This is a genomic window from Sediminibacillus terrae (assembly GCF_009602435.1).
In the GTDB taxonomy this organism is placed as follows: Bacteria; Bacillota; Bacilli; order Bacillales; family Amphibacillaceae; genus Sediminibacillus; species Sediminibacillus terrae.
The window spans coordinates 519,045-576,542 of sequence record NZ_VZDQ01000021.1; the positions used below are offsets into that span (position 1 = coordinate 519,045).

At 43.4% G+C, this 57,498-nt stretch carries 65 protein-coding genes and 1 riboswitch (2 of these 66 running past the window's edge); of the genes, 10 read left to right on the top strand and 55 right to left on the bottom strand.

Translation table 11 applies throughout. The features are described from left to right. The 6 genes from F6X55_RS08610 to F6X55_RS08635 form a co-directional block, all read right to left on the bottom strand. Positions 1-695, bottom strand: partial view of a YpdA family putative bacillithiol disulfide reductase gene (locus F6X55_RS08610; RefSeq protein WP_153462748.1) — the 5' portion only. It extends 286 nt beyond the left edge of the window; the window shows 695 of its 981 coding nt (coding positions 1-695); the start codon lies at positions 693-695; its stop codon lies off the left edge, out of view. Positions 696-821: 126 nt separating this feature from the next. After that, the gene (locus F6X55_RS08615; protein ID WP_026570102.1) at positions 822-2,105 is read right to left on the bottom strand and encodes a Glu/Leu/Phe/Val family dehydrogenase; all 1,284 of its coding nucleotides are present in this window, start codon (positions 2,103-2,105) and stop codon (positions 822-824) included. Positions 2,106-2,226: 121 nt separating this feature from the next. Further along, positions 2,227-3,159 carry a D-alanine--D-alanine ligase gene (locus F6X55_RS08620; protein ID WP_153462750.1) on the bottom strand — a complete coding sequence of 311 codons (933 nt, stop codon included), beginning with the start codon at positions 3,157-3,159 and terminating at the stop codon, positions 2,227-2,229. A gap of 315 nt (positions 3,160-3,474) precedes the next feature. Beyond that, the gene (locus F6X55_RS08625; RefSeq protein WP_026570100.1) at positions 3,475-4,065 is read right to left on the bottom strand and encodes a genetic competence negative regulator; all 591 of its coding nucleotides are present in this window, start codon (positions 4,063-4,065) and stop codon (positions 3,475-3,477) included. Between the two features lie 103 nt (positions 4,066-4,168). Next, a complete protein-coding gene (locus F6X55_RS08630; protein ID WP_153462752.1) occupies positions 4,169-4,945 on the bottom strand; it encodes a metallophosphoesterase in 777 nt (258 codons plus the stop codon). A 48-nt stretch (positions 4,946-4,993) separates the two neighbouring features. Beyond that, positions 4,994-5,620, bottom strand: a complete 627-nt coding sequence (locus tag F6X55_RS08635) for a CBS domain-containing protein (protein WP_237648628.1) — start codon at positions 5,618-5,620, stop codon at positions 4,994-4,996. A 164-nt stretch (positions 5,621-5,784) separates the two neighbouring features. On the opposite strand from F6X55_RS08635, the gene F6X55_RS08640 reads away from it, so the two are divergent. The 3 genes from F6X55_RS08640 to F6X55_RS08650 all read left to right on the top strand — a co-directional run bounded on the left by F6X55_RS08640 (position 5,785) and on the right by F6X55_RS08650 (position 6,922). Further along, entirely contained in the window at positions 5,785-6,012 is a 228-nt protein-coding gene (locus tag F6X55_RS08640) for a spore coat associated protein CotJA (protein WP_081704506.1), read from the top strand. Then, positions 6,005-6,268: a spore coat protein CotJB gene (locus F6X55_RS08645; protein WP_237648622.1), complete on the top strand. Its 264-nt coding sequence runs from the start codon at positions 6,005-6,007 to the stop codon at positions 6,266-6,268. The genes F6X55_RS08640 and F6X55_RS08645 overlap by 8 nt, the downstream gene beginning before the upstream one ends. 84 nt (positions 6,269-6,352) lie before the next feature. Continuing rightward, positions 6,353-6,922 (top strand): manganese catalase family protein, encoded by a 570-nt coding sequence (locus tag F6X55_RS08650; protein WP_026570096.1) that lies wholly within the window; start codon positions 6,353-6,355, stop codon positions 6,920-6,922. Between the two features lie 65 nt (positions 6,923-6,987). Here F6X55_RS08650 and F6X55_RS08655 read toward each other — a convergent pair whose 3' ends face one another. Genes F6X55_RS08655 through F6X55_RS08670 form a run of 4 tightly spaced genes read right to left on the bottom strand, consistent with a single transcriptional unit; the run spans position 6,988 to position 10,519 of the window. Continuing rightward, complete coding sequence (locus F6X55_RS08655) at positions 6,988-7,338, bottom strand: hypothetical protein (protein ID WP_152525509.1); 351 nt, start codon at positions 7,336-7,338, stop codon at positions 6,988-6,990. After that, entirely contained in the window at positions 7,283-7,933 is a 651-nt protein-coding gene (locus tag F6X55_RS08660; RefSeq protein ID WP_153462758.1) for a CPBP family intramembrane glutamic endopeptidase, read from the bottom strand. Before F6X55_RS08660 ends, F6X55_RS08655 begins: the two co-directional genes overlap by 56 nt. Further along, complete coding sequence (locus tag F6X55_RS08665) at positions 7,911-9,461, bottom strand: RecQ family ATP-dependent DNA helicase (protein ID WP_153462760.1); 1,551 nt, start codon at positions 9,459-9,461, stop codon at positions 7,911-7,913. The genes F6X55_RS08660 and F6X55_RS08665 overlap by 23 nt, the downstream gene beginning before the upstream one ends. Next, positions 9,458-10,519 carry a YpbB family protein gene (locus tag F6X55_RS08670; RefSeq protein WP_153462762.1) on the bottom strand — a complete coding sequence of 354 codons (1,062 nt, stop codon included), beginning with the start codon at positions 10,517-10,519 and terminating at the stop codon, positions 9,458-9,460. Before F6X55_RS08670 ends, F6X55_RS08665 begins: the two co-directional genes overlap by 4 nt. Positions 10,520-10,637: 118 nt before the next feature. Here F6X55_RS08670 and F6X55_RS08675 point away from each other — a divergent pair, with 118 nt between their 5' ends. Beyond that, a complete protein-coding gene (locus tag F6X55_RS08675; RefSeq protein WP_026570092.1) occupies positions 10,638-10,886 on the top strand; it encodes a ferredoxin in 249 nt (82 codons plus the stop codon). A gap of 65 nt (positions 10,887-10,951) precedes the next feature. Here the strand turns inward: F6X55_RS08675 and F6X55_RS08680 are convergent, their stop codons facing one another. Next, complete coding sequence (locus F6X55_RS08680; protein WP_026570091.1) at positions 10,952-11,416, bottom strand: helix-turn-helix transcriptional regulator; 465 nt, start codon at positions 11,414-11,416, stop codon at positions 10,952-10,954. A gap of 207 nt (positions 11,417-11,623) precedes the next feature. On the opposite strand from F6X55_RS08680, the gene F6X55_RS08685 reads away from it, so the two are divergent. Beyond that, positions 11,624-12,118: an inorganic diphosphatase gene (locus tag F6X55_RS08685; RefSeq protein WP_153462764.1), complete on the top strand. Its 495-nt coding sequence runs from the start codon at positions 11,624-11,626 to the stop codon at positions 12,116-12,118. A 786-nt stretch (positions 12,119-12,904) separates the two neighbouring features. Here the strand turns inward: F6X55_RS08685 and F6X55_RS08690 are convergent. The 17 genes from F6X55_RS08690 to F6X55_RS08770 all read right to left on the bottom strand — a co-directional run bounded on the left by F6X55_RS08690 (position 12,905) and on the right by F6X55_RS08770 (position 28,882). Next, entirely contained in the window at positions 12,905-14,101 is a 1,197-nt protein-coding gene (locus F6X55_RS08690; protein ID WP_153462766.1) for a hypothetical protein, read from the bottom strand. Then, on the bottom strand, positions 14,098-14,634 hold the full coding sequence (gene sigX, locus F6X55_RS08695) for an RNA polymerase sigma factor SigX (protein ID WP_026570088.1): 537 nt from the start codon (positions 14,632-14,634) through the stop codon (positions 14,098-14,100). Before sigX ends, F6X55_RS08690 begins: the two co-directional genes overlap by 4 nt. 133 nt (positions 14,635-14,767) lie before the next feature. Further along, on the bottom strand, positions 14,768-15,289 hold the full coding sequence (locus tag F6X55_RS08700; protein ID WP_026570087.1) for an ECF transporter S component: 522 nt from the start codon (positions 15,287-15,289) through the stop codon (positions 14,768-14,770). A gap of 5 nt (positions 15,290-15,294) precedes the next feature. Then, the gene (locus F6X55_RS08705) at positions 15,295-15,714 is read right to left on the bottom strand and encodes a DUF4430 domain-containing protein (protein WP_026570086.1); all 420 of its coding nucleotides are present in this window, start codon (positions 15,712-15,714) and stop codon (positions 15,295-15,297) included. A gap of 160 nt (positions 15,715-15,874) precedes the next feature. Beyond that, positions 15,875-16,076, bottom strand: a riboswitch (cobalamin riboswitch). 85 nt (positions 16,077-16,161) lie between these two features. Beyond that, entirely contained in the window at positions 16,162-17,922 is a 1,761-nt protein-coding gene (locus F6X55_RS08710; protein ID WP_081704503.1) for an ATP-binding protein, read from the bottom strand. Beyond that, entirely contained in the window at positions 17,922-18,638 is a 717-nt protein-coding gene (locus F6X55_RS08715; protein WP_026771232.1) for a response regulator transcription factor, read from the bottom strand. The genes F6X55_RS08710 and F6X55_RS08715 overlap by 1 nt, the downstream gene beginning before the upstream one ends. Before the next feature lie 44 nt (positions 18,639-18,682). Then, positions 18,683-19,873 (bottom strand): c-type cytochrome biogenesis protein CcsB, encoded by a 1,191-nt coding sequence (gene ccsB, locus F6X55_RS08720; protein WP_272914939.1) that lies wholly within the window; start codon positions 19,871-19,873, stop codon positions 18,683-18,685. Positions 19,874-19,909: 36 nt separating this feature from the next. Further along, a complete protein-coding gene (resB, locus tag F6X55_RS08725) occupies positions 19,910-21,544 on the bottom strand; it encodes a cytochrome c biogenesis protein ResB (RefSeq protein WP_026771230.1) in 1,635 nt (544 codons plus the stop codon). Between the two features lie 28 nt (positions 21,545-21,572). Beyond that, positions 21,573-22,145 (bottom strand): thiol-disulfide oxidoreductase ResA, encoded by a 573-nt coding sequence (resA, locus tag F6X55_RS08730; RefSeq protein ID WP_035426704.1) that lies wholly within the window; start codon positions 22,143-22,145, stop codon positions 21,573-21,575. 51 nt (positions 22,146-22,196) lie between these two features. Next, positions 22,197-22,937, bottom strand: a complete 741-nt coding sequence (locus F6X55_RS08735) for a pseudouridine synthase (RefSeq protein ID WP_026771229.1) — start codon at positions 22,935-22,937, stop codon at positions 22,197-22,199. An 86-nt stretch (positions 22,938-23,023) separates the two neighbouring features. Next, the gene (locus F6X55_RS08740; protein ID WP_026570080.1) at positions 23,024-23,557 is read right to left on the bottom strand and encodes a spore maturation protein; all 534 of its coding nucleotides are present in this window, start codon (positions 23,555-23,557) and stop codon (positions 23,024-23,026) included. Beyond that, complete coding sequence (locus F6X55_RS08745) at positions 23,554-24,144, bottom strand: nucleoside recognition domain-containing protein (protein ID WP_153462768.1); 591 nt, start codon at positions 24,142-24,144, stop codon at positions 23,554-23,556. Before F6X55_RS08745 ends, F6X55_RS08740 begins: the two co-directional genes overlap by 4 nt. Continuing rightward, positions 24,145-25,203: a D-alanyl-D-alanine carboxypeptidase family protein gene (locus tag F6X55_RS08750; protein ID WP_153462834.1), complete on the bottom strand. Its 1,059-nt coding sequence runs from the start codon at positions 25,201-25,203 to the stop codon at positions 24,145-24,147. A 209-nt stretch (positions 25,204-25,412) separates the two neighbouring features. Further along, on the bottom strand, positions 25,413-26,297 hold the full coding sequence (locus F6X55_RS08755) for a superoxide dismutase (RefSeq protein WP_026771228.1): 885 nt from the start codon (positions 26,295-26,297) through the stop codon (positions 25,413-25,415). A gap of 713 nt (positions 26,298-27,010) precedes the next feature. Continuing rightward, positions 27,011-27,493, bottom strand: a complete 483-nt coding sequence (locus F6X55_RS08760; protein ID WP_026570076.1) for a DUF3907 family protein — start codon at positions 27,491-27,493, stop codon at positions 27,011-27,013. A 64-nt stretch (positions 27,494-27,557) separates the two neighbouring features. Then, positions 27,558-28,145 carry an SMC-Scp complex subunit ScpB gene (gene scpB, locus F6X55_RS08765; protein ID WP_026570075.1) on the bottom strand — a complete coding sequence of 196 codons (588 nt, stop codon included), beginning with the start codon at positions 28,143-28,145 and terminating at the stop codon, positions 27,558-27,560. 5 nt (positions 28,146-28,150) lie between these two features. Then, a complete protein-coding gene (locus F6X55_RS08770) occupies positions 28,151-28,882 on the bottom strand; it encodes a segregation/condensation protein A (protein ID WP_026570074.1) in 732 nt (243 codons plus the stop codon). Between the two features lie 155 nt (positions 28,883-29,037). Here F6X55_RS08770 and F6X55_RS08775 point away from each other — a divergent pair, with 155 nt between their 5' ends. After that, positions 29,038-29,121, top strand: a complete 84-nt coding sequence (locus F6X55_RS08775) for a YjcZ family sporulation protein (RefSeq protein WP_035426703.1) — start codon at positions 29,038-29,040, stop codon at positions 29,119-29,121. A 184-nt stretch (positions 29,122-29,305) separates the two neighbouring features. Here F6X55_RS08775 and F6X55_RS08780 read toward each other — a convergent pair whose 3' ends face one another. From F6X55_RS08780 to F6X55_RS08880, 21 genes are all read right to left on the bottom strand, one after another. Further along, positions 29,306-29,659 (bottom strand): GNAT family N-acetyltransferase, encoded by a 354-nt coding sequence (locus F6X55_RS08780; RefSeq protein WP_026570073.1) that lies wholly within the window; start codon positions 29,657-29,659, stop codon positions 29,306-29,308. 309 nt (positions 29,660-29,968) lie between these two features. After that, positions 29,969-30,421 carry a site-2 protease family protein gene (locus F6X55_RS08785; protein WP_152525508.1) on the bottom strand — a complete coding sequence of 151 codons (453 nt, stop codon included), beginning with the start codon at positions 30,419-30,421 and terminating at the stop codon, positions 29,969-29,971. A gap of 392 nt (positions 30,422-30,813) precedes the next feature. After that, entirely contained in the window at positions 30,814-31,248 is a 435-nt protein-coding gene (locus tag F6X55_RS08790) for a peptidylprolyl isomerase (protein WP_026570072.1), read from the bottom strand. A gap of 2 nt (positions 31,249-31,250) precedes the next feature. Continuing rightward, a complete protein-coding gene (lysA, locus tag F6X55_RS08795) occupies positions 31,251-32,564 on the bottom strand; it encodes a diaminopimelate decarboxylase (RefSeq protein WP_153462769.1) in 1,314 nt (437 codons plus the stop codon). Between the two features lie 149 nt (positions 32,565-32,713). Further along, positions 32,714-34,219, bottom strand: a complete 1,506-nt coding sequence (locus F6X55_RS08800; RefSeq protein WP_035426700.1) for a spore germination protein — start codon at positions 34,217-34,219, stop codon at positions 32,714-32,716. Further along, positions 34,216-34,782, bottom strand: coding sequence for a stage V sporulation protein SpoVABEA (gene spoVAEA, locus F6X55_RS08805; RefSeq protein ID WP_026570069.1), 567 nt, complete (start codon positions 34,780-34,782; stop codon positions 34,216-34,218). The genes F6X55_RS08800 and spoVAEA overlap by 4 nt, the downstream gene beginning before the upstream one ends. 28 nt (positions 34,783-34,810) lie before the next feature. Further along, on the bottom strand, positions 34,811-35,230 hold the full coding sequence (locus tag F6X55_RS08810; RefSeq protein WP_026570068.1) for a stage V sporulation protein AB: 420 nt from the start codon (positions 35,228-35,230) through the stop codon (positions 34,811-34,813). Further along, on the bottom strand, positions 35,208-35,834 hold the full coding sequence (locus tag F6X55_RS08815; RefSeq protein WP_026771226.1) for a stage V sporulation protein AA: 627 nt from the start codon (positions 35,832-35,834) through the stop codon (positions 35,208-35,210). Before F6X55_RS08815 ends, F6X55_RS08810 begins: the two co-directional genes overlap by 23 nt. A 906-nt stretch (positions 35,835-36,740) precedes the next feature. After that, positions 36,741-37,496, bottom strand: a complete 756-nt coding sequence (gene sigF / locus F6X55_RS08820; RefSeq protein ID WP_026570066.1) for an RNA polymerase sporulation sigma factor SigF — start codon at positions 37,494-37,496, stop codon at positions 36,741-36,743. Between the two features lie 10 nt (positions 37,497-37,506). Further along, positions 37,507-37,947: an anti-sigma F factor gene (gene spoIIAB, locus F6X55_RS08825; protein ID WP_026570065.1), complete on the bottom strand. Its 441-nt coding sequence runs from the start codon at positions 37,945-37,947 to the stop codon at positions 37,507-37,509. Further along, positions 37,944-38,297, bottom strand: a complete 354-nt coding sequence (spoIIAA, locus tag F6X55_RS08830; RefSeq protein ID WP_026570064.1) for an anti-sigma F factor antagonist — start codon at positions 38,295-38,297, stop codon at positions 37,944-37,946. Before spoIIAA ends, spoIIAB begins: the two co-directional genes overlap by 4 nt. Positions 38,298-38,402: 105 nt before the next feature. Continuing rightward, complete coding sequence (locus tag F6X55_RS08835; RefSeq protein WP_026570063.1) at positions 38,403-39,602, bottom strand: D-alanyl-D-alanine carboxypeptidase family protein; 1,200 nt, start codon at positions 39,600-39,602, stop codon at positions 38,403-38,405. Positions 39,603-39,967: 365 nt separating this feature from the next. Then, entirely contained in the window at positions 39,968-41,269 is a 1,302-nt protein-coding gene (locus tag F6X55_RS08840) for a pyrimidine-nucleoside phosphorylase (protein ID WP_026771223.1), read from the bottom strand. A 23-nt stretch (positions 41,270-41,292) separates the two neighbouring features. Then, positions 41,293-42,111, bottom strand: a complete 819-nt coding sequence (locus F6X55_RS08845) for a purine-nucleoside phosphorylase (RefSeq protein ID WP_026771222.1) — start codon at positions 42,109-42,111, stop codon at positions 41,293-41,295. Positions 42,112-42,123: 12 nt separating this feature from the next. Then, the gene (gene deoB, locus F6X55_RS08850; RefSeq protein WP_153462771.1) at positions 42,124-43,305 is read right to left on the bottom strand and encodes a phosphopentomutase; all 1,182 of its coding nucleotides are present in this window, start codon (positions 43,303-43,305) and stop codon (positions 42,124-42,126) included. A 175-nt stretch (positions 43,306-43,480) separates the two neighbouring features. Beyond that, positions 43,481-44,368, bottom strand: coding sequence for a site-specific tyrosine recombinase XerD (gene xerD / locus F6X55_RS08855; protein WP_026570059.1), 888 nt, complete (start codon positions 44,366-44,368; stop codon positions 43,481-43,483). Positions 44,369-44,376: 8 nt separating this feature from the next. Next, a complete protein-coding gene (locus tag F6X55_RS08860; RefSeq protein ID WP_026570058.1) occupies positions 44,377-44,595 on the bottom strand; it encodes a YqzK family protein in 219 nt (72 codons plus the stop codon). A gap of 126 nt (positions 44,596-44,721) precedes the next feature. After that, the gene (fur, locus tag F6X55_RS08865; protein ID WP_026570057.1) at positions 44,722-45,186 is read right to left on the bottom strand and encodes a ferric iron uptake transcriptional regulator; all 465 of its coding nucleotides are present in this window, start codon (positions 45,184-45,186) and stop codon (positions 44,722-44,724) included. Positions 45,187-45,295: 109 nt separating this feature from the next. Next, positions 45,296-45,934 (bottom strand): stage II sporulation protein M, encoded by a 639-nt coding sequence (gene spoIIM, locus F6X55_RS08870; protein WP_026570056.1) that lies wholly within the window; start codon positions 45,932-45,934, stop codon positions 45,296-45,298. Between the two features lie 87 nt (positions 45,935-46,021). After that, positions 46,022-47,188, bottom strand: coding sequence for an endonuclease Q family protein (locus tag F6X55_RS08875; protein WP_153462773.1), 1,167 nt, complete (start codon positions 47,186-47,188; stop codon positions 46,022-46,024). Position 47,189: 1 nt separating this feature from the next. After that, positions 47,190-47,735, bottom strand: a complete 546-nt coding sequence (locus tag F6X55_RS08880; protein ID WP_026771220.1) for an NUDIX domain-containing protein — start codon at positions 47,733-47,735, stop codon at positions 47,190-47,192. 290 nt (positions 47,736-48,025) lie between these two features. On the opposite strand from F6X55_RS08880, the gene F6X55_RS08885 reads away from it, so the two are divergent. After that, positions 48,026-48,946: an aldo/keto reductase gene (locus F6X55_RS08885; RefSeq protein WP_026570053.1), complete on the top strand. Its 921-nt coding sequence runs from the start codon at positions 48,026-48,028 to the stop codon at positions 48,944-48,946. Positions 48,947-49,101: 155 nt separating this feature from the next. On the opposite strand, the gene F6X55_RS08890 is transcribed toward F6X55_RS08885, so the two are convergent. The 5 genes from F6X55_RS08890 to F6X55_RS08910 all read right to left on the bottom strand — a co-directional run bounded on the left by F6X55_RS08890 (position 49,102) and on the right by F6X55_RS08910 (position 53,580). After that, positions 49,102-49,329, bottom strand: coding sequence for a YqkE family protein (locus F6X55_RS08890; protein WP_026570052.1), 228 nt, complete (start codon positions 49,327-49,329; stop codon positions 49,102-49,104). After that, entirely contained in the window at positions 49,329-49,661 is a 333-nt protein-coding gene (locus F6X55_RS08895) for an iron-sulfur cluster biosynthesis family protein (RefSeq protein WP_026570051.1), read from the bottom strand. Before F6X55_RS08895 ends, F6X55_RS08890 begins: the two co-directional genes overlap by 1 nt. A 70-nt stretch (positions 49,662-49,731) precedes the next feature. After that, a complete protein-coding gene (locus tag F6X55_RS08900) occupies positions 49,732-50,526 on the bottom strand; it encodes an SDR family NAD(P)-dependent oxidoreductase (protein WP_026771219.1) in 795 nt (264 codons plus the stop codon). A gap of 5 nt (positions 50,527-50,531) precedes the next feature. After that, positions 50,532-51,494 carry an MBL fold metallo-hydrolase gene (locus F6X55_RS08905; protein WP_153462775.1) on the bottom strand — a complete coding sequence of 321 codons (963 nt, stop codon included), beginning with the start codon at positions 51,492-51,494 and terminating at the stop codon, positions 50,532-50,534. 457 nt (positions 51,495-51,951) lie between these two features. After that, a complete protein-coding gene (locus F6X55_RS08910) occupies positions 51,952-53,580 on the bottom strand; it encodes a M20/M25/M40 family metallo-hydrolase (RefSeq protein WP_153462777.1) in 1,629 nt (542 codons plus the stop codon). Between the two features lie 83 nt (positions 53,581-53,663). Between F6X55_RS08910 and F6X55_RS08915 the strand changes: the two genes are divergently transcribed. From F6X55_RS08915 to rnz, 3 genes are read left to right on the top strand one after another with little or no spacing between them, the layout of a single operon-like run. Continuing rightward, positions 53,664-54,413 carry a glycerophosphodiester phosphodiesterase gene (locus F6X55_RS08915; RefSeq protein WP_026570047.1) on the top strand — a complete coding sequence of 250 codons (750 nt, stop codon included), beginning with the start codon at positions 53,664-53,666 and terminating at the stop codon, positions 54,411-54,413. A 21-nt stretch (positions 54,414-54,434) separates the two neighbouring features. Further along, entirely contained in the window at positions 54,435-55,454 is a 1,020-nt protein-coding gene (gene namA, locus F6X55_RS08920; RefSeq protein WP_153462779.1) for an NADPH dehydrogenase NamA, read from the top strand. A gap of 15 nt (positions 55,455-55,469) precedes the next feature. After that, positions 55,470-56,393: a ribonuclease Z gene (gene rnz / locus F6X55_RS08925; protein ID WP_026570045.1), complete on the top strand. Its 924-nt coding sequence runs from the start codon at positions 55,470-55,472 to the stop codon at positions 56,391-56,393. Positions 56,394-56,855: 462 nt separating this feature from the next. On the opposite strand, the gene F6X55_RS08930 is transcribed toward rnz, so the two are convergent. Beyond that, positions 56,856-57,498, bottom strand: the 3' portion of a protein-coding gene (locus F6X55_RS08930; RefSeq protein ID WP_153462781.1) for a DNA polymerase IV. The gene runs 626 nt beyond the window's last position; only the last 643 of its 1,269 coding nucleotides appear in the window; the start codon falls outside the window, past its right edge; it ends in the stop codon at positions 56,856-56,858.

Here is a 57,498-nt window from a genome sequence, read left to right on the forward strand (position 1 = left end):
TCATCTTCCGTAATGTGATCGATTTCCGCAGTGAATTCCATCTTGACGATTTCTTTTCGAACAAGGGAGGCAAACTCAGGTAAAATCCATGGTTTGATACTTGGCGAATATTCGCTCCCCCGGTATAAAACAGTGATATTCGCTCCTGCTTTATGTAGCTCCAACGCTGCATCGACAGCTGAGTTTTTTCCGCCGATGATGGCTACATTTTGACCAAAGTAAGGATGCGCCTCCTTGAAGTAGTGCATGACTTTAGGAAGGTCCTCCCCTGGCACACCCATATATCGAGGCTGATCATAATAGCCCGTCGCCACGATAACGTGGTCCGCCTGATATTTCCGCTCTTTCCCGTTGGCAGTTCGAGTGCGTAGTTGAAAGACATTTTCCTGTTTGGTGACTTTTTCTACTCGTTCAAAAGGATTTATCCGGAGCTCGCTCCGTTCTGCCACGGTGCGATAGTAAGCCATTGCCTGGTTCCGCACCGGTTTTTTCTTTTCTGTGATAAAAGGGATTTCCCCAATCTCCAATCGATCGCTGGAACTGAAAAACGTTTGATGCGTAGGGTAATGATAAATAGAATTCACGACATTCCCTTTTTCAATCAACAGCGGGTCCACCCCTCGTTTCTTCAGTTCCAAGGCAGCCGACATGCCACATGGTCCCGCTCCAATAATGATTGTATTTTCTTTTTGCATCTCTTCCACTCCTTTTCGCCAAACCAAAAGACTGCCCAGAAGCAGCCTTAACCTTTTAACCCATGACAGAGAAGGAAAACAGAAACGGCACTTATCAAATCTGCGCTGATAAGTACCGCCCTATCATTATATCCAGCCTCTGAATCTTGCTGCTTCAGCCATTTTTCTGACTCCGACCATATATGCGGCCAGACGCATATCTATTTTTCTGGTTTCCGCTGTATTATAGACATTGTTAAAGCCCTTAACCATGACTTTATACAATTTCTCTTCAATTTCTTCTTCTGTCCAATAATAGCCCTGGTTGTTCTGTACCCATTCGAAATAGGAGACAGTAACCCCCCCGGCAGAAGCCAATACATCCGGTACAAGCAGGATGCCCCGCTCCGATAAAATCCTTGTAGCTTCCAGGGTGGTCGGTCCGTTGGCTGCTTCAACTATAATAGAAGCGTTGATTTTCTCGGCATTTTCTTCGGTTATTTGGTTCTCAACTGCTGCAGGAACCAAAATGTCGCAATCCAATTCCAACAGTTCTTCGTTGGAGATCGTGTCTTCAAACAGTTTGGTGACCGTTCCGAAACTGTCTCTTCTATCTAATAAATAATCGATATCCAAGCCATCTGGATCATGGAGTCCTCCGTATGCGTCAGAAATACCGACGATTTTGGCTCCTTGATCATTCAAAAACTTCGCTAAAAAGCTGCCAGCATTTCCAAAGCCTTGAATGACCACTTTTGAATCTTTAACAGATATACCTTTTTTCTTGACCGCTTCATCAATACAAATGGTAACGCCTTTTGCTGTGGCGGATTCACGTCCGTGCGAGCCACCTAGTACTATCGGTTTCCCTGTAATAAAACCAGGGTTATTGAATTCGTCTATACGACTGTATTCATCCATCATCCAAGCCATGATTTGCGGATTGGTAAATACATCTGGTGCCGGTATATCCTTTGTGGGTCCGACTATTTGGCTGATCGCCCGTACATATCCACGGCTAAGCCCTTCAAGTTCCCGGAAAGACATTTCCCGCGGATCACAAACAATACCGCCTTTTCCTCCGCCATACGGCAAATCGACAATGCCCGCTTTCAGACTCATCCATATCGATAGCGCCTTTACTTCTTTCTCTGTTACATTCGGGTGAAACCTTACCCCGCCTTTTGTTGGTCCTACTGCATCATTATGCTGCGCTCGGTATCCTGTGAATATCTTGATGGAATCATCATCCATTCGTACAGGTATCCGGACAGTCATCATCCTCACCGGTTCTTTTAATAAATCAAAGACTTCTTCTGGATAGCCCAGTTTATCAAGTGCTGTTTGTACTACCGTTTGGGTTGATTTTAATACGTCCAGTTTGTCTTCATTTTGTTCATTTGGAGAATCTGATGCTTTATCGGCTACCATGAACTTACCTCCCAATCGTATTCAGTTCATCACTTAAAAGATTTACGCAATTTCTTTCAGACAATAGTATACACGCTAGATAGCATTATGCAATACGTTATCGGCATTTAATAAATAATTTCTATTGCTTGTTTTTCGATGAAAGAGATACAAACTTTTCGACCATTTGTTCATAGGACCAGCCGACGACTTTTGCGGCATCTGGAAACAGGCTCGTCGGTGTCATCCCAGGCAATGTATTCACCTCTAATACTATCGGTTCGCCCGCTTCCGATACAATAAAATCGACTCTGGAATATACGTCGCAACCCAAAAGTTGATGGGCACGGACAGCGAAAGTTTGCAATTGTCCGGTCAACGAATCACTGATACGCGCCGGGATGATATGTTCACTTCCGCCTGGCTTATATTTAGAATCGAAGTCATAGTATTCATTTTTAGGGATGATTTCAATAACCGGCAACGCTTGTTCTTCCCCTTGCGGACCGATCACTGCGACAGTGAATTCCCTTCCAGGGATAAATTCTTCCACTAGCAGCGTATTGTCGCTTTGCACAGCATTTTTCACTGCTTCCGGCAACTGTTCCGTCTCTTTGACAATCGTCAAACCAAGCGTCGAACCTTCTTGGTTTGGTTTCACTACATATGGAGGAGTGAATTTTCCTTGTATCAAATCAATGATTTCCTGTTGAGTATGTCTCTTTACAGGTATGGCTATACCTTTGGCAACAGGCAATTGGTTTTTTTCAAAAATTTGCTTGGCCTTTGCCTTATCCATCGCTAATGCGGAAGCCAACACGCCTGACCCAACATAAGGGATGTCCAGTATATCCAGCAGCCCCTGTATTCTTCCATCCTCTCCGAATTTTCCATGAAGTCCGATGAAAACCAAGTCTACTTTAAGCTCCAGCAACTCGTCCAGACGTTCTGGGTGGAAATCGATCCCTGTCACCTCATGTCCGTTTTCTCTTAATGCTTGTATGATTCCCTTCCCAGTAGAAAGGGAAACTTCTCTCTCGCCAGATGTTCCTCCATAAAGGACCGCTATTTTCACTCCATTCACTCCCTAAACCTAAACTCCGTTATCATTCTTTAGTTGACTATTTCTTTATTTAACTCACTACGTACATATAGTAACATGTTCCCATACCTTCATCTACAAAAACAATCCAGAAAAGTGTGGTCCGACTTGGTCGCACGATTATCAACAATTGGAATGGAGGATTTTCAAGATGGAAAGTCCTTTCGTATTCCCCATACCTGAATATTTCGACAGCTGAGATCCCCTCTCTTAAAAAAACGAACCTTCTGATATAGACCATAAAAAAGGAGCTGGTATTAAATCGACCAACCCCTTCTTCCAGCTATATCATTGTAAAAAATACTTATTCACTTGTTCAGCGGCGTTTTGTGAAAATATTTGTTTGCCGTACTCTTTCAATTTATGGGATGTAACGATGCTTGGTGAAGAGAACTCGGACATAATGGCAATCACATGCTCCCGGTTTTGGCCGTCGACTTCCTCATCGGCAACTTGCATGTAATAAAAACCATCCATATGATAAACCGTTCCCCCGTTGATGCCCAAATCCGCAAAATGTGCACAAACCTGGATGATATTTTCAAAATCAGTAAATGCAAAAATCAGTTCCCGGCTTTCATCCAAGGTAACCTTCATTTCTACATACTCTTCATCCTCTTCTTCATCATCTATCCAATGGTTATTCTGGGTCACGATGACCAGCATCCCTTGTGCCTGCATAAGATGGACCTGGACAAGCAGCATTCCTTCCAACTCAATTCCCAGCTCGTCGCTGGCTTCATACATCATATCGTGAAACAGTTGATGGACTCTCGGCAGATCATGCCACAGGTCTTCTTTTGTCAAACCTCTTTCAATCAAGTCATCGAAAGTTAAAAAGATCTTGAATTGGTTGGTCGATAGTCGTTCTAAACGCATTCACTCATCCCCCCTTGAATGCCTCATCTAATTCTATATTATATGAGGAAATCGGATTATTGGTACCTAGACAGTAACACAGATTCAGCCAGCAGAAAACAGTTTAAGCTCTTTTAAGTGTCACGATATGGCATTCGGAAGTTGTTCCTAGCCTGAATGGCAAACTGGTGTACCCATAACCTTCACTGATCAGCACCGGTGTTTCGTGGATAGTTTTAATCCCTCCGCGTGTGTAAAGCCCGAGTCCGAAAATGCGAATTTGACCTCCATGGGTATGCCCGCTAAAGACGAAATCGACATCATCGGCAATGCCCGCTCCCATTTCTTCAAACGCACTCGGGCGATGTGTGAAGAGCAGCACCGGCATGTCTTCATCAGGCGTATCCAAGAGTTCCACAATAGGCGAGCTATTGTCCGGATCATCGAATCCGAGAAGCCACAGCCTCTGGCCGTCAGGCAGTATCACTTTTCTTGATTCATTTTTCAAGCAGGTCACCCCTGCTGTTACCAATAGCTCTTCCAGCTTCTGACGGTCCAATTCATAATCATTGTTACCCCAGACAAAATATATCGGTGCTTCGAGTCTTTGGAGCCGGTAAAGGTTTTCTTTGATTCTACTCAAAGGCACCTTGCGTTCTGCCAGATCTCCACCGATGACCACCAGATCGACATGTTCATCAACCGACGATAGAGTCTCTATTTGTATGGTTCGACGGTGAATGTCGGAAATGAAAAATACCCGGATGGATTCTACATTCTCCCCTAGTGATGGAATGGGTATTTGATGGCGCCGCAGATGATCACGGTGTGCCAGGTAAACCATCCTGCCGGATAAAAACAAACCACTAATGAAAACTATTCCAAATATAATAAGACCCAATCAGTTTCTCCTTTTTTCCTGTTTCACTATGGACAGTTTCAACATAGATCATACTTCTTTAATATCCAATACACGGAAACCTGACTTTTCCAGCTTGGTTGAAAGTTTGTCGATATTGTCGTTTTTTTCTACTTTCAAGACGATTCTTCTAGCCAATTTATCCGTCTCATCAAACGTAGTTACCGAAATGACATTGGCATGATTTTGTTTGATGATATCCGCGAGACGGGATAAACGGCCAGTGGATTCTTCCGATGTGAAAGCAATTCTGACGCCCGGTTTTTTCATGCCAAAAGCACTCTCGAATTGTTCAATCATATCGAACCGGGTGACGATACCGAGGAATTGTTTTTCCGGACCGACTACCGCCAAAATTGGATATCCTTTAAAGGTGGTTAACGTATTTTCGAAAACTGCTTGCTCATCGATATATAAATCACCGTGTGAAGCAATATCTCCCACAAGCGTGGCGCTCAGAAATTCATCCCGGGTCTGGCGGCTTTGGAAATAAGCCTTGTATATGTCCTGCTTCGAAATCATTCCTTTAAAGATATTGTCTTCTACGACCGGCATTGCCTCAATATCCCTTGTTTCCAACTGATTTATGGTAGCCTTTAGTGTATCCTTTTCTTTTGCGATGATACATTGATGGCTTGGTTTTAGAATACTTTTCACAAACAACAGAATCAGCCTCCTTTTGAAGATATTATATATTTATTTCTACATTCGCTATTCCATTCCCTGCATAAATATTTCTTAACATGAATCAAGTAGAATGAGACGAACTGTTCCATTCATACACTGTATCATTACTTTCGTGCATTAGAAAGGAGTAAGTCATGTTCACCCAACGGAAATTTTATACACCTTATGTGAGCCCCACCGATCCATGTCCGCCTATCCGAATAAAAAGTTATGAGACACCCCCACAGTTATACCTCGGTTTTCAGCCCCCTTGTCTCCCGCAGTATGCTACCGCTAAAGAAGCATTGTACCGAGGCACATTATGGCCGGCTTTATACAGCCCTTACGAATCGCCATATAAAAGGGGGGATACAGGTGAATGAACCGCTGACCAGCGCTTATTATGACCTTTTGGAAGAAATTCAAGCGGTAGATTTTGTGTTATGCGAATTGACTTTGTATCTGGACACCCATCCCTGGGACGAGGAAGCTGTCCGGCAATTCAACCATCATGCCAAACAAAGCCGGCAGTTGAAAAAACAATATGAAAATCAATACGGACCACTCTTTCAATACGGCATGAGTTACTCATCCTACCCTTGGAATTGGAAAGATGCCCCTTGGCCTTGGCAAGTGTGAAGCAAAGGGCAGAGCGGAAGACAAAATGCCCTTCTTTTTCCTCTGATCAGTCACTATCTGTACACCTAAGAAAGGAAGATGGTCATGTGGTATTATGAAAAAAAACTTCAGTACCCTGTCCGGGTCAGGGAGTGCAATCCTCGCTTGGCAAAGTTCCTGATCGAACAGTATGGGGGAGCGGATGGAGAACTGGCAGCAGCACTGCGCTATTTGAACCAGCGCTACTCCATTCCCGACAAAGTAATCGGATTGCTCACCGATATCGGGACCGAAGAATTCGCTCATTTGGAAATGATTGCAACCATGGTGTATAAATTGACAAAAGATGCTACACCAGAACAAATGAAAGAAGCCGGCTTAGGAGCCCACTACGTCAACCACGACAATGCCCTGTTTTATGAAAATGCATCGGGCACCCCCTGGACTGCATCCTACATACAAGCCAAAGGCGATCCGATCGCCGATATTTATGAGGATATTGCCGCAGAAGAAAAGGCTAGAGCGACCTATCAATGGATCATCAATATGTCTGACGACCCGGAATTGAATGATGGATTGAAATACCTGCGGGAGAGGGAAGTCGTCCATTCCCAGCGGTTCCGTGAAGCTGCTGAAATATTAAAAGAAGAAAGAGGGAAGAAAGTTTACTTCTGATTCTATTCCCTCTCCAATTCCACACTGATAAAAATTGAAGAGCCAGGCACCTGCCCGGCTCTTCATCAATTTCCGTTCGTTTTTATATTTACCTGCTCCCAGCCTGGCAAAATGTTATCAAGACCCTGTCCGCCGTCTAAATGGAACAACTGGTCGCCTCCCCAAAGTTGCAAGGACACTATCACAGCGATAATGAGGATAAAAAGAATAACAAGCAACCGGATCAACGACAGACTTACCTTCCACTTCACTTTTGTTTTTTTGTTTTGATGGACTTCCTTGCGGGGTGGTAAATTCAATACATTGACTTCTTCCTGTTCTAGATTGTCGGTTGTGCTCATTTCCTTATCTTTGTCCAACTCATTTACCATGTTCCGAAGCTGCCTGGCTTGATCCTTGTTGATCTCCTCTGTCATCCTTCATACCCCCTTTCCTGATGCTGGCTCTCCCAATCAACATTCCCAGTATAAAGTCCACAACAAAATGAGCGGTAATTGTGGCCAATAGATTGCCGGTTACTTCGTATAACCAGCCAAAGTAAAAGCTGATCATCACGATGGACAACAGCAATACAGGCTTCGTTAAATACCGGACATGAACAAGTGCAAAAATGATACTGGCGGTCCAATAACCCAATTCTGTCTGCAGAACGCCACGGAAGAGAACTTCCTCGGATACGGCAACAACCAGAGCAATCACAAACAATTCACTTACACTTCTGTTGGCGAACAGCTTCTCATTTAGTCCGCCATCATCAAACGCCTGCTCCGGCAGCAACCTCATTAACATAAAATCTATCAACACGATAATCAGACCAGGAACCAAACCATAAAAAACGATGTCCCCGACATTCCACTCCGCTAATTCAAGCCACTGGTGAGGAGAAGGAAACAGCCATAAGCTCAACCCGATAGCAAGTAGTAAAAAAAGCATCTGTGAAAGGTATAATTGTTTCTTCAATTGGCTGCTGGAAAGCTGTTGCACAGCTTCAGCCTGACTTAATCTCTTCATCGCTATCCCCTTGAAGCATTATCTGTTTTAATGCCTGTTTCCAATTATATGATTCGGATTTTCTTGTAGCTTTTGTGACAGGCGCCCATTCAGAAAACTTGAAACCGCATCTATCACAGCAATGATAGGATGGCTCCTTGGTTGTGTCCTGGAACGGAGCAAACAATGCCTTCCTTCTGCATTCAGTTTGTTCAGCCCACCATAGCAATTCATTGACTTTGGCAAGCTTGTATTTTGTCCTTTCTGCAGCAACTCGGCTGATTTTTTCCTGTATGGTTTCCCAATCAAAAGAAGAAACTATCCGATCATTGTCCATCATACCATGATTTTCAAAATGATAGCGCAGGAACCGCCATTTTGTTTCACTAATCTGCAAACTTTCCAGAAGTATGTCTTGTTCTGGTAAACGAAAAACCCCTTGCTGGACCCTTGATTTCATATAACGGATGACCCGGGCGATTTCTTCCCTGCCAGGTAACTCTGATTGGATCAGCTTTCTTGGAAGCAAATCATCATTCGGTGACAACAAGACAAGGCTGACACTCGACAAACCGTCCCTTCCCGCTCTGCCCACCTCCTGGATGAACGACTCGATTTGCGGTGGCAAGTGAAAATGGATCACCAACCTGATATTTTGTTTGTCGATTCCCATGCCAAAAGCACTCGTACAACATATAACGTCGAGTTGATCATTCATAAATTGCTGCTGAATCAGTATACGGTCAGACTGTTCCATTCCGCCATGGTAAAAAGCCACATTCATGTCCGGCAATGCAGCAGACAGCTCGGCAGCAGCCTTTTCCGTCCAGTTTCGGCTCGAAAAGTAAATCATTGTCGGTACTGGATGCGCTTTTAAGACGTTTGAAATCCGCTTGATTTTTTCTGAAGGGGTTTCCAGTTCATCGACTTGAAATGTAATATTTTCCCTGTCCATCGGATAAATATGTCTGGCCATAGCCGGCTTGCGTAGCTGAAAAGAAATATCCTTCTGTACTTCCGGCGTCGCTGTAGCGCTCAACGCGAGGACAGGAGGGTGTTGCAATGTTTCTATTATATGATGCAATTTTAAATAGTCCGGACGGAATTCATGCCCCCATTGAGATATGCAATGTGCTTCGTCCACCACAAACAAGGATATCCGCAATTCGGACAGCTTTTTGACAAACCCTTTCCTTTGCAGCATTTCCGGCGAGGCATAAATCAGTTTATAAGCTGCTAAATTGCGAAAAGCATCCTGTTTTTTTTGCACACTCAAAAAACTGTTGAATGCAATGACATCTTTATATCCGGAAGCAGCCAATTGCTTTTCTTGATCCATCATCAAAGAGATCAAGGGAGAAATAACAAGTACCGCTCCAGACATAAGCCTGGCAGGAAGCTGATAACAGACCGATTTTCCAGAACCAGTCGGCAAAATGCCAAGCACATCCTTTCCCTGCAAAACGTCTTCGATTATTTCCCGCTGCCCTTCCCGGAAAGATTGATGGCCGAAATACTTTTCCAACGCTTTATTCAAATTATCCGTCATTGTTCCACCCCTTTTCGCCGGCCTGCCCGGTAGACTGCCATTACCAAACGTATCTGCAAGTAACTGTATCGGTCATCCAACGCCTGCTTGATCTGCTTTAGCTTCCTCGATTTCAGTCGCTCGATTTGTTCACCTATTTCCCTGACTGCATCAGGCGATACATAGTTATTTAACGGGAAATCCGGCTGAGCATACGCTATTTCAATCAGGTGATCGTGTACTGTACTTTCTTTCAGCCTTCTTATCTTGCATATTTCTTCGACATTTCTTCCCTGTTTGAGCAGGTCGTCCGTTTTTCTTGCCGAATCCGTCAGAAACACTTCTTTTACCAAGCCGCTCGAAAAGGTGGCGAGAGTTGGAGTGGGGGTGCTATCATAAATGATATAATTTAGCATCCGGTGTAAAATCAACTGATATAATACGGTAAAATCATACTTATCCATATCATAGAATGCCGCTAATTGGACCTTGCTCATTCCGAAATGGGAGTACCCGCTTAATCTTTTCACAAAAATATCAGCGTGCTGTTCAGGCAGCCTTTTCAAGAAAGGTAGCATTTCACCATACAACTGATCCAGCAACTCTTGAAGACGGTGTCGTGCTGCAGTGTAATATTTTTTCATCCAAAGCAATACTTCCTGATTATCGCTGACAGGAATGAAGCGATGATTGCCGCGTTTAATGTTTGCCGCAGTTTGAATAAACAAGGAGAGCCTTTCATAGAAAAGGTCTGCGGCCCTGTCATAAACTAGACCATTATAATGAAGCAAAAACCCGTGATTTTCATTATTTTTAAGAAAAGACATCCCCTTTTCTGTCACAAACGCTTTATCGCCTCTATAAGCCAAGTAATGCTTGCTCACCAGGTTTTCAACTTTTTGATCAAACGCATGCTTGTCCATTCCTTTTGCAATACCGAAGTAGCCGGTCAGGTGATATATGTGGGCGTCCTGCAGTGTTTGCGAAGATCGCTTTCCGACCAGCAAGTGATAAACCGCTGCACTAGTGCGCTCCTGTTTTAACTTTGATAGACTGTCTAGTATGATAATCGTAATCATGGCGATATTCCCTTCCCTTTACTTTGACTTACCATTTGCAGAGAATTGGAAACCGTTTTACAATAGAGAATAGTGATTTGTGGGTTTGCAAAGTGCAAACCCTAAGGAGGACACTATCATGGCGAAGTTTACAATAGTCGACCCGGAAACCTGCATCGCTTGTGGCGCATGCGGAGCGGCAGCCCCTGATATATTTTACTATGATGAGGAAGGAATCGCTTTTTCCCGCCTGGATAACAATCGGGGTAGCACGCCTGTTTCCGCACAACTTGAAGATGACCTGGAAGATGCATTCGAAGGGTGTCCTACTGAATCTATCAAGATAGCAGAACAGCCATTCGACGGAAATCCGGATAAATTTCAATAACATCCCCAAAAAGAGATGCCTTCATGGCCATCTCTTTTGTTTTTCCATTTTCACTTCAAAGTTGACTATTCACTGGTCACCAACTCGTTTACTTGGCCGAACTTGGCCAACGCTGCCTCTTTATCTGTCGAACTATACCACCGTTGTTTGTCTGGATCCACAATACGGTAGTGTTGGCTGATAACATTCTGTTGAAGGACATAGCCGTTGCGCTCTGAGAGATTGTTCCACCAAACCTTGTCCTCTGTAAGTATGCCGTGCGGCTCTTCTATGGAGGTGTGGGCGATTGTTTCGATTACTTCCAGAACATCCCCGCCAAGCATGTTGCGAATAACTTCACTGTTACGAAACAGGGCACAAATTGCTGTGGTTGTAGTCCAGTTGGCAACCGTCCTCCCCTTTTCGATTTGCACAAGGGTTTTCTTGGAGATTCCCAAAATCGCAGCCATTTTATCCTGGGTATAATTTCTTTCCACTCTAATTAACTTGATCTTACTGGAAATTTGGTTACTGAGTATTGTTTTGTTCATTTCTTTTTACCGTCCTGTTGCTGATTTTTTCATATGTAAGGATTTTATACGTTTCTTTTACATTCTAACATGTTCTCTGCTTTCTTTCCTTATTAAAAATTGATATAATATGTTACCGAAAGTGGATTACATATTTGTTTTTAACGAATAAAGCTGGCAGGCGAAGGCTCTAACCACTCTTGCCAAGCAAATAAGGAGGCAATATCGATGGCAGATAATAAAGTGATTGATGTATTTGTCGAAATTCCGACCGGTAATCAGAACAAATACGAATACGATAAGGAAAAAGGGGTATTCAAGCTGGACAGAGTGCTTTTTTCTCCTCAATTTTATCCTGCTGAATACGGTTATATTGATGAAACATTAGCATTAGACGGTGATCCACTGGACGCACTGGTGCTCGTGACCAACCCGACGTTCCCTGGTTGTGTCATCGAATCCCGCGTGATAGGCTTTTTAAATATGATTGACAGCGGTGAAGAAGATCAGAAACTGCTGGCGGTGCCTGTTGAAGATCCTCGTTTTAAAGATGTGTACAGCCTGGAAGATGTTCCGTCCCACAAACTGGACGAAATTTCCCACTTCTTTAAAACCTACAAGGATCTGCAAAACAAAAAGACTGAAATCGGTGAATGGGAAGGCGTAGAGGCCGCCAATAACCTTATTGACGATTGTCTTGCAAGGTATAAAGACCAAAAGTAAACATGAAACAAAGAAGCTGTCCATCGGCATAATTGACCGAAGGGCAGCTTCTTTTAAATAACATTCGAGAAATATCATTTTAATGCATCGTCCATATAAGATATAAACTGAGACATAGTTTGAATGCGTCTTCCTTACTTCCTACTTTTGTTGAGGTGAAGTTCCACGCTGCGAAAATACCCTGCGCTTTCCGCGGGCGGCTGGTGAGCTTCCTCGAGCTGACGCTCTGCGGGATCTCACCGAGGCCTTTCCTCCCGCGGGAGTCTCCGGGTATTTTCTTCGCTAGGAACAGCTTTCTGTTTAAAACACGTATACCAGACTATTTTATTCATGGTACCTACATACACTGTTTCATCAAAAGACACAGCTGGGAAAACAAGCAGAAAGTCCAAGAACAGGTGAAAAGACGGAACTCCAACTGTCTATATATGAAAAGAACTGATAAAGGTTCTCAAAGAAAAAGTCTCTAGGCGATAGCCGGCATGCTTCTTAGCGCAGGTAGCATACGCAGACTCCTGCGGGAACAGCACGAGCTGAAGATCCACTTGGTAAAGCGGTTTTCTTTACCAAGTTAGCTGAAGCCGTGCCCGCGGAAAGCGTAGTATGCTACCGAAGCGGGGCTTAACACTCGCTTTTTGTAAAGGCAACGGAACTTTAACTTGCCATTACAGTTACTGCACAGTGTTGAATAAAGACAATAGAGTAAGGGCTGTAACAGTAACCTGATCATTTTAGGAATGATGTGAATACATCGAACTAGATGATTAAGGTAGAAGCTGTAACTGGTTATTGCCCATTGATCCCGTCGGGAACTTCTATCGGCTCTTCCAGATTATCATAAGGTCCTATTCTGTTTTCAGCCATATTGAACTCAATTTTAGTGTAGCCGAAACTCTTCGCAGTCATCATCATTGCTTCCAGCATATCCAGCGTCTTTTGATCATTTGCCACAGGACCCGAAAGATCCACCGAAACATGCTTATCGTATTTTTGCACACGAAACGCAACATCTGCAGGTATAGAAGCTTTCAAATCATAATCAGGTTCTTCTTTTCGCATCTCATAGAACGCCGCTTCAATGTCATGATCAATCGCCACTGGAACAGCCGCTAAGAAGGCAGGAGTGTCTTCTTGCTGTTGATACACCTTATAAACATAGTTGCCCGGCTCTTTTAATGGAACACTTTCGATAACTTCCCCTTTTGTCGCAACTGGAATACCTTGCTTTCCATTTGCCTGGAGTTTGACGTGATTGATATTTAACGGCAAGAATAATCTGGATAATACTGTTCCCACGTTCCCGGTAAACGCTTTGTCTTCAAACGCATATTCAGCAGGAAAATGGACAATCGCAGTCCCGTTGCTTTTGTCAACCTCAAAGGTAACGCCCTGCAAAAGGTTCGCCGGTAGTCCGGCAACTTCAGAGTCAAGCAAATCATCCAAGCGATTTAATGTGCTTTCGATACTTTCGCTAGTATTTTCCGTTTGGTAAGCCAGCGGAACTAAATAGCCGGTTCCTTCAATAGGTACGGAGACATCTAATACAGTGGACTTTTCATTACCGGTATAAACGGCTTTGCTGACTGGTTCTTCTGCTATAGTCAACTTCGCTTCCTCATCTGCAGACTCGGATTGATCAGCAGGAAGACTGGAACCGGATTGCGATTTCTCTTCCATCACTTTCGATTGATCATTGTTAACAGACGATTCATCAGAGTACGTATCGGCACTGTCTTCCTGAGAAGAAAAATGATCCATACGCAAGGCGCTTTGGCTTATTACAGCAATCAATACAAGGACAGCCAAGGTAGCTAAGGAGGGAATCAACCATGACTTCCAGGATCTTTTGTTTTTTCTGTCTGTTTCTTCTTGTAAGCCTTCCACAACCTTTTGATACAATTGATCTTCCGGCCGCTTATCATTGATAGCAGGCAATTTTCTTAAGTTTTCTTCTACACGTTGATTATTCCATCCTCTTTTCACTGGATATTTCCCTCCTCTCCATATTCCTGCTGCAGAAGCTGCCTCAACGCCTTGATGGCCCGATGTTGCGTCGTCTTCACTTTGCTGATACTCCAACCAAGCGTTTCTGCTGTTTCCTTTAAAGAAAATGACTGTATATATCGTAAAATAATGACACTTTTTTGATCCAAACTGCATTTATCGAGACAGTGGTAAATTTGTCTCACTTCTTCATTTTGCTCGGCAATTTCTTCAGGAAGTATCGATTGGTCTTCCAATTGCTCTCCCCGCTCCCCCCAGTCAAAAAAATCCAGAATCCGCTTCCGTTTATTCGACTGTTTTCGGAAGTAGTCGATTGCCACGTGCCTGGCTATGGAAAAAAGCCATGTTTTTTCGCTGCTTTCACCCTTGAAAGTGTGATAAGATTTCAATACTTTAATATACACTTCCTGAACGAGGTCTTCTGCCTGTTCTTTATCCTTTGTCATATATATTAAAAATTGGTATAAATCCTGGTGATATTTTTTATACAAATCCTGAAAAACGGCTTTCATGCCAGATCCCCCGTTTACTATATTGTCGGAGTGCGAAGCAAAAAGGTTACAATGAATGAACTTTTTTGTCAATCGCTTCTATTATAACGTTATTCATTGCTTTCTTTTAGAGGTAAGCCCAAAAAAATACCAGCTATTTACTAGCTGGTATTTTTCCATATTCTGAATTACGTAGATATCGTCTGAAAACCCTGGAGAACACCGGGAACAGAATTGCCATAAATATCCCGTTTCCTACTGCATGATACGTATCGAACGGTAAACCTAAAAGGTAATAAGAAAGAAAGTTTCCCGCCACTGAGAAGGTTGCCAGGGAAACAATCAATCCGTAAAGGTAACCACAAATGACGGCAAAAACAACCATCACCGGCAGGGGGACGGCTCTCCAGTACTTCCCGATCAGTCCGCTCATCAATCCGATTAATGCCCAGCCAACTATCTGCCAAACAGTCCAAAGCCCCATACCGAGAAACAAATTGGAAAGATAAGTTGTCAGTCCAGCAAGCAAAATCCCGGATACAGGCCCTAAAAAGAATCCGCAAATAATAATCAGAACAGTAACCGGCTGCACATTGGGAAGAAACTGAAAGGTGTACCTTCCCACGACTGCAAGTGCTGCGAGAACTGCAATCAAAGTAAGCTTATACGTATTCACTCAGATCATTCCATGGCGTGCAAATCGAACGTGACTTCATCTTCCGGGCTTAATTCGTACTCGTTAGCCCCGACTTCAGCCATTTCTCCATTGACGGTGTACATCCAGTATTTCCCTTCCTCTTCGTTTTGGCTGACACCCTCAATCGAAGTTATAAAGCCATCCGCTTCCTCTACTTCGAAGTTTTCTTTCATCACATCAAGCAAAATGGCTCCTTCTTCGATTTCCACTTCTTTTTCAGCGATGACGTTGTCTCCTTCATCCTCTGAAATGGTGACCATCACCGCCTCTTGGCTTTCAGAATCGCCGGATTGTTCCGTTTTCGCCGTATCATTGTTTGACGTATCCTGCTCCTGATCAGCACAGCCGGTCATGATACCAGCGGCAAACAACAAACTGAATAACGAAAATAAAAACTTCTTCATTTACTCCAACCTCCCAATGATAATTTTCAGGGACAGGCAAGTGCTAGTTATGTATACTAATAAAAGCTTATCTTCTGAGAAGATAAGCTAAAGAGACAAACCAGCTTACATGGATGGCAAACCACTCACCGGCAGCCTCAAACACTCAATCCCCGAAGGTTTGAAACAGGCAACGGCGGCAGGTCTACTGGCTCGTGCATCTTCCTACTTTGGAACCTTCCCATGATAAAAACTCACAGTGGTTCATCCATTTCGTACGCACTTACAGTTGCGAGGACAGCTCTGGTGTTTCACCAGATTCCCTTTTCAGCCCGCCAGACGGGAAAACCCGCCTGGAAAGCACCGCAGTATTCTATTTAATTTCCAGCAATAATTCTATCACAGTTACCTATAATTAGGAAGCTGCAATGTTACATAAGGAACAAGATTATTCCTCAAGTTCAACGATTATTCGATGTTTTTCGGAAGCCGGAAGGTGAAGGTCGTTCCTTCTTCCACTTTGCTTTGGACTGTCAACGAGCCTTGGTGCGCCTGCATGATGTTTTTTGCAATCGCAAGGCCTAAACCGGTCCCCGTCTTGCTGTTCTCCCTCTTCCTGGATTTGTCTGCTTTATAAAACCGTTCAAATACAAAGGGCAAATCATCGGCTGGAATACCAGCACCCTCATCCTTGATCGAGCAGACCACTTCTTTTTCATCTTCAACTAGAATAATTCTGACTTTTCCACCCGAAAAAGAATGCTTGATCGCATTGTCGATAAGGTTCGTAAAAACTTGTTCAATTTTGTCCGGATCGAACGTAAGCTGTTTAACGTGAAGATTATTTTCAAGTGATAACGAAACTGCTTTTTCTTGTGCCATGCCGCTGAACTTTTTGATGATCCGGCCTAAAAACGGTGCCATATCCACTCTCTCCAATTCCAATTGGATATGGCCGGATTCCATTCTCGCCAAATCAAGCAATTCATTTACAAGTCTGCCGATTCGCAGCGATTCTTCATGAATGATCCCTGCGAGTTCATTTTTTTCTTCCTTGCTTTCCGCTATATTGTCAACAATTGCTTCACTGTAACCTTGTAAAAGGGAAATCGGTGTTCGCAGTTCGTGGGACACATTGGCAATAAAATCTTTCCTTAATTTGTCCAGACGTCTCTCATCCGTCACGTCACGAAAAACTGCTACTGCTCCTCTGACATAGGCCTGATCGTATAAAGGCGTCATGATCATCGCCCAGTTTCTTCCCTGGATCGAGATTTCCTTCATGACTTCCTTCTCAGTAGCAACAACGGTATCCAACGTATCCATTAATTCCGTTGGCAAGTTCACTTCCTCTTCAGAAGAATCATTTTCATAATGCCAGTCTTTGAGAAACTTTTCGGCGGGGGGATTGGAAACCATGATGTTTCCTTTCCGGTTGAGCGTCAAGACGCCATCCGCCATAGAGCTTAATATACTCGATATTTGTTCTTTTTCCTGCCTCAAAGCATTGATATGAAATTTGAGCTGTCTCCCCATCCTGTTGAATGCCATGGCAAGCTCTCCAATTTCATCATGAGTCAGGATAGGAACTTTCGTATTGAATTCCCCTTTAGCCAACTCAAAAGCACCTTCGCGCATTTTAATCAAAGGAGAGGTGATCCGGGAAGAAAGAAAGAAAGCAAAAATGGTTGTAAGAATCAGTGCAACCCCTGCAGCAAGCCAAATAATCCGGGTAGTATGCCTGGATGTCTCTTTCAATACATTGAGTGATTGATAGACAAAAACAGCGCCTTTTTGGTTTGGCAGCTTCGTGCCGACTATGATCACTTTATTTTCGGTCCCCGGCAAAATCACTTGTTTCTTTACCTCTTCATTATCATCGATAACCGACGATAAATCCTTTTCGGACATAAGCCAGTCATAGGAAATGTCCGGCAGACTGCCTTCATTATTTTCGGAAAGCCAAAAATCATCTTCACCAAAAACGAGTGCAATTTTGCTCGAAGGGTCTTTCACGCGTTCCGTTGTTTCATAAATCAAGCCCCTGTCATCATATTGTTCTACCATGACAGAGACTTTCGTTGCTGTTTGCATCAAGTTTTGCTCCGCTTGATCTGCGTTATAGTTCTGGAAAAACTCCAGTAACAAGATAGTCAGGATCAATAGAACAAAGGAGACAAGCAAAAGGATAGTAAACCATAGCTTGAAAACCACGCTTCGCCAGAACATCAGTCGCCCTCGACCTCGAACTTGTAACCGACACCCCAAACGGTAACGATCATTTTCGCGGCCTCTGCTGAAATTTTGTTTAATTTTTCCCTCAGCCGCTTCACATGAGTATCGACAGTGCGTAAATCACCAAAGAATTCGTACTTCCAAACTTCTTTCAATAGCTGCTCCCGATCAAAAACTTTGTCTGGCGATCTGGCCAGAAAATACAGCAGCTCATATTCTTTCGGGGTTAAGCTTACCTCTTTCCCATCCGCTTTGACGCGGTGTGCATCGTTGTCGATGAGCAAATGAGGAAATTCGATCAAATCTCTGGTCGTATGCTCTTCGGCTGAAAAAGTCTTGGAAGCAGACCGTCGCAATAAAGCCTTCACCCGTAATACGACCTCACGAGGACTGAATGGTTTTACAATATAATCATCTGTCCCAACTTCAAAACCCTGGACCCGGTTTGCTTCCTCACCTTTTGCAGTGAGCATGATGATCGGGGTATCCTTCTGCTCTCTTATATCTTTGCAAACCTCGATTCCGTCTTTTCCCGGAAGCATGATGTCCAGCAAAATCAAGTCATAGTCATTTTCGAGTGCCAGCTGCAGACCGAATTCGCCATCTTCCGCTTCTTCCACCAGGTAATCTTCTCTTTCCAGATACATCCGGATAAGCCGACGAATTCTCTCTTCATCTTCTACTACTAAAATTTTTTCATTACTGGCCATGCAATCCGCCCCTCATTTATATTCTAACTTTTATCATACCGCGATTATGCATAGGAGTGAAGTCCGGCGATAATCAAGTTGACAGCAACCAGATTAAACATGATAATCGCGAACCCTCCTACTGCCAGCCAAGCAGATTTTTCACCATGCCAGCCGCGGGATAAGCGCAAATGCAGAAAAGCTGCATAGAAAAACCATGTGATCAAGGCCCAAACCTCTTTGGGATCCCAGCCCCAGAAGCGATCCCACGCCTGTTGAGCCCAGATCATGGCAAAAATCAAAGCCCCCAGTGTAAATACCGGAAAACCGATTGCCACTGCTCGATAAGAAATTTCATCCACCAAGTCCGGATTTGCCCGTTTCAATAATGGTTGAATAGCGGCCGCAATCCGTTTTCTTAAAATCAATCTGGCCAATAAATATAAAACTGCTCCAGTCAGGACCGACCAGATCAATGTATTAAATTTCCTTGCAGCATTTTCGCCATGCATCCAACCAGGTGCTTCGAACCATGGCTGCATTACCCCTTCTGACAGCAACTCTCCGTCATTCGGGCCCGTGATGGCAGGCAGCTGATATTCCACAGTCATCTCTTCTCCCTCGACCGGAAATTGGAACTCTGCACTGTAGTCAAATGCACTGAACAAGGAAGAAATGATCACAAAACCCAATGTGGAAAAGACCGCATACATGACTACTTCCAGCCAGGTCGTCCGTTTACTGCGCTGGGTTTGGTCGACTTGCCTTATTAAATAAATCAGTCCCGCTGCAAAGCTCACCGCCAAAATCGCTTCCCCGGTTGCCGCTGTTGTTACATGTATGTACAACCAATGACTCTTCAGCGAAGGAATAAGCGGAGAGATTTCCCGCGGAAACATGCTTGCATAGGCGATGATCAATAAAGCGACAGGTAACGTGAATAGCCCAAGCAGATTCAATCGGTAAATAAAATAGATAATGATAAAAGCAAAAACGAGCATCATGCCGAAAAAGGTCGTGAACTCAAACAGATTACTTACCGGTGCGTGCTGACTTGCAATCCACCTGGTGATAAAATAGCCTACTTGGGTCAAAAAACCGATAATGGTGATAGTTATGGCGACTTTCCCTAACGTTCCATTGCCTTTATCTGTCCGTTTGTCGCGAATCGTACCACCAAAAACGAACGTCGCCACTAAATATAATACGAACGCAATATATAGAAGCGTACTGCTTACCTGAGTCAAATCTCCCATCGTTCTCCTCCTTCCGCCGTTTGTTAACAAACGGGGTTATTGCTTGATTTCCTGTTGATCCTCTACCATATTAACACCGGTTCCATCAATCGCTTTCTCGATTTCCCGCTTGATACCATACCAGTTTTTGTTTGTATGGGCAGCAAGCATCACTCCCGAATCGCTTGGATGGATCCAAACTCTACGGTGCTGCCAGTACATACCCTGGATGACACCAATCATGAAAATCAGACCTCCAAGCGCGATGATAGGAAGGGTGTAATCTCGCTTCAGTGTCAGTCCTGTTACATCTCGGACTTCGAAATTCTGCAATCCTACCTTATAGTCGTTTTCTCCCGACGCATCGACATTTCTGCCGATCCCCGCAAAACTTACTTCAGGCGTCTCTTCCCCCGGAGGGTAAACGAAGAAGACAAAGGCCGGATTTCGCGGATACTTGGATTGGGATGCAGGTGTTCCATCATCCATGTAATATTCAGGGAAGTATTGGTCAATGACCACCCGGAATCCGTTATCAAGCTCATACTCATATTCTGGATCCATCAAATTGACCGTGAAGCTGGCTAGCGCCTCTTCTGATTCATCGTCAGTTTCATGGATTTTAAATGTCATGGATTCAAACTCATCAAGCTGATAACTCGATTGGTAAAGAGCATATCCGTCGAACTTCAAAGGTCTGTTCACTTGGATACTGCCTTCCTTCACCTTCTCTAACTCTGGGTCTTCTCCTGTTACAGCTTCTCCAGAAGCTTTATAAATGACTGCATCTGTCTGGTAGTTACTAGGTACAGCACCGCCTTGTTTTTGAATGGCTTCCTGGTAACGTTCATCGTTTTCATCGTATGTTTCCATGATGAAATCTTTGTTTTTCACATAATACTGTTGGTCAGTATCCGGTACTACGGCTGTTTCCCCTTCCCGTACCCAAACATAATCGTCTATGTACATGAACGGAATGAACCGCATCAGCGCCCCCAACAAAAATACAATCAAACCAATATGGTTGACGTACGGTCCCCATCTGGAAAAACGGCCTTTTTCAGCGAGTATATGACCGTCTTGTTCCGTGATTTTGTACCGTTGCTTTTTCAGTCGATTTTTTACATGCTCCACATCCTCAGCGGATATATTCTCCGACTCGCTGAACAATCGCTGTTTCTGCAAAAATGCTTTATGCCGCTTCGGCTTCTGCATTTTCAACGCTCTCCGTAGTGGAACATAACGATCAATGCTGGCAATGATGATGGATGTACCGATCATCGCAATTAAGATCATATACCACCAGGAGCTGTATAAGTTATGCAAACCAAGTTGATAATAAATCTTGCCAAGTATTCCATACTGGTCGGCATAATGCTGTGCCGGATCCACGTTCGGCGGTATGTACATTTCCTGAGGAAAAATCGTTCCGACCGCAGAAGCAATCAAGGTTATGACGATTAGCGTCACACCTACCTTCACCGATGAAAAGAAATTCCAAATCTTATCGATCACCGACTTATTGTAGGTTTGCGACCTTCTTGCGCTGCCCTCGTACCGCATGTTCAATAGTTTTCCGGGTTTATTGCCATCGATGTGTTGATTTTTTTCAATCGGCTTTCCGCAAGCTTCACACAACACAGTACCTTCCGGATTGACGTGACCGCAAGATTCACAAGTAATTCGTTTCATTCCTATCCCTCACAATTTTCCGCTGTTGTTATTGAGGTTCGATTTTTTTCAAGTACCCCTCCAACCGATCAAGTGTCAATTCGCCCGATACTTTTTCCACGACTTCGCCATCTGCGTTGATAAACAAAGTGGAAGGAAGCTCGCCGACATCATATAATTCCAATACTTGTCCTCCATTATCTCGGACAATCGGAAAGCTAAGCTCATACTTATCGACGAATCGGTTCACGACTAAATCGTTCGAATCCATACTGACAGCTAAGATTTCTACACCTTTTTCTTTGTATTCAGGATAAAGGCTTTCCATATACGGCATTTCTTCCTTACATGGTCCGCAGTAAGTGGCCCAGAAATTAAGCATGACCCCTTTGCCTTTCAAATCATCTAGGGATACTTCTCCGCCTTCTCCGTTGAGGCGTTCCAATTTAAAATTGGGTGCCTCGGTCCCCACGCCAATCACTGTTTTATCCTTTGTAAAATTAGACACCAACGCAAATACCACCGCAGCCAGCAAAACTAGCAGGATGCTCGAACGGAAAAGAAGACGCAGATTCTTCTTTCTTTGTTTTTGTTTTTTTGCTTCTTCTACTTTACTCAACATGCTCACTCCCTACGCCATTATATCATTAAAAGCAAGCGCAATATTTGAACATTATTTAACATTTTCTTCTGCGAGCGTACGCAGCTTCTTTACTTCATGCGGGGTCAGCTCCCGGCATTCACCTGCATTCAAACCGTGCAAATTCAAAAAAGCATACTCCTCCCGTTTTAATTTATCAACCGGATAATGCAAGGCTTCCATCATTCGGCGAATGTGTCGGTTTTTCCCCGCATGCAAAACAATTTTTATGATCGCGGTATTTTTCTTTGCATCCGTCGACAATATTTTTGCATATGACGCCCTTAATCGTTCACCATCTGACACGACCCCTTTTTTCATTTGCCGTAAAGCTTCTTTATCAGGTATCCCCTTTGTCTTGGCAACATAAACCTTGTCTATTTTATGTTTCGGATGCATGAGAAGATTGGCAAAGTCGCCGTCATTGGTCAAAAGCAGCAAACCGGAAGTATCGTAGTCGAGTCTTCCTATCGGGAACACTCGTTGGTCGATCTCAGGCAGGTAATCCGTTACGACTTTTCGGTTTTTATCATCTTGCACGCTGGAAATAACCCCACGCGGTTTATAGAGAAGATAATAAACGGGTTCTTCTTTCTCCAGGGGTATCCCGTTCACTTCGACTTTGTCCTCGGAAGAAACTTTTGTACCCAGCGTGGTCACCACCTGTCCGTTAACCTTCACTTTCCCTTCTTCGATTAGTTTTTCCGCTTTCCGCCGGGAAGTGATTCCGCTTTGTGCAATCACCTTTTGCAGCCTTTCCTGTTCATTAGCCATTTTATCACCAAATTTTCTTGTATTTTTTAAATCTTTTACTGGTCCCTTTTGGACAATAAGAAGAGCGTTAACTAGAAAGTCAACGCTTAACCTGCGAATACAATCGTTACAATCACGATTGAAGCTATTATACCAATTAGGTCTGCCAACAGTCCAACTTTTAAAGCATCTCCCATCCGGCGGATCCCGACAGCCCCGAAATAAACCGTAATAATATACAAGGTGGTGTCCGTACTACCTTGCATGGTGGAAGCCAGTCGTCCGATAAACGAATCCGGGCCGTGTGTATCAATCAGTTCTGTGGTCATTCCGAGCGCCGCCGTGCCGGAGATCGGCCGTATGATCGACAAAGGGACAATATCAGGCGGTACTCCAAAGGCTTGCAATAGCGGGGATATCATGGAAATAAAGGCGTCCAAAGCTCCAGAACCGCGCAATATCGCAATGGATACCATCATCCCCAGCAAAAAGGGCAACAAAGACATGGCCATCTGAATCCCTTCCTTCCCCCCTTCCACGAACAGCTCGTAAGAAGGAAGCCTCTTCCAGGAAGCGGATATCAGCACAATTAATATGATGAGCGGAATCATCCAGCTGCTGATTGTCGAAATGAAACTCATCTTTTCTGCTTTCTCACCCTTCTGTAATAAAATAGTCTGTCTATCATGATGGCAGCTGCCGATGAAATCAACGTAGCGATTATCGTTGTCCCGACTATCTCTGTAGGTGCAGCCGAATCATACTTCATGCGGATGGCAATAACCGTGGCCGGGATCAGCGTCAAACTAGAGGTGTTGATTGCCAGAAAAGTAATCATCGATCGGCTTGCTTCATCCGTTTTGCTAAGCTGCTTCATTTGCTCCATCGCTTTTATTCCCATCGGGGTTGCGGCATTGCCTAGTCCGAATAAATTTGCGGTGAGATTCGATAAAATGTACCCCATTGCCGGATGGTCTTTGGGAATATCCGGGAATAATCTTGTGACAAAGGGCTTGAAAAGTCTGGCCAGCATGTTGAGAAGTCCCGCTTCTTCAGCTACTTTCATTAGTCCCAGCCAGAATACAAGGACACTTATCAAACCAATAGACAACATGACTGCGTCATCAGCACTCTCGAATAACGCTTCATTTACTTCTTCCATGGTCCCGTTGAACATCGCATAAACAATTCCGATCACGGCCATTGCCGCCCAAATATAATTAACCACCTAGAAAACTCCTGTCATTTTTCGAAATAGCTGTAAAAATCCTTGTTGACTGACTGTTTGCTTGCTATGCAAAATGCTCATTTCTGTCAAATAGGAGCCGTTGACACGGAATACTTTCTTGCCGATGATCTCTTGTTTTTTTTCAGAGCTTGCTGATGCATTTTCGAGAAAATAAACGGAGCTGGTGATTTGCTGTTGCTCTTTTGCTGTAAGCGGATAACGCAGTGTTTCCGGAAACAATCCACTCAGCTTTTTGTTTGAACCGCGGACATTAAATTGTTCCGCTCCCCTGTCTTGCAAATCTGTCATCCGATATTTTTCGAATCCCCAATCAAATAAACGAATATGGTCTCGCCAATCGTCTGGATCATTGATGGTTACCATGATAAGGGACATGCCGTTTTTTTCAGCTGTTGAAACAAGCGTTCTTCCGGCTTTTTTTGTATAACCTGTCTTCCCGCCTGTACAGTACTCGTAGTACTGAGTCAACAGTTTATTTTTATTCCCCCATGCATACGTCCTCGTCTCTGCTTTATATGATTTAGATCCGGTTATCTCCCGGAAAATATCATTATCCATAGCATAACGCATCAACAAAGCCATATCGTAAGCACTCGAACGATGATTTTCAGAATCAAGCCCATGAGGATTTTCGAATGTCGTATCATTCATCCCGAGCCAAGCAGCCTTTTCGTTCATCATGTGGACAAAACCTTCAAGACTCCCACCTACTTTTTCGGCAATGGCAACTGCGGCATCATTCCCTGATCGAAGCATTAAGCCATATACCAAATCCTTCAGCTTCATCTTTTCGCCTTCTTCCAAATAAATGGAGGATCCTTCCGTATATACAGCACGGTGGCTGGCCGTAGCCTCTTCTTCCAACTCCCCCGATTCTATCGCTATGATTGCTGTCATTATCTTTGTGATGCTTGCTATGCGTTGCGGTTCATGAGCATCCTTTTCAAACAGCACTCTTCCTGTAGACTGTTCGATCAAAACCGCATGTGCGGCAGATACTCCCGGAGCTGCAGCCGTCCTTTCGGGTAAAATTCCCATAATCAAACCAACACAACAAATGAGTATGCCTATTCGCTTCAATCCCCTTACCTCCCCGCCTACTCTCTTGTACCATCATATGCAGGAAGGACAGGCGTATGTATAAAACTCCCCTCTCTAATATAAAAGACTGTTCCTTTTAAATATGAAAAAAACGGAACTGGGATGAAAAACAGATATATTTCTCACTTCCAGCTCCGCTTTGAGACTTAAACAAGCGGAACTTCCACTTGTTTTGCCAATTTCAGTCTTTGGGAAACAGATTGCCAATTTACGATATTCCACCAATTCTTCACATAATCTGCACGCTTATTCTCATATTGAAGATAATAAGCATGCTCCCATACATCCAGGACTAGTAACGGTATGACGTCCCATAAACTGAACATTTGATGCTTTTCAATTGTCTGGATCGCCAATCGGCCGGAGCGCGGTTCCCACACGAGTGCAGCCCAGCCTACTCCTTCGACCGATTCGGCAGCTGCGGAAAAAAGTGATTTGAATGCTGCGAACGAACCGAAGTCTTTTTCTATTTGACTCATCAATTCGCCGGTGGGCCTGCCACCGCCACGTGGCGACATATTTTCCCAAAACAAGGAATGAAGGAAATGACCAGAACCATTGAATGCTTGCTCTCTCATCCAATGTTTGATTAATTTAGCATCGGGCTTCTTTGTATAAAGCTCTGTTTCCGCTTTATTTAATCCATCAACATAAGATTGGTGGTGTCGATCGTGATGCAGTCTCATGATTTGCTCGGAAATATACGGTTCCAACGCATCGTATGCGTATGGCAGATCGGGAAGGACGTGCTGTCCCGGAAGAATTGTCTTCTCGCTTTGACGGGGTTTCTCCATCAGATACTTAATCAGCTCGAAAAGCTTAACGCTTTTTTGTTCCACGAGCGCGATTTTTTCATCTGTAGGTTCATCCTTTTCATCCAATAAACCGTTCAGCAACGATTTCCAGTCGGTCAGCTGTTTCTTCCATTCTTCCGCATCCTTTCCTTCGATTTGTGCTCCTTCCATCTTTTCTTCTACTTGCTTGCCCCACGTTTTCAGAGAGTCTAAGTAGTTTTTCTTTTTTTCGTTCATCGAAATCACCTCCAGATATTCTATGCCAGAAGCCCGCCTATGTGTATTCCCTAGAGGGCACTAAGATGTATCGCTTAGAAAAAAATCCCCCTGCCAAGTGGAGGCCACTGAAAAAGTCCTTTCTAATCTAGAAGAGATTTTAAAGTTTGTTGTTGATTCTCACGGATCGCTTATCGGTGGATGCTTGCCGCGGGCACAGCCTCAGCTAACTTGGTCAAGAAGATCACTTGACCAAGTGGATCTTTGGTTCGCGCTGTTCCCGCAGGCGTCACCACCGAACGCTCATCGTGGAATCAACAGAGAGTAAACGAAAAAGAAGTGATTTTCTTTGATTTCTAAAAGAAAGTCACTCTTTTTTCTTGTACAGATAAAAAGCGCTCTGTATGGAAATTAAATTCCATACAGAGCGCTTTTTTAAATTCTACTTTTCAAAGACCATCAGTTTTTCAGTGGCCTCGCCAAGTGTGATGGTGTTATTTTTTACGCCATCAACTCTTTCGAAAGACTCCTTGTACCGCTCTTTTTATGACAGCTTGCAAGGATGTTTTCAACTTTTCACTTCGCTTCCTGTGAATACAAGCCTTCCAATTTACCCTTCGTTGAATTTCGACGAACTTCATCCACGACTGAAAAAACACACAATCAAAATAGAGGCAAAAGAAAAAATCATCAGCAATTTTCAATTTCGCTGATGATTTTCCTTAAAACACCAATTATGACATTCTTTTTTTATAGGCTGTTTCATAATAACTTAATTCCTCACGCATTTGCTGAAACGACATTTCCAAATGCTCCATCAAACGCAAAAATGAATATGGCGGTTGATGATGAAAGGTGATGCTGCGCCTTCCAGAATAAGAGGCCCGGCTGTTTTCGTACCAAACATCATTCTTGGGCGAGAAGAAACCGAGAATGCATTGATGGTGAATGCCATATAATGACCTTTCAGCTGCTGTTTCGCGCATCGGTTCTTCCCGGAGCAATCCATTTACAGTATCTTTTGCTTCATCGCAAAAAACCTCCAGCCGTCTTAGTGCCTTCAACAACTCCATATAATATCCCGAAGCTCTGCTTCCATCTTCACTCATCAAATCTTCCAACTTGCAATTGTTGAGATAGCCGCTGATTTCCTTCAAGGTATCATCAAGAAAAACACTTACCTTTTTCACATGAGCATGCAGGGAATCGTTGCTCATTATTCAGCCTCCTGTTAAGTTCTAATGTCCAGACTATACGAAGGATAAAATACGTTTTCTGATTTTACTCCTCTTCCAACTGGTCCTGAAAATTTTTAAAAAACAAATCAGCTTCTCCTTCTACATCAGCTTGTTCTACATTTTCAGGGAGAGGAGGCAGTTCATCAAGTGAACGGAGTCCGAAATATGTCAGAAACTCCGTAGAAGTGCCATATAAAATAGGACGCCCGACTCCTTCTTTTCTGCCTTGTTCCGCAATCAGCCCCCTCGACATCAGCGTTTGGACAGGGCGATCACTCTTGACCCCTCTCACTTCTTCGATTTCCGCCCTGGTAATTGGTTGCTGGTATGCAATGATCGCCAACGTTTCCAGCGCTGCTTGGGAAAGCCTGGAAGTTTGCGGAGTGTCCATCAGTTTTTGATAATACGCTGTATGTTCTGGCTTTGTCGTTAAATGGAGGACATCATTGGACTCCATTATCGTTATACCTCGTTCTGCATGTTCATAATCGTATTTTAATTCATTGAGAACATGTCGGACTGCTTCTGCATCCAAGCCAAGTATTTGTGACAGTTGCTTTTGGCTGATCCCCTCATCTCCAGAAGCGAACAAGAGTCCTTCCATTACTGCTTTGAATTCTGATAACTCCACGTGGTTCACCTCATATAATAAATCATTAATTCATCAAAATGCTTCTCTTGTGTGCAATAAACTTGTTTTCCTTTCATCAATTCAAGAACAGCCATGAACGTAACCACAATGTGGGAACGAGAAGGGATGGGAAATAATTCATCAAATGCAATCCCGTCAGGTCTTTCCTTCACCTGTGTCATTACTTCGTCCATCCGCTGTTTGATGGGTATTTCTGTTCGTTGGATTTTTGTCGAAACAGGTTTCTCCCACTTTTTCCTCTCCATTATTTTATTCATGGCAGCTATCATATCATATATGGAAACATCTCCCTGAACAACCTGTTTTTGGGCTGGTGCTTCCTCGAATTCCACCGGTGGTCTCGTATAGATTTTATTGGCTTCCAGCTCTCTCTCTTTTAACTGGTCAGCTGCTTCTTTGTATTTTCGATATTCAATCAGTCTGCGCATCAGATCTTCACGGGGATCCTCTTCATACTCCTCGTCCTCCGGCTCAATAGTCTGATTTGGAAGCAGCAGTTGACTTTTTATTGCAATCAGAGTGGCTGCCATCACCAAGTATTCACTGGCAATGTTGAGTTCGAGCTGTTGCATGGTGTGTATATACGTCATGTACTGCTCAGTGATTTCTGCTACTGGAATGTCATAAATATCTATTTCATACTGATTGATCAAATGCAGCAAGAGATCTAACGGGCCTTGAAATGCCTCCGTATGTACTTCATATTTCATACTCATCACTTTCCCTCCCTTGCCAAAACCACCCACTGGTCAGCCCCATATCTCTAAAAATTTTCTCTTAACGGCATATATGCCCATACAGCATTAAGCAAAGCGCATAAATTAGTATTGTAAGTTAAATAATAACGTTTCTACTAAAGGAGGCATTAGCTATGGGTGCATATTACGGCGGTGGATTCGCTTTGATCGTAGTATTGTTCATTCTTCTAATCATTGTAGGTGCAGCCTGGCTGTAAAAGCCAAATAGCCCGCGATCGATAAGCAATCCTTTAAAAACCTGGAAAAACCGGCCTTCGTTTGATGCAAGGCCGGTTACATAGCCACTACTTTACCTCTGCTCATCCTATTATACGACAACTCTGTAAACTGGAAAAGCCAGCTCGATAAAGAGCTGGCCTTTCTATGAGCTCGGAGTCCAACTTATTGCTCCTCTTCACACCGTTCAAGAAAACGCTCTGTCATATCATCGGCACAAACAGCGTATTGCTGATCATACGTATCCCTGACTGCCTGAACCATTTTACGTCCAATGCCCATATTTCGATGGGAAGGATTAACCGTTATATGTTGAATGACAACGTTGATTTCATTTTCGAAACGGACACCGACAGCACCGAGGATATCTTCTTCTTTCCAAAGAAACAGCTGCCAGTCAGGATTTTCCTCGTATTCTTTAATGGTACTTTGCAGTTTTCTTACTTCTTTTTCTTCCGGCATAAAGGAAAGTAATCCCATTGCAATTTTTTCAAAGCTTTTTTTATAGCGAATTAACATATTTACCCCTCAATTAGAAATTAACTTACTTATGATAGATAGAAGAAAAATGAAACCGACTATGACCATCAGCCAAAACAGCATTTTCTCCTGCTTATCGCTATTCATGTTTATTATCACCCTTTATTCGGTGAACTATAATATATTTATGGACTATATCAGCCAATTTGTCAAATAACTATAAACTCACAGTACAACCAAAAACCAGTAAACAACTCCCCAAATTAAACCGATTACCAAAAGTATGACAAATAGAAACCAATTCCTTTTTTTCTCACTCATTTACATCACTCATCCTTATCCAGCCTGTTATTCATCAATCATCGACCGTATGACAAAATATCCGTCCGATTTCTTTCCTCTCCACTTAAATGGAATGAAATTCACCATGGCAATCCATATATTGTAAAGCGCAAAAAGACGAATCCACCCGTTGCCTTCCGAAACGAACTCCAAAAGCAACCATCCAGCCGCCAAATTAAAAACGGGACCTGCCATGGAGATAACGGCTTTTTCCCGGCCGCTATACGGTTGCGCTCTTTTACTTGAAGCATGTCCTCCAGCCATAAGCAGTAAATGAAAATGAACGGTCAGTTTACTTCCTATCTTTACTGCTTTCATTCTTTTTCCAGATCCAAGCGATAGTTCCATAGTATCCGCCCGGCAAATCCAAGATCCGATCACATGCCCGGTTTCATGGACGAACGCTCCGGCTGGAGCAGCTAGCAAAACAAGATAGGTAAACATTAAAAGCCATTGCATGGTGTTCCGCCCTTCACCTTCCAAACTTACTTGTCCACCAATCATTTTATTGGTTCAGATCGGAAACTTCAAGGTTTACCCCAACAAGATAGGACAAAAGCATAAGCGCCAGTGTAAAGGAGTACAGGCTGAAGCCGTCACGGTCTATGGCAACCTGCATGACCCGCATTGTTTGGGCCACCATCAAGCTTAAGAACAGTATCGGCGTGGCTTTTTGCCACACAGAGGATGGGCTTAAGACCTCGAGGAGGCAGGAACTGGTCTTGGCTGTTTCAGCCAATCATTATCCACAGACAATTAAATGTATAATTTCCTATACAAGAAACAAAAAATCATCAGCGTTTTATATCCGCTGATGATTTCTTGAAATAGCCGCTTTTGCTCAATCCTTTTTAAACGGTTTCTACCTTCACTTCTTTCATTACGTCTCCCTGCTGGATGCGCAATACTGTATCCAATCCTTCCGTTACTTGTCCAAAGACTGTATGAACGCCGTCTAGATGCGGTTGGGGTTCATGAACAAGGAAAAATTGACTTCCACCAGTATCCTTTCCGGCATGAGCCATGGATAAAGAGCCTGCCACATGTTTATGGGGATTGCCCTCTGTTTCACATTTAATCGTATACCCGGGCCCGCCTGCTCCGGTGCCAGTCGGATCGCCGCCTTGGGCCACGAACCCCGGAATGACCCGATGGAAGGTCACTCCATTGTAGAAACCACTGTTGGCCAGTTTCTCAAAGTTTGCAACTGTATTAGGTGCAGCTTCCTCAAACATTTCTATTTTGATTACTTCCCCGTTTTCAAATTGAATGGTTGCCTGTTTCATCATTAAACCCTCTCCTTTATGCCATATGGCAAATCATTTTTAGTTAAATCTTCATAGGATTCCCGCTGAATAACCAATTGGTCTTCTCCTTGTTCAGCGAACACCACTGCCGCTTTCGGGAAGCGGTTATAATGATTGGACATCGAATATCCATATGCCCCTGTACTGAAAACTGCCAATATATCTCCATACTCTATTTCAGGAACTTCCATATCCCAAATCAGCATATCTCCCGATTCACAGCACTTTCCGGCAATGGACACCTTTTCAGTCAATGCAGCATCTGCTTTGTTCGCTATGACAGCGTCATATTTAGCTTGATAAAGTGCCGGTCTCAGGTTATCAGTCATACCACCATCTACAGATACATACTTCCTCACACCAGGAATATTTTTTATGGAGCCTGTCCTATAAAGAGTCACTGCAGTATTTCCGACAATCGCTCTTCCTGGTTCTATCCAGATTTCCGGGAATTCCATCCCATGAAATTCAACTTGTTTTTGCACTTCTTCCACAAGAGCGTCTACATAACCATCTAACGGAAGGGGTTCATCTTCCGCTGTGTAACGGATTCCAAACCCTCCACCCAGGTTAAGCACTTTTGCGCGATAACCGTACGATTGTTTCCACTCACCCAGCGTTTCGAATAAGCGTCGCACTGCCATGATGAATCCTTCTGTTTCAAAAATCTGTGAACCGATATGGCAATGCAAGCCGATAACATTGATGGAGTCTGTCTTTTGGAGCATTTGAAAAGCTTGTTCTGCTTGTCCGTTTGCCAAATCAAAACCAAATTTAGAATCTTCATTGCCGGTTAAAATATAATCATGGGTATGGGCTTCGATGCCTGGAGTCACACGTAAAAGAACATCCATTTTCCTGCCTTGCTCCTCCAGGATATCTGACAGCAACTCGATTTCGTAGAAGTTGTCCAGTACAATACAGCCTATTCCGTAGTGGACTGCCATCGCTAATTCGTCAAAACTTTTGTTATTTCCGTGCAAATGAATCTTCTCAACAGGAAAGCCAGCTTGCAATGCAGTGTGCAACTCACCTTGCGAAACAACATCCAGGCTCAAATTTTCCTGTTTAGCTACCTGCAACATTGCAATCGATGAGAACGCCTTACTTGCATAGGCAACCTGGGCATTTACTCCAGCTTTTTGAAATGTATCTACAAACGCTCTCGCATTCTTTCGTATCAATGATACATCGTAAACAAATAGAGGTGTTCCATACCTTTTTGCCAAATCAATCGTATCCACCCCACCGACCACTAGATGGCCGTGTTCGTTTGTATGAAAAGGATGATTCATCCCCTGCACCTCCCTGCAAATTGCTCAACCACAATTCAATGAAAATATAGTTAATCAGTCAATGCATTCTGCCTTCTGACCAGTAATTCATTTTCTACCCTTTTTGAAAAAAATAGATAAAGTTAATTTACCATAACCTTGTCGAAGGTTCAATGTTTTCCTGTTGGCTGCTTATAATTGTTACGGGGATGCACAATACTCGGACGATCTTTTGTTAATGGAACGGATACCCGGAAAATGATTTGCTTCATCGCTTTGGCATTAAACGGGATGAAAGGCCACAGATAAGGAGTGTTCAGCGATTTGGTAAGGCTTAATGCCAAAATATAAATTGTAAAACCTATAACCATTCCTTTCACGCCAAAGATGGAAGTGATGATGATCAATAACATGCGTGATAATTTATTGGCGATGCTCAATTCATAACTCGGTGTCGCAAAGGAGCCGATGGCACAAATCGATACGTATAAAATGACTTCCGCACTAAACAATCCCACATCGATGGCAATCTGTCCGATCAATACTGCTGCAATCAATCCCATCGCTGTCGAGAGCGGGGTCGGTGTATGAATGGCGGCCATACGCAAGAATTCAATTCCAATGTCCGCTATGATCAATTGTAAAACAACCGGGACATTGCCTTCTTCATTCGGTCCTATGAACTGAAGCATAGCCGGTAAGTGATCTGGTTCCATAACCAGGACAAGCCAGAATGGTAGAAGGAAAACAGAAGCGAAAATACCCAAAAACCGAACCCAACGGACAAATGTACCTATTGCCGGGGATTGTCTGTATTCTTCTGCATGCTGAACGTGATGAAAAAAAGTGGTGGGAGTGATGATCATACTGGGCGACGTATCGACCATGATCAGCACGTGTCCTTCCAGCAGATGTGTAGAGGCGACATCGGGTCTCTCAGTATATCGCACAAGCGGGAAGGGATTGAAACCTTGTTTGACAAGGAATTCTTCAATCGTTTTATCCGCCATCGATATTCCGTCAATTTCTATATGTTTTAATTCGTCTTTGATCAGTTTCACCAAGCCATGATCTGCTACGTCTTGTAAATAGGAAATGCAAATATCCGTTTTGGAACGTTCCCCTACTTTTATCATCTCATGACGGAGTCGCTCATCTCTGATTCTCCTTCTCGTCAACGCAGTGTTTTCTATAATGTTCTCTGTAAAACCATCCCGCGAACCCCGCACGACTTTTTCCGTATCCGGTTCTTCCGGTGAGCGGCCCGGATAGGTCCGCACGTCCACAATAAAAGCTTCTGATTCATCTTCCATAAAGATGACAATTAATCCGCTGAGCATTTGATCGACTGCTTCATCCATCGTATCCACTTTGGTAACTTGCTGATGTACCAGATGGCTGCCGATAATCTCAGTCAGCTTATGTTTATTTCTGCCTGCTGAAGCAGGATATGTTTCATTTATATCCGTCAATTTCTTTAACAGCTCGACAATTGTCGGCGTTTCACAAAGTCCCGTCAAATAGTAAAGCTGAATTTCTTTCTTTAAAATAGTCAACTGCCGAAAACCTACATCAAAAGAAGTTCCAACACCGACTTTTTCTTCCATAAATCGCTGGTTATCTTTGAGATTGCTTGATATGGTGGGCTTTTTCTTCGGTTGCTTTTGTTTATTCATTGATAACCGCCTCTTTCCAAAATGATTTCAATCGCTTTTCTGGTAATCGGCGACCCCTTTTTGATATCGTCTTTTCCTTGCATCTTTCCGATATCTCCAATGGCCACGACAACAGGTATATCCATTTGATCCAAAGAATAAATCGTGTCGCCGTTTATCCTTCCGATTTCCGGAATCGGAATGCCTTCTTTGCTGATGCCATTGGAAGTCAGCTCTCCATCCTGATCGATCGCCAAGGTAAACCTAGTCCATTCGGCGTTTTTTGTATGGGCAGCTACAGCAATGGCACCTATTATTTTTATGTTTTTATTTTCAGCAAGCTTTAGTAAAATCTTCTCTCCCGCCCCCGGTCCTGGGGCTCCTGCATCATCAATCAAGACATATACCGGTTCTGCGGGAGCAGCCATGATCGCCTCTGTCACCTGTCTTTCGGAAGCATGAGTCGGATTATCCGATAAGTGCGCCAGACATGTTCCGCCTATTTCCCGCGCTAAGTAATCCATTGTCTTTTTGGCATATTCGTCACCATCTGTAATGATAATCACTTTTTTCGGTCGTTCCATGGCACCGATTCCTTTCCACACTTCTTGGTTACTTAACGAAAATCATCCATTGAAACAGCGAGCCGGCTATTTTTCCTAGAACGATTGCCATCAGCAGCCAAAGAAGATGGTTTTCCATACCGATCCGTTTCGCCAATAAAGGAAAAACATTCAAAACTTCCGTCAAGGCAGCTGCCAGCATTCCTATGAATATCCCATGGAAAGCCCCCCATACGATTGTTATGAATAAAGATAAATGGAGCGATACGCCGACAAAGGAAAGATATGTCCCGAATAAAGCGCCGAACGTCACGCCTGCTTCATATGTTTTTACGAAGGCTTTCGTTTTGCTTAATTGCACGAGGCGGGGAATGATCCCCAGTACAGTCAAAAAAGCGACAAATCCGGTTCCTACAATTAGTCCAGAGGCTAAACCGATGAATATCTCAATGAGGATGATGTGAACCATGCTCTTTATTCAACTCGTTTTCATGGTAAGTGACATAACTGTCCAAATCCTGTTGGTATTTAAAAATTTCTACTTCCAACGGGCTAGGTTCCTCATTGAATCGTTTTTTAAATAGGTGGTTGAAAAAAAGGATCATCCCGATGCCCAATCCGAATGAATAAGGGATTTGCAGCCAGAGCGGATATTCATTTTTCTCCCCTGTCAATAAGTAATGCAGATGCTGCTGCACTTCCTGCATGCTGACATCATAATGAAAATTCATGATCGCCATTGCCGACCCTATAAATAGCAACAACCAAATTAACGTAACAAGTAACAGTGGAACGTTTTTCCGCTTTTTTTCAATCATTAATATCGTTTGAGCAGCACCTATATGTTGAAATTCCAGATTAGGGTAGAGCACGGTCAATTTATCTATAACAGTGAAAACGTCAATCACCGATACATTTTGATCTTCAGGGGTCACTTGATAAATATGGGTTTCACCTATTTTTTCCTTATCTTGTGCTGTTCCTGACAGCACAGCGATATCCTTAAGCAGGACAGTCGTATGTTCCGTCACATTCAATTTCTTTTTCAATCTCAGATATACAATGCCTTCCAAATCAGCCACCTCCACTGTCGGATTCCTTTTTATTATGGATAACCGGTTCCTTAAACATGCATGAACAGCATAAAAGCGCTGGAAGATGTAACAAAGAGGGAAAAATCAATTGGATTCCTTTGGATTAAAAATAACTAAAACCAACAGTTTAAGTCGAAATAAGAGGTAGCAGAAGTACAAAAAAAGCAGATGAGAGTTGGTAAATGTCAGAGGATATCTTAAACATTAATTACTCGACAAAGTAAAAGCCCCCAGTATAACTGGCGGCTGATTTCATTTAATGAACTGAAAACGCATAAAAAATATAACTACGACATAGTTTGAATGCGTCTTCCTGACTTCTTACTTTTGTAGAGTTGGAGTTCGACGCTGCGAAAATACCCTGCGCTTTCCGCGGGCGGCTGGTGAGCTTCCTCGAGCTGACGCTCTGCGGGATCTCACCGAGGCCTTTCCTCCCGCGGGAGTCTCCGAGTATTTTCTTCGCTAGGAACAGCATTTCTGTTTAGAAACGCCTCGAAATTTTTTTATTCATGGTACTCTATGCGCCGTATCATCAATTCACATAGCTGGGAAAACAGGCAGAAAGTCCAAGAACAGGAGAAAAGACGGGAACTCCAACTGTCTTTTATGAAAAAAAGCAACTATTTCCTGACAATCGTTTTTAAGATGGCTTGATGGTTCTCAAGGAAAAAGTCTACGCTTCCGTTAATCAGCCTGCTCCTTAGCGCAGGGAGCATACGCAGACTCCTGCGGGAACAGCACGAGCTGAAGATCCACTTGATAAAGCGGTTTTCTTTACCAAGTTAGCTGAAGCCGTGCCCGCGGAAAGCGAAGTATGCTACCGAAGCGGTGGGTAACACCCTTTTTGAATAGGCAATGGAACTTACCATACAACAAGGGGCTTTTCTAAACGCCTATCTGGTCTTTTATATATTGCAGGATCCGTTTCTCAAGCCGTGATACTTGCACTTGAGAAATCCCAAGCCGTTCTGCCACTTCTGATTGGGTCTGATCCTTATAATAACGGAGATAGACAATCAGTCTTTCCCTTTTTTCCAGATTCCGGATAGCGTCCTGTAATGCCATTTTATCAAACCATCTTGTATCAGTTTCGGCAATCTGGTCTAAAAGTGTTATCGGATCGCCATCATTCTCATAAACCGTTTCATGGATGGAATGAGGCAGTTTGGACGCCTCCTGAGCATGGACAACTTCCTCTGGAGAAATCTCCAACTTTTCAGCGATTTCACTAACGGTCGGTCCCCGCCCCATCGCCTTGGTCAATTCATCCTTTGCTTTTCGTATCTTGTTACCTGTTTCCTTCAGGGATCTGCTTACCTTTACACTTCCATCATCCCTTATAAATCGTTGGATTTCTCCAATGATCATAGGGACTGCATATGTGCTAAAGCGTACATCGTAAGACAAATCAAACTTGTCAATGGATTTCAGCAAGCCGATACAACCAATCTGGAACAAATCATCTGGGTCATAACCACGGTTGATGAATCGCTGTACAACAGACCATACCAGCCTGACATTACTCTCCACAAGTTGGTCTCTTGATAGTTGATCCCCTTCCTGACTTTTCAGAATCAGTTCTTTAACCTGTTCATTTGTCAACGGGTCTTCTTTATGCGTTTTTTTCAGCTCTATTTTCATAGGCATCCCCTTAATTGCACAAGGTTTTACTCTTCTTTAGTTGTTTGTACAACTTAAGCGTGGTGCCCTCTCCGGGATGCGAAACAACTTCAACCTTATCCATAAAATTTTCCATGATGGTAAAGCCCATACCCGAGCGTTCCAATTCCGGTTTTGATGTGTACAATGGCTGTACCGCTTCATCGATATCGGGAATGCCTATTCCTGCATCCCTGATGATTAATTCAATTTCATCATCCTCGATCGAGCAGCTGATATAGATCTTTTCGTCCTGCCGGTTTTCATATCCGTGAATGATAGAATTGGTGACTGCTTCAGAAACAACGGTTTTCAACTCCGTCAGTTCGTCCATTGTGGGATCCAGTTGCGCTATGAAAGAAGCCACTGTCACACGGGCAAATGCTTCATTTTCGCTGATACTGGTGAATTCCAAATGCATACTATTTTTCATGAAGCCACCCCCAGTCGAAGTAAAGCGTATTCTTCACTTTCTTCCAAACGGATGATTTTAAATAGCCCGGACATATCAAACAACCGTTTCACTGCAGGGGATATTGAACAAACGACCATCTCTCCTCCCAATTGCATCACTTCTTTGTACCTCCCCAAAAAAACTCCCAATCCAGAGCTGTCCATGAAACTTAAATCTTCTAAATTCAATATTACATGTTTGGCATTATTTTCTCTGATTGCCTGCTGCCACTCTTTTTTTAATCGATCCGAAGCATGGTGGTCAAGCTCACCCGAGAGACGAACCAATAAAACATTCTCTTTGGTTGTGAATTGTGCGTTTAGACTCACTACTGATTCCTCCTTACTGTTTCTGTAGTGAATCTTTTCTTTACGGAACGATTTAAATCCTGCCAGGTGACAAAAGAAGTGCCGGTTCGGTAAAACAAGCAAAAATCATTGCTTTTTCAACATGGTGTGGAATGTCCTTTTGAATAACTGCAAATAGCTGGCATGGTCTACGTTTTCCTTCACAACCAGCGGAGTTTCGGACAATACCTTTCCGTCATGGACAATTTCTACTTTCCCCACTGTATCTCCCCTTTTCAAAGGAAGTGCAATGTCCTCCTGCATGACCACTTTTGTCTCTATATTTTCCAAAGGTTTTCCTTTTTTATAAATCAACGAAATCGGTTCTTCTGTCACAACATCGATCGACTCATTCGCCGCTTTTAATAATTTCAGTTTTGAAACCGGTTGGTTGCTCTTGAACAGCTGTTTCGTATCAAAATGATTAAAAGCGTAATCAAGCATTTGCGTGACATCGCTATTTCGGTTTTTCGTCGTGTCCGCACCCAAAACAACTGCAACGACTCGCATATCATTCTTCTTAGCTGTAGCAGTCAAACAATATTTCGCTTCAGATGTATAACCGGTTTTCAACCCATCAACTCCCGGATAGAATTTGACCAGTTTATTTGTATTGACGAGCCAGAATTCATCTTCCGTTCCTTCACGAAGATAACCATCATAAATGCTTGTGTACTCTGTTATCTCTTCATGTTTCAACAGTTCCTTTGCCATGACCCCCATATCATAAGCAGTGCTGAAATGCCCTTCAGCAGGAAGTCCGGTGGGATTTTGAAAGCGTGTATTTTCCAACCCCAGCTGTCTTGCTTTATCATTCATCATTTTGACAAACGCTTGTTCGCTTCCGGCTATTCTTTCTGCAAGTGCGACACTTGCATCATTGCCGGAAGCTACGGCAACTCCCATCAATAGATCCTGTACTTTCATTTCTTCTCCTGCTTCCAGAAAGATTTGCGACCCGCCCATCGATGCTGCATAATCACTCACTCTCACCTTTTCATCCAATTTGATTTTCCCTTCATCCAAAGCTTCCATTATAAGAATCATGGTCATGATTTTCGTCATGCTCGCCGGCGGCAATTGCTTATGAGCATCTTTTTCATATAAGATTTTTCCTGTATCTCGCTCCAACAAAATTGCTGATTGCGAATTCTCCGCGAGATTCAGCTGATCCTCTGTTGTCTGTTCTTTATTTTGTTTAGCTTTATTTTCCTCAGCCATCATATTGACCGGCAAAACGGCGGAGAAAAACAACAAAAAAGCTAGTAACAAGATTGTTTTTTTCATAGCAATACCTCCAAATGTTAGTATTGTTATTTTTTCCATATGTCGGACAATTTATAACAAAAAAATGCGCCGGAACTAAAGCATGGCTCCATAGAAAAAAACCGAACGAATTGGTAATCGTTCGGTTTACTATGAAGGAAAGAAAATATATTCAGAGATGTCCAGCTCCAGCATCTACCTGCTAGAGGTCTTAAGCAAGGTTTCTGCGTGTTAAGAGACCGCCACTTCAAGTCCTGCCTGAGCTGATCCAACACCCCATGGTGGCCATGCAGGCGTTGTTAGAGGGACGGGGGCACTTTTAGCCTTACTCCTAGAAACAGTCGCTTGCATTTTTCTGTATGGCTCTATGCTTTTTTTGCTGCTTTTTACTTGATTACTTCATATATCAGCTGATGCTTAACAGGCTGGTCTTCCGATATTTTGTACGCTTCTTTTACTTTGGTTAAAGAGTCTTCCGGATCAGGATGCTCGCTATGCAGAACGGCTATTGTTTCTCCCTTTCCAATTGAATCACCTATTTTTTTATTAAGGGTTATTCCTACTGCATGATTGATTTTATCGTCTTTGGTCGCCCTTCCTGCACCTAAGTACATTGCAGCCACACCAATCGATTCGGCATCTATTTCCGTAACATACCCTTCTTTGTCCGATATAACCTCGACATGGTGCTCGGCAGCCGGCAGGCGGGATAAATCATCGATCATCGATAAATCCCCACCTTGGGCGGAGATGAATGTACGGAATGCTTGAAAAGCCTCTCCGTTATCAAGTTTCTGCTCAAGCGCCTGGTAAGCTTCCTCATAAGATGAAAAAGCACCCGCCAAAACAGTCATATGTGCCGCCAATTCTAGACCGAGATTTCGTAAATCCTCCACTTTTTTCCCTTGAAGCACTTCTGCCGCTTCTTTGATTTCATTGGCATTACCGACTTCATAACCAAGCGGCTGATTCATGTCGCTTATGACGGCAATCGTATTCCGGCCAAGTTTGTTGCCGATGTTCACCATTTCTTGTGCCAAAGCTTTTGACTCGTCCAATGTTTTCATAAAAGCACCGGAACCTGTTTTTACATCCAACACGATACTATCCGCTCCGGAGGCAAGTTTTTTACTCATGATCGAACCAGCGATCAAAGGAATGGAGTCCACCGTACCTGTTACATCCCTCAATGCATAGAGCTTTTTGTCTGCCGGGGCTAGATTGCCGGTTTGTCCTGCTACAGAAAGCTTATGCTTGTTGACATTCGAGATGAATTCCTCTTTGCTCATCTCGATATGGAAACCGGCAATCGATTCCAGTTTATCCAAAGTTCCACCTGTATGGCCCAGTCCTCTTCCGGACATTTTCGCCACCGGTACTCCCACAGAAGCAACCAACGGTCCGGTTATAAAGGTTATTTTATCACCGACGCCTCCAGTGGAATGTTTGTCCACAATATGTCCCTCAATCGCAGATAAATCGATAGTGTCTCCTGATGCTGCCATCGCTTCAGTAAGAACAGCTGTTTCATCAGCACTCATGCCTTTAAAATAAATTGCCATCATTAAAGCAGCTGCTTGATAGTCCGGAATACTGCCGGCGGTATATTCTTCTACAAAAAAACGTATTTCCGAATCCGTTAACTCCTGACCATTCCGTTTCTTCTGTATTATATCGACCATTCTCATTAGTAATCACCTTTTTTAATTTATCATGGTAACGTGTTGACTATTTGTTTAACAAAACTCAAGAAATCCTGACGCACGCGTTCTGTCGTCTCGATCACTTCCTGATGGGACAATGGCTGATCCAGAATGCCGGCTGCCATATTGGATATACAGGAAATACCAAGCACTTTGATTCCCATGTGTGCTGCTACGATTACTTCGGGCACAGTGGACATTCCGACAGCATCGCCTCCCAGTGTGCGCAGCATTCTCACTTCTGCCCCTGTTTCATAAGTAGGTCCTGTATTGCCGACATATACTCCTTGCTGGATAGCCAAATTTAAATCTTCCGCACATTTACGGGCGTGTTCCAGCAATTCTCTATTATAAGCTTGGGACATATCTGGAAACCGGGGTCCTATCTCTTCGTCATTCGGTCCTATCAACGGGTTTGTTCCCATGTTATTGATATGATCCTCGATCAGCATTAAATTGCCCGGCTCGAATTGTTCATTAATTCCACCGGCAGCATTGGTGACAAGCAATTTTTCCACACCCAACAGCTTCATGACACGGACAGGAAACGTCACCTGATCCATCCGATATCCTTCATAAAAATGAAAACGTCCTTGCATAGCAATTACTTGTTTGCCCTCAAGACGGCCAGCAACCAGCTGTCCCTTGTGGCCTGAAACGGTTGATTCGGGAAAGTGAGGCACCGACTTATAAGGAATAACGACAGGGTTTTCTATTTCATCTGCAAGCACTCCTAGTCCAGATCCAAGAATCAGACCGATCGTCGGTTTTTCTTGCAATCTCGCTTCGATAAATTCTGCTGACTCCTTCATTTCTTTGCTCTTCATTTTTTCTCCCTCCTATTGACTGATTTCCTTCAGGAAGCTTTGACCGTGCTGAGGAAGTTTGATACCAAAATTATCGGCAACAGTCGCTCCTATATCGGCAAAAGTCTTTCTGATTTCGAGTTCGTTTCCATTTTCAATTCCAGTATGGTAAACAAGTAAAGGGACATACTCTCTCGTGTGATCGGTACCGTGATGAACCGGGTCATTTCCATGGTCAGCAGTGATGATCAGCAGATCGTCGCTTTTCAGTTTTTCAAAAACTTCCGGCAACCGGGCATCATAACTTTCCAACGCTTCTCCATACCCTTGAGGATCTCTACGGTGACCGTATTTCGCATCAAAATCCACCAAATTCAAAAAGCTGAGTCCATGAAAATCTTTGTCCATCGAGTCCAGGAGCTTGGTCATCCCGTCGTCATTGTCAACTGTACGAACCGCTTCGGTCACGCCTTCCCCGTCATAGATATCGGAGATTTTACCTAATGCTATCACGTCCAGTCCGCCATCTTCCAGTTCATTCATCACGGTTCTTCCGAAAGGTTTCAACGCGTAATCATGTCGATTTGAAGTTCGTTCAAATGCTCCAGGCTCTCCTACAAACGGACGGGCGATAACCCGGCCCACCATGTATTTTTCATCTAGTGTCAATTCACGTGCAATTTCACATATCCGATATTGTTCCTCTATCGGGACAACTTCTTCATGGGCTGCAATCTGGAGGACAGAGTCTGCAGAAGTATAAACAATCAACGCTCCCGTTTCCATATGCTCTTTCCCGAGCTCTTTGATTATTTCGGTACCGGAAGCAGGTTTGTTGCCGATAATTTTCCGGCCAGTTTTCTCTTCTAGCTCCGAAAGCAATTCATCAGGAAAACCCTCTGGGAAGGTACGGAATGGCTGTTGGATGTTCAACCCCATGATTTCCCAGTGTCCCGTCATTGTGTCCTTTCCATTTGAAGCTTCCTGCATTTTTGTATAGTGCGCTTTTGGCTGGGCTGCTTTGGATATACCCTTTATTTCCCGGATATTGCTTAAACCAAGTTGACCCATGTGAGGCATGTGGAGCCCATCCATATGCTCTGCGATATGCCCCAGCGTATCTGCCCCTTCGTCATTGAATTTTTCCGCATCAGGGGCTTCTCCGATCCCTACAGAATCCATAACAATTAAAAAAACACGCTTAAATTCCTTCACAACGATCCCTCCTATGTAGATTATTATGTAGATTACTTTCCCTTAAATATCACCAATTATGCCACAAACGAAACGATGTAGGATGTCAGACAACTAAGTAAAACGTTAAGGGGAAGATATTTTCCGGACAAGCTTGCAGCACACTACATCTGATTCTTCACAAAAAAACAAAATGTCAGGCTCTCGGATGGTAAGCCTGATAAATATCCTTCAATCTTGCTTTTGTTACATGCGTATATACTTGCGTCGTCGATATATCGGCATGTCCCAACATTTCCTGGACTGATCGTAAATCGGCTCCATTTTCCAGCAGATGGGTTGCAAAAGAATGCCGTAATGTATGAGGAGTGATTTCCTTTTTTATACCGGCCTCTCTGGCAATCGCTTTCAATACCTTCCAAAAACCTTGTCTAGTCAACTGGTTGCCGTGATGGTTTACAAACAGAGCATCAGTAGCTTTCCGATTCAACAATTCAGCACGTGCAAATTCGATGTATTTTTCCACTGCCTCGCTTGCTACATTGCCTAAAGGAACAATTCTTTCCTTGGATCCCTTTCCAAAACATCTGACAAAACCCATGGTAAGATGAAGATCGGAAACCTTCAATGAAATCAACTCACTAACCCGTAAACCGGTGGCATACAGCATTTCCAGCATGGCTTTATTACGGATGGCAAGATTGTTTTTTTCCGGTATATTCAACAGCTTGTCCACCTCTTCGGAAGACAGGACTTTGGGAAGCTTTCGCTCTTTCTTCGGTGTTTCGATATGTAAACTTGCATCTTTGCTGATCCCATACTCCCTGACTATAAATTGATGGAACAGCCTTATGGAGGACAAAGTACGGGCTATCGTCGCTGATGATTTGCCATTATCCTTCAGATAATACAAGAATTGCATGATGTGATGGCGATCAACCGTTTCCCATGCCTTCACATTCTGGCTATCGGCGATGAATGACTGATATTGCCTCAAATCTCTTTTATAAGATTGCAGGGTATTTTCGGATAAACCCCTTTCAACTGTAAGGTAATGGAAGAAATCATTCATTTCATCTTTCATCTTTGCTTCTACTCCCCTAAACGAAAAAATATCGACAAACGTTCCACCCACCCCTGGTCATCCTGGTTAAATACTTTAACCGCTCTTCCTTCCGGCGGATCATAACGGTGATAATCCTGATACTCTGCATGCATCGCTCTTAAACCGAAGTAGAATAAGAGGGTGCAAGCTGTAAAAATAATGAATATTTTCAACGCATCTTTAATCAGCAGCAATGCGGGTTTCATCGGCATATCCCCTTGATCTTAATAATAGATTTTCTATTAATAAAGATATGCCAAAAAAACAGGAAAATATACGTCAATTTAAGATTAACAGATTCTTCACCCAGACAAAAGTATTTCCATGCGGATTTAAGAGGTTTGTGCTTTTTCAGCCGCTTCCAACTGACAATTCCTGCACACTCCATGGAAGGTCAGTCGATGATCTTTCACCTGAAAACCCCAGTCGTTTTGGACGATTTTTTCAACATCCTCCAATAAATCATCTTCGATTTCCTCCACAGAGCCGCATTCCATGCAAACAAGATGGTGATGAAAATGGGCGGCGCCCTCTTTTCTTAAATCATATCTGGAAACGCCGTCTCCAAAATTTATTTTATCTACTATTTTTAGTTCTGATAACAATTCTAATGTGCGATACACAGTAGCCAAGCCTATTTCAGGGGCTTTTTCTTTGACAAGAAGGTAGACATCCTCTGCGCTGAGATGATCCTCCTCCCGTTCCAACAAAACGCGTACGGTGGCTTCCCGTTGAGGGGTCAATTTATAACTCTGTGCGTGCAGTTGTTTTTTTATCCGGTCGATTCGATGTTCCAAGTCCCATCCCTCCCTCATAATACCAACTTTATTATAAGCAGACATGGAACCAGTGTCAAATTATAATAATTATAATCTGTTATTTGTAATTATTATAATTTGATATTAACTATTGATAAATCCATTCTATCACCAACTGCATGGCTGGTTTTGAAACAAACGATTCCACCAATGAAGCCACGGCTATAAATAGAAGAAGCGTTACAAAAGACATGCTGTATTTCGCAAAAGGTTGCAAAATCGGCTGCTGAGATCGCCGGGTGAATAACTTACGTAACAATGTCAACGAAAAAATCATGGCAAGACTCCCGGCTATCAAGTACACAGGGATGATCAACAAATTTTGCGGTGCAATGGAAGCTGCGGCAAATAAAAGTCCTTTCCATCCCATTTGATTGACAAAAAAACCAACAGAAAATCCGACTACCAGCCCTTTCACAAACAACATGATCCAAATCACCGGAAGCCCAATGATTGACAAACCTAATATAAATAGCAGAAGCAAGTATTTCAAGTGGTAAAAAACACTCGATTTAAGGACTTCTTGACTGTCCGCTACCGTTCCATCGATCATTTGGCCAAAGAACCGATCGAGATAAAAGAATAAATCCTCCCTTTGTACAAAATTCATACTATTAACGATAACGGCGCCGAATATGATGCCGATCAAAAACAGGATCAGCATGAAAAAATAAATGGCTGCATGTTCTCTTATATGGTTTGCGATCAGGTTCCGGTTTTTATACATAATATCCCCCATCATCTAATTGATAGTTTTGGTTATACTTCAACTCTATGAGGGACGATGGACAATTAGACCAAAAAATAGAACCGATTATGGCAGCTTGACTTTCCCGTACTTGCCTCCTCCGCCCGGTACAGCCTGCAGATTCCCTTCTCTCATGGTAATGATGGCTTCTGCAAGTTTTTCGGATACCACTTCTTTTAACGCTTGTTTACTAGCATGATGCAGTATGTTCATTTCTGTTCCGAAAACACTAAGTAACTTCTCCAACGTTTTGGGGCCGAGACTCGGCAAATACTCCAATGGGACTTGATGAACGTACGGCGGTCTGGAAGGATAGGTATCAGCGTCGGCCAGTTCGCCGATTCGATCAGCTACCCCTTTCACCCACTTGTCGCTTCCACAGTTTTCGCAGATTGTTCCCTCTTCAACAGGCTCGGTACAATTCAAACATACTGATTCGTGATATTTTCCGAGTAGCGGGTTCATCCCATAGTTGGCAGTTATTTTCCTTCCGCCGATTTGATGCAACGCCCAGCTTAGTTCTCGAAAAGAAGGGCTTTCCAGATGCATTTTTTGATATTCCCTGCCGATTTTAGCCAGCGAATGAGCGTCCGAATTTGTCAAAAAAGAAAACGGATGCAGTTCCTCAATTCGATCAGCCATTTTTGTATCGGAACTCAACCCGAGTTCAATCCCATCTATTAAATCGTGATCCAGCACTTCTGTCAGCGACCGTTTTACTCCTTTTCCGTATAAGCTTTTAAACGGAGTGAAGACATGGGCGGGTATGAACAAGCCTGCTAGTTCTTTCACTTTGTACTGCAGTTGCTTGGCAGTTCCGTAATATCGTTGGGAACTCAGATGGATATTGGTCACTCGCTCTTTCAACCATTCAGTGAATGCCTTCATGCTTTCCAAATCGGGGAAAAAACAAAGAACATGCATCGGTCCTTGACAAAGCGAATCATAAACCTCCACTTCCGAACCAAGAATCAATGTGGTGCGCTCATACTGAATACCGCCATCTGCCAAGGGTCGTGCACCGCGATCGGCAATCAACTCTCTCAATTCCGATTGGACAGCGGGAACATGACTGTCTATGACACCAACTAAATCCATACCCTTATGTCTGCTCGCTTCTATCAAGATGTTCGACAAAGTCAGCGACTTCGCTCCCGTTATCTTTACCGGTTTATTGAACATGTCACGGCCGATATGGATGTGCAAATCGGCAAAGTAACTAGACAGCGCCATTTCATTTACTCTCCAGGCTTCGTAAATACAGGACGGCATAAGCCGTTTTCACATCATGGATCCGCTGCTCTTTGACCAGCTGCTCTGCTTCTTCAAGACTCAGTTCCAGTATCTCGACAAATTCATCTTCATCGCCTGCTACCTTTTCTTCTAACGGAATAAGGTCATTGGTAACATATAAGTGGATGATTTCATCAGCAAAACCTGGAGAAGTATAAAAAGAAGTAAGAAAACTCAATTCATTGGTGGTAAAACCTGTTTCCTCCTCCAGTTCCCTTTTGGCAGTGGTTTCCGGTTTTTCACCTGGTTCCAGTTTGCCGGCAGGAATTTCTACCAGTGTCTTTTCCAGTGGTTTCCGATACTGCTCGACAAAAAGGATTTTATTATCCTTTGTCACCGGGATAATTGCCACCGCACCTGGATGTTTTACTATTTCACGTTTAGATGTTTTTCCGTCGGGCAAAACTACTTCATCTACTTGAAGCTTGACCACTTTTCCATTGAATATTGACTCTGATGCTATTGTTCGTTCTTCAAATTTATCCATGCTTATCCTCCTAGTAACTTATTTCAATGCTGGATTCCACTCAACCCTGTATGGAGCAGTATGCAAACTTTTTATCGGAATGGGCAGCACTCTTCCAACTAAGGAAGGGAAAGGCTGCATTGGTCCTTGATATATCAGTTGTAAAGAAAGACGAAAAATCAACAAAGCAGTGCTATCAAATTTCAGAGCATAAATAGTTTAACATAGATTCCTCTCTCGATTCTTCTCATTTGTCATTCAGCCGTCCGTTTTCTTAGAATAGAAACTAAACAGAACCAGGAGGAGATGTAATGGATAAAAGGCAAATCGGCAATTCAGACCTCTTTGTTTCCCAGATAGGCCTTGGCTGTATGTCCTTGGGCACAGATGAACAAAAAGCCAGATATATCATAGACGAAGCCCTTGATTCAGGAATCAATTACTTGGATACGGCAGATTTATATGATTTGGGGAAGAACGAAGAAATCGTGGGAAAATCAATTAAAGGGAAAAGGGATCAAGTTATCCTCGCTACAAAAGTCGGAAACCACTTCAATGAGCAAAAAGGTGACTGGTTCTGGGATCCTTCCAAGGATTACATCAAAACAGGTGTAAAAGAAAGTTTACGTAGACTCGGGACAGACTATATCGATTTGTATCAACTGCATGGCGGGACAATAGATGATCCAATCGATGAAACCATCGAAGCTTTCGAGGAACTAAAACAGGAAGGAGTGATCCGTTATTATGGAATTTCTTCCATTCGCCCAAATGTCATCAAGGAATACGCAAAGCGCTCCTCGATCATCAGTGTAATGATGCAGTACAGTTTGCTGGACCGCCGGCCAGAAGAACAAATACTTGATTTTCTGCACGCACACGACATCAGCGTGCTGGCGAGAGGGCCGCTTGCTAAAGGGATGCTCAGCGACAAAGCGCAAGACAAAGTGGAAACGAAAGGAAAAGAAGGATATTTGGATTATAGCCTTCAAGAACTACAAGAAATCACAAAAAACGTAAAGGATTTCACCGGACCAGGCCGGACAAAAACGGCGCTCGCCCTCCAATATGTCCTGCAACACCCCGCTGTGGCATCAGCGGTGTTCGGCGCAAGCAGTACACAGCAGCTTCGGGATAATTTGGCCATTCAGCATGCCGAACCATTGACTGGAGAAGAACTTAAAAACCTGAAATCCATCAGCAAACCGGTTCAATATGCGCAACATCGCTAAAAGACTCGGACAAAAGAAATGAAAACACTGAAAACCGAACGATTTCGAAAGCTTGGCTATCGAATCCTCGTTCGGTTTTTTGGTTTTCGGTACTATTCTTACTGTACGTGTTGGACGTGGAGAACCAGAGATTATTGGAAAGTCACTTTGTCCAATTATTTAAATTGATGCCAGTCAAGTTCACTGTCATTCAACAATTCTTCAAAGCTTTTATTCGCCTCTTTTCGTTGTCGCTCCTTGATCCTTCTCTGTTTTTCCTGTTCTTGCTTAGCCTTTTCCTCGTTTTTCAATTGTTGTTTCTTAGTCGATAACTGGTGTACTAAATCAGGATTCAATCGTTCCTTTAGTGAATGGTCATCATCATTCAGTCTCTTCCGGCCCATTAGACTGCCACATCCTTTTTAAGTTCTCCTGGAGAAATGAACCCGTTCAAAATTCCTTGGGGGCTGGTCAAACGGAATGTTTGCTGGTTAAAATCCAAGGTCATTTCTTTTTCAAAAAAAGTCGCCTGCTGCGGGTGGATGATGACCGATAGTTGTTCACTTGTCACGCTCAGGTCGTCCGCATGTTTAGATTCACGCAGGCGGATCGTAGGCACTCCATTCACGCCACAGCATCCCTCTGTATCATAATAAATTTGCAGATAGGTTTGTCGATCAGTATTCATCTCTTGATACAACCGGTTCAGTGCAGCCTCTGTAATTGTCAAATGCATGGGCGCACACCTCCTTTAATAATACATAACCATTATAACAATCACCTGAAAACAATTCATTTCAACCGAATTATTTTTTATTGAATTGTTTCTTCAACAGCTTCTCCATCCATCCCGGCGAAATATGGTAGAGCCTGCTTCCGAATTCCATCCACCGAGGCAGGTTGATTTCTCTCTTTTTCTTAAACAAGTTGCTTACAATCTGATCGGCTACCCTTTCCGGGTTCAACATGTACCTTTCAACCGACTTCCGGTAATGTCCGGAAGGGTCGGCATGATCGAAAAAACGCGTGGAGATCGGACCAGGATTAACAGTTGTAATCCAGATTCCCTTTCCTTCCACTTCCAGTCTCAACGCGTTGGAGAAACCGACAACGGCGTGCTTGCTCGCGCTGTATACCGACGATTTCGGGGTAGCAAGTTTACCAGCCTGCGAGGCAATATTTACGATATGGCCGGTATTATTATGCAGGAAGTGCGGCAATATTTTGTGGACGGTTTTAATCAAAGCTGTCACATTGAGCTGCAGCATGTTTTCAATATCTTCCCAGCGGGCATCCGCCAAATAGTCGAAAACGCCAATCCCTGCATTATTGACCAATCCATGAATCTGCTGGTGCTGAACCATTATGTCTTCGAACAATCCATCCAATTGCTCGATTTCCGTCAAATCTGCCGGATAAAAAGGGATGGTTATCCCATGTTTTTCCCCCAATTCTTCAGACAGCCTCCTTAATTTCGCTTCCGATCGTGCAATCAGGATCGGAATGCCGTCTTGTTCAGCTATCTTAAAGGCAATTTGTTCACCTAAGCCACTTGACGCGCCGGTAATGAGTATCTTTTTCCCAGCAATTCTATCATTCACGTCTATCACTCACTTTTTATTTGAAACTTCAAGATGTCGTTTTCTTTTATTCTTTCGATTTTATGGCAATCTTCCAAATAGTCAAGCTGGCCGATTGTTTCTGACATAGTCAGCCCGAATTCCCTTTCGATTTGATTGGGGAATAGCTGTTCACATACTTGGAAGGCCGTTTTAGTCCCTTCTTGCAGAATGTCTTTCACCCGTTCCGCCCGTAATTCTTGTTTCTCCAGCCGTTTATCAATCAAAACAGCGGCATCTGAAAAAATAGGTCCATGTCCAGGGTACACGGTATGTATGTCCAGTTCTTTACAGCGCAACAGGGCTTTGCGATATTGCAGCATTGGTTTCGGCCGCTCCCGACCTTGTTCAACCGGCGGTTCCAGTAAAGGATTCGAGGAAATATGGGAAAGTAAATGGTCTCCTCCGACAAAAGCCCCGGTTTCTTCCTGGTAAAAGGATAAATGACTTTGGGCATGGCCAGGAGTTTCGATTACCCGGTACTCCTCATGGCCCGGAAGCCGGTCTCCCTCGAGGAGGGAATCTGACAGTTCCCCTTTACCCGCAAAGCGAAGAGGCGCACGAAGCGTTTTTAAAAATGCTTGGTAGGATTCCGGTACTCCCGATTCTTTGTACAAGTCATAAAAAAATTGTTCATATCGTTGGAAATATGCTTCCTCCCGTTTAAGCCAGACATCGTTCAAAGGGTGTCCATATATGGCTTTTAACCTGGGGAATTCATCTGTAAACCCGATATGATCTGGGTGATGATGAGTCAAAATGAGCTGTTCAATATCGTCTGGATAATAACCATGCTTTTTCAACCCAGCCAGTAAAGCTTCCCAAGCTTGCTTTGTCTTTGTACCGGCATCGATTAACGTCAAAGCATCCCCTTTGATCAGGTAAAGGTGAGCATCCCCGACTGCAAACGGAGTCGGCACGGTGATTTGATGGATAATTGCTTTCGACATAGTAAAATCCCCCAAACTGAATGGCCATTCATTTCAGTATTCATTTTACTCCTTTCTCCTTTGAAAGTCATCCGTTTTGCAAAATGATAAGTGGCATATTCCGAAAGATGGCGGTCAAAGCAAAAGTCCGGACGGTGAATGATTCACCGTCCGGACTTACGGTTGTATATTTTAAAATAAATTTCCATCTATCTTGAAAAGTTTCCGCTGCATAGTGCCACTCCTATATACTTCTGGAAGGTGTTCCTTTGCCGCAGGATTCTGCTCGACCGGAAAAAGTCATCCGCTTTTCACCAAGCAAATCTTCAGTTCCCGCTTTTGGATGAATGCGGTGAATCACCCCGACAACAAAAGCATGAGAAATATACCTAAGAAAAAAATTCACCTTCTTTTGTTGTTTCTCGGCTTCTTTCATACTCTATTTCCTATTACCAGTTTGATGTTTGATTCCCGTCACTTAGCCTTTGCTCCGGAGCAGGGATTGGATTGCAACCTTTACGATTTCAGGAAGGTAACCGAAACTGTAGGTCAATTCCAGTCGCTCTGTCCATTGATGCGGATCTTTACCCAACGGACCGACATTCATAATCGGCATCGTAATTTGCTCCATTACATCTTCGGGTAGTTCAAATCCTTTATTTTGTAATGGCATGTTTCCGGTCAACGGAGACAAGCTGCTATCTGAAGCTACCGGACCGATATAACTTAAGTCAGACAAGCCAGGAAAATATTCCACTGTTTTCAACGGGATACCAAAATGATGGCTGACATAATCCCTCACTGTTCCCGCCGTAGCGGCTATGTAGTCGTCATGATGAGAGGTAACAGCTGGATAAAACGGAGGACTATAGAACAAGACGATCATCGGAGCGTAATCTTTACATAGCGCTGCCAGCTCCTGAACCAACAACGTTGAAAAGTCTCTGTCGCCGGTATCCCTTTTTTTCATCAATAAATTTTGTCTCCGTTCCACTTCTTCTTTGCCAAACTGCTCAACAGCAAGTTTATAAAGTTCCTCATAGTGAAATACCTTCACCTTGAACTCCGGTTTGACGAAGTCTGCAGTCATACGGGCGTATTTCTCAACTTTTTCATCGTAATGGCGTTCGATAGCTGCAGCCGCCTTCCGGGCGGCAAGAAACAACTTTTCGTTTATTGTTTCAATGGACTGCTTTAGATAATGCACGTTATACATCGAAACAGCAGAAACGGGTGTCTGGACGGAATATTCTTTCTTTAAATCGCGTTGCATTAAACTGACTGGAGGCGGCGTAACTTCCTCTCCCACTTTTTCCACAAAGTCCTCATTCAATTCCAGCTCTTCAGACAAGAAACCAATCATCAAATTGGCGTTCAGTCCGGCAAACGGTTCACCTACATGGGTTTCTTTTCCAAAACATAAAAACCCAGGCAGCACTTTGCCTATCGAACCGGTGTACATATAATGGTTTTTGTCGCCGGGATATTTACTGAACATCGGCTCTCCGTTAAGACATGCCCGATAGCGCAGTCCGTGTTCATCCCGCAGTCTTTTCAACACCGGCAGAGCTGTTATCATTCCGAGAGAATTCACTTCCTCATCCGGCACCGTAAGCAAAAGGATGTTTCCATTAAATTCACCCGCAATTGCTTTTTCGACCATTGACATATGTACCGCCAAACCGGATTTCATATCCATCGTTCCCCTGCCGAAAATCCATTCTCCGGCTTCATCCAAGTCTTTTTGAACAAGCTCTGGAAGGTCTGCTTTACGTTTTGTCAATTCTGCTGTCAATTCCCGTGGGTGGAAGGCAAGATTCCTTAAAGATCCATAGTCCTCGATTCCGACAACATCAAAATGACTGAGCAAGATAACCGTTTCCGCTTCTTCCTTCTGTTTGACCAATGCGGTCAGTAATTGCCATCCATCTTTCAATGGATGGAGGCTCAGTAAACCAGGATTGGTTTTAAAGTACTCTTTCTGCCGCAGTGTATAAAACAAATGCTCAGCCAAAGCCAGCTCATCTTCACTGCCGCTGATACTTGGATACCGCACTAATGAATAAAGTAATTCTGTCAATTGCTCCTTCGTCTGCCATTCTTGCATACAGTCCGCTCCTTCCTTTTACATTGACTTTTCAACAGAAATAACACACAATTTAACCATACTTACAGGATGAGGTGAAACGAGTGAAAACGCTAGTGTATGCCCATCGCGGCGCTAGTAAACTGGCTCCCGAGAACACCATGCCCGCTTTTCAGCTTGCCTATGAAATGGGTGCGGAAGGCATCGAGACAGATGTCCAGTTATCCAAGGACGGCATCCCTGTTCTGATTCATGATGAGTCGGTGAAGAGAACGACTAACGCCGTCGGCTTTGTCCAAGATTATACATTCGAACAGCTGCAAAAGCTAGATGCTGGCTCGTGGTTATCAGAAAAATTCGAAAATACCCCGATTATTTCGTTGGAAGAATTCCTTATCTGGGCTCAGCCAAAGCAGCTTCAATTAAATATTGAATTGAAAAACAACGTAATTGACTATGACCATATGGAAAAAAAAGTCTACGACTTGTTATGCAAATATAAACTCGTCAATCGAACGACGATTTCCAGTTTCAATCCAGTCAGCATCGCACGGTTCAAGCAAATCGATAGTAAAATTGCAACTGCTCTGTTAACATCTCAGAGAATAAATGGACTGGTCGATTATACGGCAGGACTTGGAGCGAAAGCCTTACATATTAAATACCGTTTACTGAACAGTAAGGTGGTCGAACAGTGCCGGGAGAATGATATGAGACTCCGTATTTATACAATAAATCGTAGTGGAGCAATGAAAAAGTGTTACCAACTGAAAGTTGACGCTATTTTCACAGATCTCCCCGATAAAGCAATCGAACAGCGCCGCTTATTCGGGCAAATGAATCAACAAAATTAAATCAATCGGGAGGTTTAAATAATGTCTACCAAGCTTTTTACCCCTATTACATTCAAGGAAGTCACCTTAAAAAACAGAATCGTCATGTCTCCGATGTGCATGTATTCGTGTGAACCAGAAGATGGAACCGTCCAGCCTTTCCATATCGCCCATTATGAATCCAGAGCTGCTGGACAAGCGGGATTGGTGATGGTAGAAGCCACTGCCGTCCAACAAGCTGGACGTATTTCCGCCAAAGACTTGGGTATCTGGGAAGACGGCCATATCGAAGGACTGAAAAAAATCAGCGACAGGGTCCATGCACATGGCGGAAAAAGCAGCATTCAACTGGCACATGCCGGAAGAAAGGCTGAGGACGAAGAAAAAAGTTATAGTGCCAGTGCACTTGCTTTCAATGAAAGCTATCAAACCCCTGTGAAAATGAGCATGCAAGATATCGCCGATACAGTGGAAGCCTTCAAACAAGGTGCAAGCAGAGCGAAACAAGCCGGATTCGATATCATTGAACTACACGCTGCACACGGTTATTTGATCAATCAGTTTTTATCCCCTTTGACCAATAACCGGAACGACCAATATGGTGGAAATAGCGAAAATCGGTACCGTATTTTGGAGGAAATCATTGAGGCGGTAAAAACGGTCTGGGATGGTCCGATTTTTGTACGAATTTCTGCTAACGAATATGCAGAAGGCGGCAACTCCATGGAAGACTTTGTTTATTTTGCAGAACAGATGAAGAAGCAAGGAATCGATTTGATCGACTGCAGTTCAGGCGGAGTCGTACCTGCCAAAATCACTGCATATCCGGGCTACCAAATTCCGGGCGCTGACACGATCAAGCATCAGGCGGATATTCCCACAGGTGCTGTAGGATTGATTACAACGGGAATCCAGGCTGAAGAAATTTTGCAAAACGATCGGGCAGACTTGATTTTTCTTGCCCGTGCACTATTAAGAAACCCATACTGGCCTAAGGCTGCTGCCGATGAATTAGGCTATACGATCGAAGCACCAATACAATATCAACGCGGCTGGAGGTAAGTTGGGAGGAATATCATGGATGTAATATTTTTAGGAACAGGGGCAGGCCTGCCTTCGAAAGAAAGAAATGTATCGTCCATTGCTCTGCGCATGTTGCAGGAGATGCAAAGCATCTGGCTTTTTGACTGCGGGGAAGCAACTCAGCATCAAATTCTGCATACACCGATCAAACCCAGGAAGATAGACAAAATATTTATTACACATTTACATGGAGATCATATATATGGGCTGCCAGGCATGTTAAGCAGCAGATCCTTTCAAAGCGGAGAAACACCCGTGACGATTTTCGGACCGAAGGGGCTCAAGGAATTCATCGAAACAAGCTTGCGTGTGAGCGGCACGACCCTTACGTATCCGTTAGTCGTGGAAGAAGTCAGCGAAGGGCTGCTATTTGAAAATGAATTGTTTCAGGTCACAGCCAAAAAATTGGCCCATGGCATAGACAGTTTCGGATACCGTGTTACAGAAAAAAAACGTCCAGGGGAATTGCAGCCAGCAAAACTAAAAGCTGCCGGTATCGAGCCAGGTCCCGTCTATCGACAAATCAAAGAAAAAGAACAGATAACCTTGGCGGATGGAAGAATAATCTTTCGAAATGATTTTATCGGTCCCGAGAAACCGGGACGCACCATCACCATTCTCGGAGACACAAGGTACCTTCCAGAATTAAAAACTTTTGCACAAGGTTCGGATTTGTTAATCCATGAAGCGACCTTCAAAGGGGACGATGAAGCCTTAGCGTTTGACTATTTTCATTCCACCACCCGACAGGCGGCCAGGCTTGCGAAAGCAGCTGCTGTTGATAAACTTGTTATGACCCATATTTCATCCCGTTATCAAGCCGATATGCTGGAGCAACTGCTAGAGGAAGCGAGAGAGATATTTCCAAACACTGCTCTGGCACAAGACTTTTATCAAGAAGAAATTCCACAAAAATAAAAAGCACGTTAGGGAACGTGAATGATAATCAACCTCCCTAACGTGCCTATTTTTTGATTATGTGAGCGTTTTCGTCCTGATTCCCTCTCCTTCCTTCAAGTTGACAAAGCATTACCCTTGATAAAAAAGTGTTTCGCCTACCTTTATATGGGTATATAAAGGAGTGAAATAACGATTTATCGAAAAGGATAAACAACTATTGAGAAAGGAAGAAGAAATATGTGTCAACACTTCAAAGAACATATACATCGAACCGGATCGAAAGAAAAACAGTCATACAGCACTACCTGCCAGGAATGTTTTCAGGAGATCTTGAAAAACCCGGAAATTTTGAAAAACATCGATCAAACCGCTTGATAAATAAATCGCCAAGCCCGACTTGTAGAGAGACTATCGGTTTTTCTACAAGTTTCTCCCCCGCTTGTAAAGGTATATTATTTATAGGGCCTCGACCACCATTTCCTATTCTTCGTTTGTCCTGTTCCTATCCCTATAATCATTCAAAAAATCTTTTTGGAAACTGGTCCGCGGTTCAATATCCAGTCCCTTTCCACCCAGATTTTTGAAAGGGTTTTTTCCGTATTTTTCAGTCAACTCGTCGATTGTCTTGTAAAGTTTTTCTTTACTCGCTTCTTTTTCATACGTAAATAAATCAAGCTGCTGCGCAATATCTTTTTTCTCCGCCACATCCTGCACAGTAATACCCAACAATCTAACAGGCTCTTCATTCCAATGTTTTTCAAATAAATCCATGCTTACTGCCAAAATTTCACTCTCATTATCTGTATAATCCGGGAGTTTTCGGCTTCTCGTTATAGTTTTGTAATCGTGGTATTTGACCATGATTTGAATCCCCCGCCCTACAGCCTGCTTTCTCTGCATTCTTCTGACTACATTCCTCGTCAAACGGGAAAACAACTGCCTGATTTCTGTATAATCCGTTGTGTCCTCCGGCAGGGTTTCTGAGCTCCCGATACTCTTGAACTCATGCACCGCATCAGGATCAACTGGACTGGTATCCATACCTTTAGCACGATTCTGCAACCGTTCTCCATTTATGCCCAAAATCCGTTTTAGCTGCAAGGCATCAGCTTCTACCAGATCC

Bases quoted from the DNA above. Each gene is read 5' to 3' on its own strand.
- namA (WP_153462779.1), top strand. From the start codon at position 54,435: ATGTCTACCAAGCTTTTTACCCCTATTACATTCAAGGAAGTCACCTTA.
- spoVAEA (WP_026570069.1), bottom strand. From the start codon at position 34,782: ATGGAACGACCGAAAAAAGTGATTATCATTACAGATGGTGACGAATAT.
- F6X55_RS08625 (WP_026570100.1), bottom strand. From the start codon at position 4,065: ATGCGTTTAGAACGACTATCGACCAACCAATTCAAGATCTTTTTAACT.
- xerD (WP_026570059.1), bottom strand. From the start codon at position 44,368: ATGAAAGATGAAATGAATGATTTCTTCCATTACCTTACAGTTGAAAGG.
- F6X55_RS08710 (WP_081704503.1), bottom strand. From the start codon at position 17,922: ATGTTCTGGCGAAGCGTGGTTTTCAAGCTATGGTTTACTATCCTTTTG.
- F6X55_RS08750 (WP_153462834.1), bottom strand. From the start codon at position 25,203: ATGGGAATTTTACCCGAAAGGACGGCTGCAGCTCCGGGAGTATCTGCC.
- F6X55_RS08880 (WP_026771220.1), bottom strand. From the start codon at position 47,735: ATGGATAAATTTGAAGAACGAACAATAGCATCAGAGTCAATATTCAAT.
- F6X55_RS08755 (WP_026771228.1), bottom strand. From the start codon at position 26,297: ATGAACGAAAAAAAGAAAAACTACTTAGACTCTCTGAAAACGTGGGGC.
- F6X55_RS08875 (WP_153462773.1), bottom strand. From the start codon at position 47,188: ATGGCGCTGTCTAGTTACTTTGCCGATTTGCACATCCATATCGGCCGT.
- F6X55_RS08660 (WP_153462758.1), bottom strand. From the start codon at position 7,933: ATGAAGAGATTAAGTCAGGCTGAAGCTGTGCAACAGCTTTCCAGCAGC.
- spoIIAB (WP_026570065.1), bottom strand. From the start codon at position 37,947: ATGAAAAATAGTATGCATTTGGAATTCACCAGTATCAGCGAAAATGAA.
- F6X55_RS08615 (WP_026570102.1), bottom strand. From the start codon at position 2,105: ATGGTAGCCGATAAAGCATCAGATTCTCCAAATGAACAAAATGAAGAC.
- F6X55_RS08790 (WP_026570072.1), bottom strand. From the start codon at position 31,248: ATGAAACAGGCAACCATTCAATTTGAAAACGGGGAAGTAATCAAAATA.
- F6X55_RS08640 (WP_081704506.1), top strand. From the start codon at position 5,785: ATGTTCACCCAACGGAAATTTTATACACCTTATGTGAGCCCCACCGAT.
- F6X55_RS08685 (WP_153462764.1), top strand. From the start codon at position 11,624: ATGGCAGATAATAAAGTGATTGATGTATTTGTCGAAATTCCGACCGGT.
- F6X55_RS08775 (WP_035426703.1), top strand. From the start codon at position 29,038: ATGGGTGCATATTACGGCGGTGGATTCGCTTTGATCGTAGTATTGTTC.
- F6X55_RS08735 (WP_026771229.1), bottom strand. From the start codon at position 22,937: ATGGCTAATGAACAGGAAAGGCTGCAAAAGGTGATTGCACAAAGCGGA.
- F6X55_RS08895 (WP_026570051.1), bottom strand. From the start codon at position 49,661: ATGCATTTGACAATTACAGAGGCTGCACTGAACCGGTTGTATCAAGAG.
- lysA (WP_153462769.1), bottom strand. From the start codon at position 32,564: ATGAATCATCCTTTTCATACAAACGAACACGGCCATCTAGTGGTCGGT.
- resB (WP_026771230.1), bottom strand. From the start codon at position 21,544: ATGAAACGAATTACTTGTGAATCTTGCGGTCACGTCAATCCGGAAGGT.
- F6X55_RS08650 (WP_026570096.1), top strand. From the start codon at position 6,353: ATGTGGTATTATGAAAAAAAACTTCAGTACCCTGTCCGGGTCAGGGAG.
- resA (WP_035426704.1), bottom strand. From the start codon at position 22,145: ATGTTGAGTAAAGTAGAAGAAGCAAAAAAACAAAAACAAAGAAAGAAG.
- F6X55_RS08905 (WP_153462775.1), bottom strand. From the start codon at position 51,494: ATGTCGAAAGCAATTATCCATCAAATCACCGTGCCGACTCCGTTTGCA.
- spoIIM (WP_026570056.1), bottom strand. From the start codon at position 45,934: ATGTATAAAAACCGGAACCTGATCGCAAACCATATAAGAGAACATGCA.
- F6X55_RS08760 (WP_026570076.1), bottom strand. From the start codon at position 27,493: ATGAGCAACGATTCCCTGCATGCTCATGTGAAAAAGGTAAGTGTTTTT.
- F6X55_RS08840 (WP_026771223.1), bottom strand. From the start codon at position 41,269: ATGAGAATGGTCGATATAATACAGAAGAAACGGAATGGTCAGGAGTTA.
- ccsB (WP_272914939.1), bottom strand. From the start codon at position 19,873: ATGGGAGATTTGACTCAGGTAAGCAGTACGCTTCTATATATTGCGTTC.
- F6X55_RS08680 (WP_026570091.1), bottom strand. From the start codon at position 11,416: ATGAACAAAACAATACTCAGTAACCAAATTTCCAGTAAGATCAAGTTA.
- F6X55_RS08715 (WP_026771232.1), bottom strand. From the start codon at position 18,638: ATGGCCAGTAATGAAAAAATTTTAGTAGTAGAAGATGAAGAGAGAATT.
- F6X55_RS08845 (WP_026771222.1), bottom strand. From the start codon at position 42,111: ATGAAGAGCAAAGAAATGAAGGAGTCAGCAGAATTTATCGAAGCGAGA.
- F6X55_RS08910 (WP_153462777.1), bottom strand. From the start codon at position 53,580: ATGCAAGAATGGCAGACGAAGGAGCAATTGACAGAATTACTTTATTCA.
- F6X55_RS08810 (WP_026570068.1), bottom strand. From the start codon at position 35,230: ATGGTTCACATCATCCTCATTGAGATATTCATCGGTTTAGCCTCTGGA.
- F6X55_RS08890 (WP_026570052.1), bottom strand. From the start codon at position 49,329: ATGGGCCGGAAGAGACTGAATGATGATGACCATTCACTAAAGGAACGA.
- F6X55_RS08675 (WP_026570092.1), top strand. From the start codon at position 10,638: ATGGCGAAGTTTACAATAGTCGACCCGGAAACCTGCATCGCTTGTGGC.
- F6X55_RS08800 (WP_035426700.1), bottom strand. From the start codon at position 34,219: ATGAATAAACAAAAGCAACCGAAGAAAAAGCCCACCATATCAAGCAAT.
- F6X55_RS08885 (WP_026570053.1), top strand. From the start codon at position 48,026: ATGGATAAAAGGCAAATCGGCAATTCAGACCTCTTTGTTTCCCAGATA.
- rnz (WP_026570045.1), top strand. From the start codon at position 55,470: ATGGATGTAATATTTTTAGGAACAGGGGCAGGCCTGCCTTCGAAAGAA.
- F6X55_RS08670 (WP_153462762.1), bottom strand. From the start codon at position 10,519: ATGATTACGATTATCATACTAGACAGTCTATCAAAGTTAAAACAGGAG.
- F6X55_RS08780 (WP_026570073.1), bottom strand. From the start codon at position 29,659: ATGTTAATTCGCTATAAAAAAAGCTTTGAAAAAATTGCAATGGGATTA.
- F6X55_RS08785 (WP_152525508.1), bottom strand. From the start codon at position 30,421: ATGCAATGGCTTTTAATGTTTACCTATCTTGTTTTGCTAGCTGCTCCA.
- F6X55_RS08655 (WP_152525509.1), bottom strand. From the start codon at position 7,338: ATGACAGAGGAGATCAACAAGGATCAAGCCAGGCAGCTTCGGAACATG.
- F6X55_RS08665 (WP_153462760.1), bottom strand. From the start codon at position 9,461: ATGACGGATAATTTGAATAAAGCGTTGGAAAAGTATTTCGGCCATCAA.
- F6X55_RS08740 (WP_026570080.1), bottom strand. From the start codon at position 23,557: ATGAGTTTCATTTCGACAATCAGCAGCTGGATGATTCCGCTCATCATA.
- sigX (WP_026570088.1), bottom strand. From the start codon at position 14,634: ATGAAAGCCGTTTTTCAGGATTTGTATAAAAAATATCACCAGGATTTA.
- F6X55_RS08705 (WP_026570086.1), bottom strand. From the start codon at position 15,714: ATGAAGAAGTTTTTATTTTCGTTATTCAGTTTGTTGTTTGCCGCTGGT.
- F6X55_RS08860 (WP_026570058.1), bottom strand. From the start codon at position 44,595: ATGAAACCCGCATTGCTGCTGATTAAAGATGCGTTGAAAATATTCATT.
- F6X55_RS08835 (WP_026570063.1), bottom strand. From the start codon at position 39,602: ATGAAAAAAACAATCTTGTTACTAGCTTTTTTGTTGTTTTTCTCCGCC.
- sigF (WP_026570066.1), bottom strand. From the start codon at position 37,496: ATGAAAATAGAGCTGAAAAAAACGCATAAAGAAGACCCGTTGACAAAT.
- F6X55_RS08770 (WP_026570074.1), bottom strand. From the start codon at position 28,882: ATGAGTATGAAATATGAAGTACATACGGAGGCATTTCAAGGCCCGTTA.